Annotated in this window: 49 protein-coding genes and 2 pseudogenes (1 of these 51 cut by a window edge); 28 read left to right on the top strand and 23 right to left on the bottom strand. The window is 46.0% G+C overall.

The annotated features are described in order from the left end of the window. Together AC6I7V_RS16635 and AC6I7V_RS16630 are read left to right on the top strand one after the other, a co-directional pair. Positions 1-958 carry the 3' portion of a glycerate kinase type-2 family protein gene (locus tag AC6I7V_RS16635; RefSeq protein WP_498012302.1) on the top strand. The gene continues 353 nt to the left of window position 1, outside the view, so only the last 958 of its 1311 coding nucleotides appear in the window; its start codon lies beyond the left edge, outside the window; the stop codon is at positions 956-958. A gap of 132 nt (positions 959-1090) precedes the next feature. Further along, a complete protein-coding gene (locus AC6I7V_RS16630; RefSeq protein ID WP_150868421.1) occupies positions 1091-1699 on the top strand; it encodes a TetR/AcrR family transcriptional regulator in 609 nt (202 codons plus the stop codon). A 67-nt stretch (positions 1700-1766) separates the two neighbouring features. Here AC6I7V_RS16630 and AC6I7V_RS16625 read toward each other — a convergent pair whose 3' ends face one another. The 4 genes from AC6I7V_RS16625 to uraH form a co-directional block, all read right to left on the bottom strand. Beyond that, complete coding sequence (locus AC6I7V_RS16625) at positions 1767-3128, bottom strand: 8-oxoguanine deaminase (RefSeq protein ID WP_255232373.1); 1362 nt, start codon at positions 3126-3128, stop codon at positions 1767-1769. A 192-nt stretch (positions 3129-3320) separates the two neighbouring features. Then, entirely contained in the window at positions 3321-4757 is a 1437-nt protein-coding gene (locus AC6I7V_RS16620) for a solute carrier family 23 protein (protein WP_255232374.1), read from the bottom strand. Between the two features lie 229 nt (positions 4758-4986). After that, complete coding sequence (locus AC6I7V_RS16615; protein ID WP_498012301.1) at positions 4987-6330, bottom strand: NCS2 family permease; 1344 nt, start codon at positions 6328-6330, stop codon at positions 4987-4989. A 196-nt stretch (positions 6331-6526) separates the two neighbouring features. Then, entirely contained in the window at positions 6527-6880 is a 354-nt protein-coding gene (uraH, locus tag AC6I7V_RS16610; RefSeq protein ID WP_498012300.1) for a hydroxyisourate hydrolase, read from the bottom strand. Between the two features lie 399 nt (positions 6881-7279). Between uraH and puuE the strand changes: the two genes are divergently transcribed. From puuE to AC6I7V_RS16580, 6 genes and pseudogenes are all read left to right on the top strand, one after another. Continuing rightward, entirely contained in the window at positions 7280-8194 is a 915-nt protein-coding gene (gene puuE, locus AC6I7V_RS16605; RefSeq protein WP_255232377.1) for an allantoinase PuuE, read from the top strand. Between the two features lie 76 nt (positions 8195-8270). Next, entirely contained in the window at positions 8271-8786 is a 516-nt protein-coding gene (gene uraD, locus AC6I7V_RS16600) for a 2-oxo-4-hydroxy-4-carboxy-5-ureidoimidazoline decarboxylase (protein ID WP_150868439.1), read from the top strand. Positions 8787-8908: 122 nt separating this feature from the next. Then, on the top strand, positions 8909-9895 hold the full coding sequence (gene alc, locus AC6I7V_RS16595) for an allantoicase (RefSeq protein ID WP_498012299.1): 987 nt from the start codon (positions 8909-8911) through the stop codon (positions 9893-9895). Between the two features lie 14 nt (positions 9896-9909). After that, positions 9910-10470 carry an ureidoglycolate lyase gene (locus AC6I7V_RS16590; RefSeq protein ID WP_032553521.1) on the top strand — a complete coding sequence of 187 codons (561 nt, stop codon included), beginning with the start codon at positions 9910-9912 and terminating at the stop codon, positions 10468-10470. 14 nt (positions 10471-10484) lie between these two features. Beyond that, positions 10485-11427: pseudogene (locus AC6I7V_RS16585) on the top strand (urate hydroxylase PuuD); the annotation flags it as partial. 122 nt (positions 11428-11549) lie between these two features. Beyond that, positions 11550-11816 (top strand): annotated as a pseudogene (locus AC6I7V_RS16580) (urate hydroxylase PuuD); the annotation flags it as partial. 158 nt (positions 11817-11974) lie between these two features. On the opposite strand, the gene AC6I7V_RS16575 reads toward AC6I7V_RS16580, so the two are convergent. The 8 genes from AC6I7V_RS16575 to AC6I7V_RS16540 all read right to left on the bottom strand — a co-directional run bounded on the left by AC6I7V_RS16575 (position 11975) and on the right by AC6I7V_RS16540 (position 22389). Next, the gene (locus tag AC6I7V_RS16575; RefSeq protein ID WP_498012298.1) at positions 11975-12853 is read right to left on the bottom strand and encodes an AEC family transporter; all 879 of its coding nucleotides are present in this window, start codon (positions 12851-12853) and stop codon (positions 11975-11977) included. A gap of 289 nt (positions 12854-13142) precedes the next feature. After that, positions 13143-14477: a guanine deaminase gene (gene guaD / locus AC6I7V_RS16570; RefSeq protein WP_498012297.1), complete on the bottom strand. Its 1335-nt coding sequence runs from the start codon at positions 14475-14477 to the stop codon at positions 13143-13145. Positions 14478-14536: 59 nt separating this feature from the next. After that, positions 14537-15415 (bottom strand): xanthine dehydrogenase accessory protein XdhC, encoded by an 879-nt coding sequence (gene xdhC / locus AC6I7V_RS16565; protein ID WP_390518242.1) that lies wholly within the window; start codon positions 15413-15415, stop codon positions 14537-14539. Positions 15416-15801: 386 nt separating this feature from the next. Beyond that, on the bottom strand, positions 15802-18192 hold the full coding sequence (gene xdhB, locus AC6I7V_RS16560; protein WP_498012296.1) for a xanthine dehydrogenase molybdopterin binding subunit: 2391 nt from the start codon (positions 18190-18192) through the stop codon (positions 15802-15804). Continuing rightward, the gene (xdhA, locus tag AC6I7V_RS16555; protein WP_498012358.1) at positions 18185-19573 is read right to left on the bottom strand and encodes a xanthine dehydrogenase small subunit; all 1389 of its coding nucleotides are present in this window, start codon (positions 19571-19573) and stop codon (positions 18185-18187) included. Before xdhA ends, xdhB begins: the two co-directional genes overlap by 8 nt. Positions 19574-20050: 477 nt before the next feature. Continuing rightward, positions 20051-20785: a GntR family transcriptional regulator gene (locus tag AC6I7V_RS16550; protein ID WP_498012295.1), complete on the bottom strand. Its 735-nt coding sequence runs from the start codon at positions 20783-20785 to the stop codon at positions 20051-20053. A gap of 231 nt (positions 20786-21016) precedes the next feature. Further along, positions 21017-21703, bottom strand: a complete 687-nt coding sequence (locus tag AC6I7V_RS16545; RefSeq protein WP_255232386.1) for a DNA-3-methyladenine glycosylase I — start codon at positions 21701-21703, stop codon at positions 21017-21019. A gap of 26 nt (positions 21704-21729) precedes the next feature. Continuing rightward, positions 21730-22389, bottom strand: a complete 660-nt coding sequence (locus AC6I7V_RS16540) for an HAD family hydrolase (protein ID WP_498012294.1) — start codon at positions 22387-22389, stop codon at positions 21730-21732. A gap of 423 nt (positions 22390-22812) precedes the next feature. Between AC6I7V_RS16540 and AC6I7V_RS16535 the strand changes: the two genes are divergently transcribed. Together AC6I7V_RS16535 and trpS are read left to right on the top strand one after the other, a co-directional pair. Then, on the top strand, positions 22813-24141 hold the full coding sequence (locus AC6I7V_RS16535) for an anaerobic C4-dicarboxylate transporter (protein WP_498012293.1): 1329 nt from the start codon (positions 22813-22815) through the stop codon (positions 24139-24141). Positions 24142-24402: 261 nt separating this feature from the next. After that, entirely contained in the window at positions 24403-25425 is a 1023-nt protein-coding gene (gene trpS / locus AC6I7V_RS16530; protein WP_498012292.1) for a tryptophan--tRNA ligase, read from the top strand. Between the two features lie 109 nt (positions 25426-25534). Here trpS and AC6I7V_RS16525 read toward each other — a convergent pair whose 3' ends face one another. Continuing rightward, positions 25535-26182, bottom strand: a complete 648-nt coding sequence (locus tag AC6I7V_RS16525) for a glutathione S-transferase family protein (protein ID WP_255232389.1) — start codon at positions 26180-26182, stop codon at positions 25535-25537. 115 nt (positions 26183-26297) lie between these two features. On the opposite strand from AC6I7V_RS16525, the gene AC6I7V_RS16520 reads away from it, so the two are divergent. Continuing rightward, entirely contained in the window at positions 26298-27134 is an 837-nt protein-coding gene (locus AC6I7V_RS16520; protein ID WP_255232390.1) for a LysR family transcriptional regulator, read from the top strand. Between the two features lie 32 nt (positions 27135-27166). Here the strand turns inward: AC6I7V_RS16520 and AC6I7V_RS16515 are convergent, their stop codons facing one another. Further along, the gene (locus tag AC6I7V_RS16515; RefSeq protein ID WP_498012291.1) at positions 27167-28927 is read right to left on the bottom strand and encodes a sigma-54-dependent Fis family transcriptional regulator; all 1761 of its coding nucleotides are present in this window, start codon (positions 28925-28927) and stop codon (positions 27167-27169) included. A gap of 277 nt (positions 28928-29204) precedes the next feature. Here AC6I7V_RS16515 and exaC point away from each other — a divergent pair, with 277 nt between their 5' ends. Continuing rightward, positions 29205-30725 carry an acetaldehyde dehydrogenase ExaC gene (gene exaC / locus AC6I7V_RS16510; protein ID WP_255232392.1) on the top strand — a complete coding sequence of 507 codons (1521 nt, stop codon included), beginning with the start codon at positions 29205-29207 and terminating at the stop codon, positions 30723-30725. Positions 30726-30888: 163 nt separating this feature from the next. On the opposite strand, the gene AC6I7V_RS16505 is transcribed toward exaC, so the two are convergent. Continuing rightward, entirely contained in the window at positions 30889-31290 is a 402-nt protein-coding gene (locus AC6I7V_RS16505) for a hypothetical protein (RefSeq protein WP_498012290.1), read from the bottom strand. A gap of 92 nt (positions 31291-31382) precedes the next feature. Next, positions 31383-31706: a DUF4144 family protein gene (locus tag AC6I7V_RS16500; protein ID WP_498012289.1), complete on the bottom strand. Its 324-nt coding sequence runs from the start codon at positions 31704-31706 to the stop codon at positions 31383-31385. Positions 31707-31847: 141 nt separating this feature from the next. Between AC6I7V_RS16500 and AC6I7V_RS16495 the strand changes: the two genes are divergently transcribed. Further along, positions 31848-32261, top strand: coding sequence for a nuclear transport factor 2 family protein (locus AC6I7V_RS16495; protein ID WP_498012288.1), 414 nt, complete (start codon positions 31848-31850; stop codon positions 32259-32261). Between the two features lie 36 nt (positions 32262-32297). Here AC6I7V_RS16495 and fghA read toward each other — a convergent pair whose 3' ends face one another. Both fghA and AC6I7V_RS16485 read right to left on the bottom strand, forming a co-directional pair. Next, positions 32298-33137 (bottom strand): S-formylglutathione hydrolase, encoded by an 840-nt coding sequence (gene fghA / locus AC6I7V_RS16490; protein ID WP_498012287.1) that lies wholly within the window; start codon positions 33135-33137, stop codon positions 32298-32300. Between the two features lie 193 nt (positions 33138-33330). Continuing rightward, positions 33331-34479, bottom strand: coding sequence for an S-(hydroxymethyl)glutathione dehydrogenase/class III alcohol dehydrogenase (locus tag AC6I7V_RS16485; RefSeq protein ID WP_032553487.1), 1149 nt, complete (start codon positions 34477-34479; stop codon positions 33331-33333). A gap of 416 nt (positions 34480-34895) precedes the next feature. Between AC6I7V_RS16485 and AC6I7V_RS16480 the strand changes: the two genes are divergently transcribed. The 4 genes from AC6I7V_RS16480 to AC6I7V_RS16465 all read left to right on the top strand — a co-directional run bounded on the left by AC6I7V_RS16480 (position 34896) and on the right by AC6I7V_RS16465 (position 39513). Continuing rightward, positions 34896-35240: a DMT family transporter gene (locus AC6I7V_RS16480; RefSeq protein WP_498012286.1), complete on the top strand. Its 345-nt coding sequence runs from the start codon at positions 34896-34898 to the stop codon at positions 35238-35240. Between the two features lie 382 nt (positions 35241-35622). Next, positions 35623-37113 carry an EAL domain-containing protein gene (locus AC6I7V_RS16475; RefSeq protein WP_498012285.1) on the top strand — a complete coding sequence of 497 codons (1491 nt, stop codon included), beginning with the start codon at positions 35623-35625 and terminating at the stop codon, positions 37111-37113. Between the two features lie 175 nt (positions 37114-37288). After that, positions 37289-38812 carry a M20 family peptidase gene (locus AC6I7V_RS16470; RefSeq protein ID WP_498012284.1) on the top strand — a complete coding sequence of 508 codons (1524 nt, stop codon included), beginning with the start codon at positions 37289-37291 and terminating at the stop codon, positions 38810-38812. A gap of 92 nt (positions 38813-38904) precedes the next feature. After that, positions 38905-39513 carry a DUF3299 domain-containing protein gene (locus AC6I7V_RS16465; protein ID WP_498012283.1) on the top strand — a complete coding sequence of 203 codons (609 nt, stop codon included), beginning with the start codon at positions 38905-38907 and terminating at the stop codon, positions 39511-39513. Here the strand turns inward: AC6I7V_RS16465 and AC6I7V_RS16460 are convergent. Then, positions 39500-40381 carry an EamA family transporter gene (locus AC6I7V_RS16460; protein WP_255232402.1) on the bottom strand — a complete coding sequence of 294 codons (882 nt, stop codon included), beginning with the start codon at positions 40379-40381 and terminating at the stop codon, positions 39500-39502. The genes AC6I7V_RS16465 and AC6I7V_RS16460 overlap by 14 nt on opposite strands. A 299-nt stretch (positions 40382-40680) precedes the next feature. On the opposite strand from AC6I7V_RS16460, the gene AC6I7V_RS16455 reads away from it, so the two are divergent. From AC6I7V_RS16455 to AC6I7V_RS16415, 9 genes are all read left to right on the top strand, one after another. Then, positions 40681-41565, top strand: coding sequence for a LysR substrate-binding domain-containing protein (locus AC6I7V_RS16455; protein WP_150868508.1), 885 nt, complete (start codon positions 40681-40683; stop codon positions 41563-41565). 102 nt (positions 41566-41667) lie between these two features. Beyond that, positions 41668-42552, top strand: coding sequence for a carbohydrate ABC transporter permease (locus tag AC6I7V_RS16450; RefSeq protein WP_498012282.1), 885 nt, complete (start codon positions 41668-41670; stop codon positions 42550-42552). A 24-nt stretch (positions 42553-42576) separates the two neighbouring features. Further along, positions 42577-43548, top strand: coding sequence for a carbohydrate ABC transporter permease (locus AC6I7V_RS16445; RefSeq protein ID WP_498012281.1), 972 nt, complete (start codon positions 42577-42579; stop codon positions 43546-43548). A gap of 6 nt (positions 43549-43554) precedes the next feature. Continuing rightward, entirely contained in the window at positions 43555-44835 is a 1281-nt protein-coding gene (locus tag AC6I7V_RS16440; protein ID WP_498012280.1) for an extracellular solute-binding protein, read from the top strand. A gap of 107 nt (positions 44836-44942) precedes the next feature. Next, the gene (locus tag AC6I7V_RS16435) at positions 44943-46394 is read left to right on the top strand and encodes a CehA/McbA family metallohydrolase (protein ID WP_498012279.1); all 1452 of its coding nucleotides are present in this window, start codon (positions 44943-44945) and stop codon (positions 46392-46394) included. Beyond that, positions 46384-47118, top strand: a complete 735-nt coding sequence (locus tag AC6I7V_RS16430; protein WP_255232818.1) for an HAD family hydrolase — start codon at positions 46384-46386, stop codon at positions 47116-47118. The genes AC6I7V_RS16435 and AC6I7V_RS16430 overlap by 11 nt, the downstream gene beginning before the upstream one ends. 9 nt (positions 47119-47127) lie before the next feature. After that, positions 47128-48264: an ABC transporter ATP-binding protein gene (locus AC6I7V_RS16425; protein WP_498012278.1), complete on the top strand. Its 1137-nt coding sequence runs from the start codon at positions 47128-47130 to the stop codon at positions 48262-48264. A gap of 289 nt (positions 48265-48553) precedes the next feature. Next, positions 48554-49753, top strand: coding sequence for a GGDEF domain-containing protein (locus AC6I7V_RS16420; protein ID WP_498012277.1), 1200 nt, complete (start codon positions 48554-48556; stop codon positions 49751-49753). A gap of 120 nt (positions 49754-49873) precedes the next feature. After that, positions 49874-51400: a putative bifunctional diguanylate cyclase/phosphodiesterase gene (locus tag AC6I7V_RS16415; protein ID WP_498012276.1), complete on the top strand. Its 1527-nt coding sequence runs from the start codon at positions 49874-49876 to the stop codon at positions 51398-51400. Here AC6I7V_RS16415 and AC6I7V_RS16410 read toward each other — a convergent pair. Both AC6I7V_RS16410 and AC6I7V_RS16405 read right to left on the bottom strand, forming a co-directional pair. Next, entirely contained in the window at positions 51393-51980 is a 588-nt protein-coding gene (locus AC6I7V_RS16410; RefSeq protein WP_498012275.1) for a TetR/AcrR family transcriptional regulator, read from the bottom strand. The genes AC6I7V_RS16415 and AC6I7V_RS16410 overlap by 8 nt on opposite strands. 91 nt (positions 51981-52071) lie before the next feature. Continuing rightward, on the bottom strand, positions 52072-52245 hold the full coding sequence (locus AC6I7V_RS16405) for a hypothetical protein (protein WP_255232411.1): 174 nt from the start codon (positions 52243-52245) through the stop codon (positions 52072-52074). Between the two features lie 340 nt (positions 52246-52585). Between AC6I7V_RS16405 and AC6I7V_RS16400 the strand changes: the two genes are divergently transcribed. After that, the gene (locus AC6I7V_RS16400; protein WP_498012274.1) at positions 52586-54565 is read left to right on the top strand and encodes a methyl-accepting chemotaxis protein; all 1980 of its coding nucleotides are present in this window, start codon (positions 52586-52588) and stop codon (positions 54563-54565) included. 115 nt (positions 54566-54680) lie between these two features. Here the strand turns inward: AC6I7V_RS16400 and AC6I7V_RS16395 are convergent, their stop codons facing one another. Then, positions 54681-56105, bottom strand: coding sequence for an aminotransferase-like domain-containing protein (locus tag AC6I7V_RS16395; protein WP_255232413.1), 1425 nt, complete (start codon positions 56103-56105; stop codon positions 54681-54683). A 118-nt stretch (positions 56106-56223) separates the two neighbouring features. On the opposite strand from AC6I7V_RS16395, the gene AC6I7V_RS16390 reads away from it, so the two are divergent. Then, positions 56224-57126 (top strand): DMT family transporter, encoded by a 903-nt coding sequence (locus AC6I7V_RS16390; RefSeq protein WP_498012273.1) that lies wholly within the window; start codon positions 56224-56226, stop codon positions 57124-57126. Positions 57127-57222: 96 nt separating this feature from the next. Here AC6I7V_RS16390 and AC6I7V_RS16385 read toward each other — a convergent pair whose 3' ends face one another. Further along, positions 57223-57651, bottom strand: a complete 429-nt coding sequence (locus AC6I7V_RS16385; RefSeq protein ID WP_255232415.1) for a DUF3010 family protein — start codon at positions 57649-57651, stop codon at positions 57223-57225. Positions 57652-57671: the final 20 nt, after the last annotated feature.

The following is a 57671-nucleotide window of genomic DNA, read 5'->3' as shown; positions in this document are numbered from 1 at the left end:
ATTGGTGAAGAACTTAAGTGGAGATGACACAGTGATCTGCTTATTGTCAGGCGGAGGTTCGGCACTGCTGAGTCTGCCCGGTGGTAATATCACTCTTGCTGAGAAGCAACAGATCAACAAAGCTCTGCTTAAGTCTGGCGCTGCAATTGATGAGATGAACTGTGTACGTAAACACCTATCGCTGATCAAAGGCGGGCGTCTTGCTAAAGCGGCCTATCCTGCAAGAGTAGTTTCATTGGCTATCTCAGATGTACCCGGTGATGACATCAGTGTGATTGCATCGGGTCCAACCGTTCCAGATACTACGACTCGCTTTGATGCACTCGCCATCTTAGAGCGTTATCGAATTGATATGCCAACGTCAGTATTTGAGTGGCTCAATAATCCAGAATCGGAGACCATCAAACCTGACGACTCATGTTGGAAGAGCGCTGAACACCATATTATCGCGACCCCGATGTCAGCGTTAGAGTCTGCCGCTGCGGAAGCTGAAGGGTTAGGAGTTCCTGCGTATATTTTAAGTGATTGCATTGAGGGCGAAGCGAGGGAGGTCGCTAAGGTGCATGCTGCGCTGGCGAAACAAGTGGCTAGCCGACAGCACCCTTTTAAGACGCCTTGCGTATTACTTTCAGGTGGAGAAACGACGGTAACCGTTAAGGGCAATGGTAGAGGCGGGCGTAACTGTGAATTTTTGTTAAGTTTATTCAATGAACTCAAAGGGCATGACAACATCTACGCACTGGCGGCGGACACCGACGGTATTGATGGGGTTGAAGATAACGCAGGGGCTTGGATCACGCCGAATACGTGGCAACAGAGTGAGGCACTGTCTTTGAAAGCGGAAACTTATTTAGATGCTAATAATAGTTATGACTTCTTTGACAAGGTTGATGTGCTACTAACAACGGGGCCGACACTGACCAATGTAAACGACTTTCGAGCGATTTTGATACTTTAAAGTTAACCTCCCTCTCATTTATTAAAATATATGAACCAATCGATTGGCCGTCTCATGCACAATAAAGGGGCGGTCAAAGTTATTTGTATCGTAGGACACTAAAGCTAAATCAATCGGTTGTAGGGATATGATATGTCTAAGATCAGGCAGAAGAACCAAGACTTAATCATTCAAGTGGCGTGTGAGCAGTTCGCGATGCACGGTTATGCTGCGACCAAAATGGTTGATATTGCCAAAGCTGCTGATATTCCAAAGCCTAACGTATTCTATTACTTCAGTTCAAAAGACAAGCTCTACAACGCGGTATTGGAGTCGGTGACGCAACCCTTGTTGGAAGCCTCTCGTCCAATTGAAGAGCTCGATGATCCTGTTGAGGCACTGTCTCAATACATCCAAACCAAGTTAATTATCTCTCGTGATCACCCACACGCCTCCAAAGTGTTTGCCAATGAAGTGATGTCGGGTGCCAAAGTATTACCAAAAGAGATTGGTGATGAGCTTTATAAACAATCCCAGATGATCATCGACAAGTTTGCTACTTGGTCTGCACAAGGGCTGATGGACAACGTGCCTGCACATCACCTAATGTTCACTATCTGGGCCGCGACTCAAACCTATGCTGATTTCGGCTGGCAGATTTGCAGTGTGATGAAAAAAGACCAACTCGATGACCAAGACTATGAAGACGCCGCTAAATTCATCACACAGTTGGTGATAAAAGGGTGTGGCGTAAAAAGCTAATCTATTTCAATTCAAAAACAAGGCCTGCAATTGCAGGCCTCAAATTTGTAATAGCAGCGACACTTGGTTAGGCACTCATTGCCAGCTTACCAAGCCTCATTGCGGCGGCGTGGTGGCGGTGCATGAGATGTTCCATATCGACACCTATCACTGCGCCATCGTTGACACGCCACTGTCCGGCTATCATCACTTTGTCTGCTTGTTGGGCACCACACAAAAGCAGTGCGGCGAGCGGATCGTGACTGCCAGAGAAACGAATATCATCAAGCTTGAACATAGCGATATCGGCTTGTTTGCCAACCTCAAGAGTACCGATATCGGTACGGCCCATTGCACGTGCAGACCCCGATGTTGCCCAGCGAAGTGCATCAAAGTGCGAGACATTGGCAGAGCCGTACTGTAGCCTTTGTAGATACATTGCCATTCGCACTTCGGCAATCATATTCGAACCATCATTCGAGGCCGAACCATCAACACCGAGACCGACTTTCACGCCAGCGGCTTCAAGGTCGTTGTTCTTACATATGCCTGAAGCAAGCATCATGTTCGATGTTGGACAATGGCTGATACCAACGCCTGCCGCCCCTAAACGTTTTATCTCTTCCGGATTGAAGTGGATACCGTGAGCTAACCAAGTTCGGTCATTGAGCCAACCCACATCTTCGAGATAATCGACCGGACGCAACCCAAATTTTTCAATACAGAAATCCTCTTCATCAAGGGTCTCGCATAGGTGAGTGTGCATCATCACGTTTTCACGCTCGCTAATTCGAGCTGTCTCTTTCATCAAATCTGTGGTGACCGAGAATGGTGAGCACGGCGCAAGGGCAATTTGAATCATCGCACCTTCATCTCGCTGATGGTAGTCTCGGATCAAGCGCTGGCTATCATCGATGATGGTTTGCTCAGTCTGGATGGTGTGCCTTGGAGGTAGCCCACCTTCATCTTCTCCTAAACTCATTGAGCCGCGAGTAAAGATAGCCCTAACACCGAGCTTTTCGGCAGCTTCGACTTGCAAGTCAATGGCGTGTTCAAGCCCGTTAGGAAGTAGGTAATGGTGGTCGGAAGCCGTGGTGCAACCAGACATCATCAGTTCGACCAAGGCCAGCTCAGTGGCGAGACTCATCATTTCGGCATCGAGGTTTGCCCAAACTGGGTACAAACTTTTCAGCCAATGAAAAAGCTCTTTGTTGAGCGCGCCAGGGTAGGCACGAGTAAGAGTTTGATAGAAGTGATGGTGGGCGTTAATCAGCCCTGGTGTGACAACATGACGCGAGGCATCAACACTGTAGTCGACAGGGATAGTTGGTTCTTGATGTTTGCCTACTAACTCGACAATGGTATTACCTCTGACGACGAGTCCGCCTTGTGCATCGGTACTTGTGCCAGTGTAAATTGCGAGTGGATTCTTAATCCAGATGGTTTCCATTCATAATAGTCCTTAGCCATCTCAGCCTTTTCAGGGAAGAGGGTCTTTGGTTTTGTATTGTTAACGATAAGGGTTTATGGAGCAGCGCGTTTCTCAACCCACTGCTGTATGCTTCTTTAACTGCTCTAAGTGCTCGGATTTCTCATGAACTCAAATCAGTTAAGCCTGAAACCACTAGCCAATCTAAGGCGTTTAGTTTGCCTTAACTTCTGTTGTTTCAGTTTGTTCTTTTTGCTGTAGTTCTGCGTTCTCTTCAAGTTCTGCCTGTTCTAGCATTTCAGCTTGCTCTTGCATCTCTAGCTCAACTTGAGCTTGGCTTTCGGCGAGTGCTTCTTGCTCTTCAGCTCGTGAAGATTTAGGTAGAATAAGATTCAGCAAAACCGTCATGATTGTCCCCGTCGTAATGCCAGAGTGTAGGAAGTTCGCTAAATCATGAGGTAAGTGCTGTAGCAGTCGTGGTTCGAAGGTTACCGCAAGCCCAGAAGCCAGACCGACACAGATCACTAGCGCGTTTCGTTTAGTGTCCGCAGCTTTTATCAACATACGAATACCCGCGTAGGCAATCATACCGAACATAACAAAACCCACGCCCCCTAATACTGGCTTAGGGATAGTGACGGCAATGGCGGCGAGTTTCGGAAACAGACCACCGAGGATCAGCAAACCACCTGTTGCAGCAACTACATAGCGACTGGCAACCCCAGTGATACCGACGATGCCTACATTCTGGCTGAACGAAGCGAGCGGCATAGCGGTGAGAATCGAAGAAAGCGTACTACCAAGTCCATCGCCCAGCAGACCGCGTTTTAGGTCTTTACCGCTGACTTGGGTTTGGCAGTTGTTGCCAAGCGCCATAAAGTCACCTGTTGCTTCAGCAATAACCACGATGTACACCAAGCTCATACTAATGATGGCGCTCATTGAGAATGTGAAGCCATATTTGAAAGGTTCAGGACCACCAATCCAAGCAGCAGAGCTAATTTGGTCTAGGTTTACCATGCCAAGTGATAGTGCCACGATGTAACCGCCCGCAAGGCCGATCACGATCGCGGAGGCAGCGACTGCGCCTTTGCAGTAAACGGAAACGCAAACCACAATGCCTAAAGAGACCAGAGCTAAAAAGAGTTTCGGCAGTGTGGCGAATTGTTCACTGTTGGCAGGCGAATCTCCGACCCAATTCATGGCAACCGGTAAAATGGTTAGCCCGATAAGAGTAACCACTACACCACTTACCACGGTAGGGAACAGTTTCCTTACCTTATCCATGTAAAAGCTGGCTGCAATCACCACGAAGGAGCCGATCAGGGCTGAGCCCATAATTGCACTCACGCCACCTTCATTACCAATAGAGATCGCGACGCCGAGAAAGGCGAAGCTGGAGCCCATCACTACGGGTAAACGGATACCAATTGGGCCAAAACCAAGACATTGGGCGACGGTGACGATCCCCGATGCCAGCAAAGCCGCGTTAATGAGCGAGACGATTTCAGTGCTGGGCAAACCAATGGACGCGCCAACAATCAGTGGTACTGCAACGATGCCGCCAATGGAGGCTAGCATATGTTGCAGAGCAAGTAGCAGGGTGAGCCCGTGAGGGGGTCTTTCATTTAGGGTATACAGAAGTTTCATTTGATATTCCTCTGCTTGTTTTTATGTTCACAAGCGAATGACAGTCAAATAATGACTTCTACAAACTGCGTAGGGTCATAAAAAAGGTGTACGAGGTATAACGCGTTTAAATACGTCGTGGGTTCCGTACAGTTAGCTTTCTTAACATTTGATTAGAACGCTTGGCTTGATTATTAAACCAAGCGTTCAAAGTGCGTGACTCAATGGTAGTTAACTAAGGCACCGAAAATTAGCCAATGAACACCAATTTAGCGATGAAGATAACCGCTAAGAAGTACATCGAGATAGAGACATCTTTGGTTTTGCCGGTTGCCAGTTTTAATACCGTGTAAGTGATAAAGCCAAGCGCAATCCCATTTGCGATTGAAAATGTGAGTGGCATCATTAACGCAGTGATTGCCGCTGGTGCAGCGTTAGTGAAATCTTTCCAATCAACGTGCTGCATGCTGCTCATCATCACAAATGCTACGTAGATCAGTGCGCCAGACGTTGCGTAAGCCGGGATCATACCAGCAAGTGGCGATAGGAAGATCGCAGCTAGGAACAGCGCGCCCACCACAATGGCAGAAAGGCCAGTACGAGCACCTGCTGCCACACCTGCAGCACTCTCGACGTAACTGGTTACTGGTGGACAACCCACACAAGCCCCGGCAACACTCGAAATACTGTCGGCTTTTAGCGCTTTGCTCAGACCTTCAATCTTGCCCGTTTCAGGGTTGGTTAGATGTGCACGTTCTGCAACACCCATTAAAGTACCCGCGGTGTCGAACATGTTTACAAAGAGGAAGGCTAAGATAACGCTGATCATAGAGACATTCAGTGCGCCTGCGATGTCCATTGCCATAAAGGTTGGTGCTAAGCTTGGCGGCGCTGCGAAGAAGCCGTTGTATTGCACTAGACCTAACATCATGCCGATAAGCGTTACACTCAAAATACCAATTAGTACTGCACCAAAGACTTTACGCTCACTCAGCACCGCGATGATAAGGAATGCGATAGCCGCGAGCAGTGCTTCTGGCTTAGTGAAATCACCAAGCGAAACCAAAGTTGCTGGGTTTTCGACGACAATACCTGCTGTTTTAAGACCGATCAGACCCAAGAATAGACCAACACCAGCGGTCATGGAGTAACGTAAACTCTCTGGAATGCTCTCTATAATCCATTGACGAACCTTGTAGAAGCTCATCCCGACAAATAGCACACCAGAGATAAATACCGCCCCAAGCGCTACCTCCCAGCTGTAGCCCATTTCACTCACCACTGTGAACGAGAAGAAGGCGTTGAGGCCCATACCCGGAGCAAGGCCAACCGGCCAGTTAGCAAACAGTCCCATTAACAGACAGCCAATCGCTGCACCAATACAGGTTGCAACGAACACAGCGCCAGAATCCATGCCAGATGCCGCCATGATCTGTGGGTTAACGAAGATAATGTAAGCCATGGTTGCGAAAGTGGTCACGCCACCAACCAATTCATTTTTTACACTGCTTCCGTGGGCCTTAATTTTAAAAAACTTCTCTAAAATTCCGTTATTCGCATCTTGGTTGAGTATTTCAGTTTTACTCTCACTCATGTCAGCAAGTCCTTTTATGTTGTGATCCATGTATTGAATACAGCGAGATTTCAATATTAAGGTTTCATATGTTTAAGATGATTTCTCTTTTTTTGGGCACGAACAAGCCTGACCAAGCTCGCTGACAGTAGTGGTCAGCGACGGCCCAGCAAAAATTAAGTGCGGCTAAAATTCCTTTATACGCGGTTTTTTGAGGTTAACTTCCGCGATATGTCGAGAAGCTGTAAGGGGATACTAAAAGAGGGACGTGATAATGCGCATTCGGATCATCGAGGCCGAAGCGAATCACGACATCGTCTAAGAAAGGCACGCCATCAAGTTCGATGCCTTTGCTTTTGTAATAATCTGCTACATAAAACACCAACTGATACTTGCCTGGGAGGAAGTTGTTACCAGCAAGAATCGGTGCATCTGTCCTGCCGTCGGAGTTGGTCATAACCGTTGCCAATTTTTCAGTTGAGTCTTCATTCACCTTGTAAAGCTCTACCTTGATCTCTGCTCCAGGTAGGCCGTGGGTGGTATCTAAAACGTGTGTTGTTAATCTTCCCATAATCCTTCACGGCGCGTTGTCGCGTCCTGTCCTTATGCTGTGTTTCATCTGCGGTTTTTTTGCCTGACAAACTGAAAGCCTGTTCACTTTGTCAGCACTAACTATGAACGAACTGTATACAATTAGTAAAGTCAATTGTAGCAAAAATGTTAACTTTAAATCGATTTTTTGATGCACCAAGTCTGTGCGTAATCAATAAAAACTTGCACCATAATTACTTAAGTTGTTGTTATTAAATGATTTGTGTTGCTTAATTTAACTTTAATAACGAAATCTTTACATTAAGATAAATTATTGTATACAATGAGTGTATGGGGTGAGGTTGCTCGTGGTTTCTAACTCAAAGAGGAAAACTGTGGGTGAGCGACTAAACCAAACACTAATGTTAGGAGTACTTGGATGAATAAGGATTATTCAAGAGATTTGATCGGGTATGGCGCTACCCCTCCAAATCCTCAATGGCCGGGTAATGCGCGTGTCGCGGTCTCCTTTGTATTGAACTACGAAGAAGGCGGCGAACGTTGTCTATTGCATGGTGATGATGAGTCAGAAGCATTTCTCTCAGAGATCCCATCAGCACAACCGATCAAGGGTGAACGTCACATCAGTATGGAATCGATTTACGAATATGGCAGTCGAGCTGGAGTGTGGCGCGTACTTCGCCTATTTGATGAATATGAAATCCCTCTAACCGTCTTTGCTGTGGCTATGGCTATCGAACGTCACCCAGATGTCGCCAAAGCGATGATGGAAGCGGGCCATGAGATTTGTAGCCACGGCTACCGCTGGATTGACTATCAATACATTGATGAGTCTGAAGAGCGCGACCATATGGTGAAAGCGATAGAGATCATCCAGCAAGTGACAGGCCAACGTCCACTCGGCTGGTACACAGGTCGAACGGGTCCAAATACGCGCCGACTTGTCGCAGAAGAGGGGGGCTTTTTGTACGACTCTGATGCCTACGATGACGATCTACCATACTGGCATACCGAGACTGGGCGTCCTCAACTGGTGATCCCTTACACCCTAGATGTGAACGATATGCGCTTTTCGACAGCGCAGGGCTTCAACTCTGGTGAACAGTTTTTCCAATACCTAAAAGACACCTTTGACGCTCTTTATATGGAAGGTGAAACCGCACCGAAAATGATGTCGGTTGGGCTTCACTGCCGATTGGTTGGGCGTCCGGGGCGAATCATGGCACTGAGACGTTTTCTAGATTACGTAAAACAACACGACAACGTGTGGCTATGTCGCCGTATCGATATTGCCAATCACTGGCATGAACACCATCCGTATAAAACGGGATAGTGGACTAGGAAAGCAGTAACAACTCACAACGATAAAAACAACACAAGCAAAGAGAGCAATAGCAAGGAGGCTAACAGTGACAGTATTTCGATCATGCCAACCCACAAAAATGGATCGCGATGAATTTGTCGCCCATTTTGCCGATGTGTACGAGCACAGCCCTTGGGTGGCAGAAGCAGTGTATGACCAAGGCTTAAATGCAGAAGATGATCATATCGAGAATCTTCACTTGAAGATGGCATCCACGCTTTTGCAAGCCGACCACGGCAAGCAGTTGGCTTTGATCAATGCTCACCCAGACTTAGCCGGTCGAGCAGCAGTAAATGGCGAACTCACAGAGTCGTCTACTAAGGAACAAGCGGGGGCGGGCATCGATAAATGCAGCGCCGAAGAATTTGAAAAATTCACTTCTTATAACAACAGCTACAAAAGTCGCTTCAACTTCCCTTTTATCATGGCGGTAAAGGGAGCCAATCGTTACCAAATTCTTGAGTCGTTCGAGATGCGATTAGGAAATGATAGTGAAACTGAGTTTGCTACGGCGATACAAGAGATCAACAAGATCGCAATGTTTCGTCTCTGGGATATGTAGGTTAACGGAGTTAGCAGCTATTTCAGAACCAACTTAATCCGCCAGGCGCTGAGCAGTCAGCCACTGAATCATTAAGTTCTCATTTTATTATTACTTTATTAATTTCATAGGATTACACGGACATGACCCATAAATTTGAACAGTACATAAACCTAGCAGACGAAAAACTCGGTGCGGAAGCGATCTTCGCCACGGACGATTTCTTTGCTGACAAAAGCCGCCTACTCAGCCACGCAGCACCAGTATGGAAAGATGACCTATACGATGACAACGGTAAATGGATGGACGGTTGGGAAAGTCGCCGTAAGCGTGGCGAAGGTTATGACTACTGTGTGATTCGCCTTGGTCTAGCAGGCACGATTGCGGGCGTTGATATCGATACTTCATTCTTCACAGGTAACTTCCCGCCTTCTGCATCGATTGATGCATGCTATTCACCACAAGGCGAGCCAACAGACTCTACTGAGTGGCAAGAGATCCTTCCTTCTATTGCTCTGCAAGGCGATCATCATCATCTTGAAGAGATTGAAAGTGAACAAGTATTTACGCACCTGCGTCTAAACATTTATCCAGATGGCGGTGTTGCACGTCTGCGCGTTTTCGGTCGTCCTAGTGTCGATTGGGATGCGATCGATGCACAACAGCAAATTGACCTTGCAGCGGTTGAACATGGCGGACGCGCACTGGCGTGTAGTGATGAGCACTACGGTAATAAAGCAAACATTCTTGGCCCTGGCCGCGGTGAAAACATGGGCGATGGCTGGGAAACAGCACGTCGTCGTACACCGGGTAACGATTGGGTGATTGTTGCGTTAGGCCACCCGGGAAACATCGAACGTATCGTTGTTGATACTGCGCACTTTAAAGGTAACTTTCCAGACAGTTGTTCAATTCAAGCGGCGTATGTGAAAGGTGGTACCGACGACCAAGTCGAGACGCAAAGTCTATTCTGGCGCGAGCTTCTACCGGCACAAAAGCTGTCTGCCCACAATATTCACGAATTCATTTCCGAGGTGAACGATCTTGGTGCGGTGACACACGTACGTGCCAACATCTTCCCAGATGGCGGTATCAGTCGTTTACGTCTATTTGGTACTAAAGCGAAATAGGTAAGGAAATGAGTATGAGTAATGGAATACGTCGTTTAGTGATCGAACCGTTAACCAAACAAGCGTTTGCTGAGTTTGGCGATGTTATCGAGTCTGATAACAGTGATTTTTTTATGATCAACAATGGGTCAACCCGTCGCTACCACAAGCTTGCGGCAACGGATGTGCAAGACCAAGGCGGAGAAGCCATCATCAGCATCTTCCAAGCCACTCCGCTGAAGTACCCATTGACTATCGAGATGTTAGAGCGTCACCCACTTGGCTCTCAGGCATTCGTTCCATTACTTGGTCAACCCTATTTAATTGTTGTCGCGCCAAAGGGCGAAAATCCGACATTAGCCAGCTGCCGAGCTTTTCTCAGCAATGGCCGCCAAGGAGTGAACTATCACAAAGGTGTGTGGCACCATCCCGTTCTCGCGCTTACCGATCAAGACCAATTCTTGATTGTGGATAGAGGCGGTGAAGGCCATAACTGTGATGAGGTTTATTTTGATAGCGACCTTGTGGCACTGCACTTGGAAGATCTGCCGACGGACAACAATAAGGAAGAGCAGCGCGTTGAAAATGCGCTGTGATACAGGAGTTTATTATGGATCCGCATATTACAGAATGGTTGAATTTGGCGATTCGCTGGATTCACATGATCGTTGGTGTCGCATGGATCGGCGCATCATTTTACTTTGTTTGGCTTGAAAATAACCTAAACAGAGTAAACCCCAAAACAGGCCTATCTGGTGATTTATGGGCGATTCACGGTGGTGGTATCTATCACCTTGAAAAGTACAAGCTTGCGCCACCAGAGATGCCAGAACACCTTCACTGGTTTAAGTGGGAAGCTTACTTCACTTGGATAACAGGTGTGTGTCTACTTGGAGTTGTCTATTACCTGAATGCCGAGATTTACCTGATCGCACCGGGCTCAGGCCTTGATTCGACGACTGCAATCGCGATTGGTATTGGTTCTTTTGTCGCTGGTTGGTTTATTTACGACCTGTTATGTGACTCTCCATTAGGTAAGACGCCGGTACTGCTTGGTATTGTGTTGTTCGTAATGCTGGTGGCCGCGACTTACGGCTTGACTCAAGTGTTTAGTGGCCGTGGTGCTTACATTCATGTTGGTGCGATCATCGGTACCATCATGGTGGGTAACGTATTCCGCGTCATCATGCCAGCGCAGCGTAACCTAGTGAAAGCGATTGAAGAGAAGCGCGAACCTGATCCAGCACTTCCAGCGAAAGGCTTACTGCGTTCTCGTCACAATAACTACATGACGCTACCAGTGTTGTTCATCATGATCAGTAACCACTTCCCGAGTACGTATGGTTCGAAGTACAACTGGTTGATTCTAGCTGGTTTGGCGGTATTCAGTATCTTGGTTCGTCACTACTTTAATACCCGACATGGCAGTCAGAAGTTTGCTTGGACAGTGCCAGTGGCTGCACTCGGTATGATTACGCTTGCGTTCGTGACCTCACCTTACGCGAAAAAGCAGATGACACCGACTCCAGTCGCGAAAGCGCCAGTGGTTGAGCAGGTGCAAAGCAGTGTAGAAGCGACACCAGTCGTGGAAAAAATTGCGGCAGGAGCTGTGGAATCTGACAATGGTGCTCAAGTTCAGCAAACAGCAGCCACTAATGCGCCAGCATCTTCGGACGCAGGCATTCGCTTTGAGACCATCAACCAAGTCATTCAAGAGCGCTGTTCGGTGTGTCATTCAGCTTCACCGACTCATGCTGCCTTTGCTGCCGCACCAGCCGGGGTCATCTTGGATACACCTGAAGAGATCAAAGCCAATGTACCAAGAATTATCGCTCAAACCGTAACAACGAAAGTCATGCCACTTGGAAACCTCACCCAAATGACAGATGACGAACGTACGCTTATCGGTGATTGGGCAGCACAAGGAGCCAAACTTCAATAGCAGCATCCTTTACCTAAGAGCGTGAGTCTTAGGTGAGGCTTGGGGAGAGTTTGGTTATACGGGCACGCGCCAAACTCGTCCCACCCTGTTTCCCCGGTTCCTATACCGGGGCTTTTTGCTTTTTGTGCTCGTCATTATTGCCAACAGCAAAAGTAGCCTTACTCAAACGATAGAGCAAACGTCAGCAGTATCGGTAAGGTCACGATACTTAAGAAGTTGCCAAACAGCACCATAGAGGCAACCTTAGGTGGCTCAACGTTGAAGCGTTCAGCAAACAAGTAGTTCATTACCGCTGGTGGCAGCATGGTGAACAGAACCATCATTTGAAGCTGTAGAGTTGGTAGTGGAATAAAGAAGTAAATGATGCCGAAAGCGACGGCTCCGGTGAACAGAGACTGAACCGTGCATAGTAAACCGACCTTGAGGCCGCTGAGTCTTAGGTTGACCATTTGTGAGCCAAGGGATAGCAGCATGATTGGCACGGCTGCTTGTCCCAGTAGCGATGTGGCTTCGTAAAGCGGATTCCACACCGCGACACCAGATAAATTGAGCGTCATTGCCACGGCTGCAGCAAGGAAAATCGGCATCTTGACGATCTGCTTTAGCGGGTTCCCTTCACTTAACAACACCAACCCCAAACTGATATGGATGCAAGCAGAAACCACGAACAATAGTACTGCTGGCGCTAAAGCCGTCTCACCAAAGGTATAGGTGAATAGTGGGATCGCAAGGTTACCGCTGTTGCGAAACATGTGCGGAGGTGCCCAAGCTTTGAAGTTGAGCTTAAAGATCTTGCAGATTGGAATCATTAATACGGCAGGTACTAATACTGCGACCAACGAGGCGGTAATTAGTGGTACTTGCTCAGTATCTAGCGGCATGGTTGCGAGTGAGGCAAACACTAAGGCAGGGATACACACGTCCATATTGATGCGGTTGATAGGCTTAAAGTCGGGCTTGAGCCAACGACCCACGGCAAAGCCAGCAGCAGCGAGCGCAAAAACGGGAAACAGAATGCCAACAACCTGCTCGAACATAGAATTCCTTTTCTAAGTAACGGATAAATAGGGGTATGCTCAACATAGATTCGGAAGGTTGAGCAACTTGCATAATTCTCTTAAGTTACCAACATAAATCGGTTACGTCGTGGGCATTTAGCACACAGTGATAATTTAATTATGTTTATTTGATTAGGATGCAAAAAAGACCAGAGGCAGGGGGGCGACTGGTCTTAGAAGGCGAGGTGAATAGAAAGCTAGGCGAATCTGGACGGATTATTGACAACGATTGTCGTTGTTACCTAGCGGGTGTTACTCGTTTTTAAGCCTAACTGACGAGTTTTTTGTACTCTTTGAAATTAGCGTCGTACGCCTTTTCACCGTAGACGTATGTTTCGCTGACGGTTCTGTCATCTCCAAGACTCATCAATACAAACAGTTTCTCTTCAAGCTTAGTTGCTTGCTCCATTCTAAAGCGCATTAGTTGAGTCGCGTGCATGTCGAGAACCACGAAATCTGCCTCTTTGCCCACTTCCAGGTTACCGATTTTGTCCTCTAGATGAAGAGATCGTGCACCACCTAACGTGGCCAAAAACAGCGACTTAGCTGGGTGTAGTTTCTTATGTTGAAGCTGCATGATCTTATACGCTTCGCTCATGGTCTGTAGGATAGAGAAACTTGTACCAGCGCCCACATCGGTACCCATACCAACACGGATCCCGTGCTCTTCCATTTCAGGCAGTCTGAACAGACCTGAACCCAAGAATAGGTTTGAGGTTGGGCAGAAAGCGATAGCAGATTCAGTATCGGCTAAACGCTTACACTCGCAATCAGACAAGTGAATGCCGTGTGCGAAAACCGAACGTTTGTGCAGCAAGCCATAGTGGTCGTATACATCTAGGTAACTGTCGCGTTCTGGGAACAGAGCCTTCACCCACTCAATCTCTTTCTCGTTCTCTGAAAGGTGAGTGTGCATGTACACATCTGGATACTCTTCTAACAGTTTACCTACGGTTGCCAGCTGCTCCGGGGTGCTCGTTGGCGCAAAACGAGGAGTCACTGCATACAGCAAGCGACCACGATTGTGCCATTTTTCGATCAGCTCTTTTGAATCAACATAGCCTGATTCTGGTGTATCGGTTAGGTAATCTGGTGCGTTGCGATCCATCAGCACCTTGCCTGCGATCATGCGTAGGTTACGTCTTTCCGCTTCTTCAAAGAATACGTTGACCGACTCTTTATGAACGGTACCGAACACTAGGGCTGTGGTTGTACCGTTGCTTGCCAATTCATCCAGAAATAGCTTCGCCACTTTGTGCGCGTAGACTGGGTTTTTAAAGCGTTTCTCTTCTGGGAAGGTGTAGTTCTCAAGCCAGTCAAGCAACTGTTCGCCATACGATGCAATCATACCGGTTTGTGGGTAGTGGATATGAGTATCGATAAACCCTGAGGTGATCAGCTTATCTTTGTACTCTTTGATATCGAGGTTTTTTGGCTGACGAGCAAGCACATCATCGGCACTGCCCAAATCAACCACATGGCCATTCTCAACCACTAAAATACCGTCTTCAAAATACTCATACGATTCTTCTAAACCGACATCCTTTGGGTCGGCCACGCTATGAAGAATACTGGCGCGATAAGCTTTGCGTTGCGTTGTCATGTTTACTTCCTTTTAATGCCCTCCAGTCAGGTTGTGGCGACTGGAGTCTGCGATTTGTGTTAGGCGATTTTCTCTTCCAGAGGGTGTTCGTCTACATCGCTTGTTTGCTTGGGATCGTTACGATCCTCAGTTTGATAATGTTGGGTCGGGCGCTTCTGTTCAAGCGCTTGTCCCTGATAGTGTGCGATTAGTTCACCGGCAACCGATACCGCGATTTCTGCAGGATGTTTTCCATTCACAGAGCTAATACCAATCGGACAAATCATGGTGTTGATCTGCTCTCGGCTATAGCCGCGTTGTTCCAAGCGGAAGTCAAACTTCTTGCGTTTTGTTAGTGAGCCAATCATGCCGAAGTAACGACTGTCTTCACGATCAATGATGGCTTTAGCAAGGTCGAAATCGAGCTGGTGGTTGTGGGTCATCACTAGGTAGTAACTGTTTGGTGGCATCTGTTTCACTTCACCGACTGGGTCGTCAGTGACAAGCTTTTTAACGCCTTGAGGTAAGGTTTCTGGGAACACTTCTTCGCGTTCATCAATCCACGTTACGCGGAAAGGCAGAGTGGCGACAATGTGCAATAGCGCCTTAGCCACATGGCCTGCACCAAATAGCACCAGATGGTTCTGTTGAGTACCAATCGGCTCGAAGCTCAGAGTAGCCATCCCGCCACAACATTGGCCAAGGCGAGCACCAAGGTTGAAGCGTTCGACTTTGAGGGACTTTTCGCTGGCGATCAGCATCTCGCGCGCCATTTTAGTCGCAACATGTTCAAGGTGGCCGCCGCCAATGGTCGCAATGATGCGATCGCGAGTGACCAGCATTTTTGTTCCGGCATCACGAGGCACAGAACCTCGATCTTCAAGAACCGTCACCATGACACACGGCTCGTAGTTCTCTTCCAGTTTTGCCAGTTCGTGAATCCAATTATCCTTAAACATACTTCCTCCAAAAGCTCCAGCTTGATGCTTCTTACGCCAGTCTATAGAGCTCCTTGCTCAATACTGCGGACTAGCGAGTGTCCTTGTTACCTGTTCGTCACAGCTTGATGATGTTAGGGCGTGTTGACCTTTCGTGGTTAAATTTTGTTCGAGATAAAAGCGTTTTAATCGCGGCGAGGGAGAAGTAGCCTAGTCATTCTAAGCAAATCTCCCTCAACAAAGAGTAAAACGCTTTTAGCCGAACCCTTCGGGCAGCGTTTGCTGGTCATTTCTACTGCGTTATCGGCTTCTCATGTAGGCTAACTACACATCAAAGCCTCTGCCTTGTATAAATACCCAGCAACTCGCTGCAAAAACCAGCTCGAAAGATCAACACGCCCTAATCACTACGCCGTCTCTTGCTCACTGTCGACCGATACCTTAGCGGGCTCTGAAACGGCTTGAACGGCCATCAGAATGCGCTCTGGTGTCGCGGGTGTATTTAGCTTCGGAATTGCCCCATCGACGGCGACTGAGTTAATGGCATCTTTGAGTGCACTCCACACAGACATCCCCAACATAAACGGTGGTTCACCAACCGCTTTCGAGTTGAAGACGGTGTCTTCTGGGTTACTGCGGTTCTCCAATAGATGCGTTCTAAAATCTATCGGCATATCGGCAATCGCTGGGATCTTGTAACTTGCAGGGCCATTGGTCATTAGGCGGCCTTGCTCATTCCATACCAACTCTTCGGTGGTGAGCCAGCCAGCGCCCTGAACGAAGCCCCCTTCTACTTGACCGATATCGATAGCAGGGTTCAATGAAGCCCCTACATCGTGCAAGATATCGACGCGCAGAATTTTGTTCTCACCTGTTAGTGTATCGATGATCACTTCAGAACATGACGCGCCGTAAGCGTAGTAGTAGAACGGACGGCCGCGCGCTTTCTCGTGATCGTAATAGATCTTCGGAGTGCGGTAGAAGCCAGTGCTGGAGAGCGAGATTTGGTTAAACCAAGCCAGTTCGACAAACGCGTTGAAGGTCATGATCTCGTCGCGGATCTGTACCATACCGTTCTTGAATACCACTTCTTCTTGCGAGACTTTGAAGTGCGAGGCTGCAAAGTCGATCAGTCGTTGTTTAATCGTTATTGCGGCGTTCTGCGCGGCCTTACCATTGAGGTCGGCGCCCGATGAGGCCGCGGTTGGTGATGTGTTCGGAACTTTGTCTGTGTTTGTAGCGGTGATCTGGATACGTTCGACATCGACTTGGAACTCCTCTGCAACGATTTGCGCCACTTTGATGTTCAAGCCTTGGCCCATTTCCGTACCGCCGTGATTCAAATGAATACTGCCATCGGTGTAGATATGGATAAGCGCACCAGCTTGGTTCAAGAAAGTTGCGGTAAACGAGATGCCGAATTTCACCGGAGTGATTGCCAAGCCTTTTTTCAAGATAGGGCTCTGCTTGTTGAACTCATCAATTTCTTTACGGCGAGCGTGGTAGTCACTGCTGCGTTCAAGCTGTTCGGTTATCTCAGGAAGAAAGTTGTCTTCAACGGTTTGGTAGTAATGGGTCACGTTACGGCCTTCTTCGCCGTAATAGTTCGCCTTACGTATTTCCAATGGATCTTTTTTCAGGTAACGAGCGATCTCATCCATGATGTGTTCAATTGTCATCATGCCTTGAGGACCGCCGAAACCACGGTAAGCGGTGTTAGATGCGGTGTTGGTTTTGCAGCGGTGTCCTACCACGGTTGCATCGCCAAGGTAGTAAGCGTTGTCTGAGTGGAACATCGCGCGGTCAACAATCGAGCTTGAAAGGTCAGGCGAGTAGCCACAGTTACCTGCTACGGTAATATCGGCACCTTGAATTACGCCGTTGTCATCAAAACCGACCGTGTATTGGTTGTAGAATGGATGACGTTTGCCCGTCTGCTGCATATCTTCGTTACGCAGTAGGCGCATTTTAGTTGGTCGACCGGTTAGACTGGCGACGACTGCAGCGATACACGCAGGAGATGCTGCTTGAGTTTCTTTACCACCAAAGCCACCACCCATGCGGCGCATATCAATCACGACTTTGTGCATTGGCACCCCAAGCACTTCTGCAACCAATTTTTGTACTTCAGTCGGGTTTTGTGTCGAGGTGTAAACAATCATCCCACCGTCTTCAGTCGGCATTACACTACTGACTTGAGTTTCAAGGTAGAAGTGTTCTTGACCGCCGATCTCGAGATCACCAGATATCACATGTTTGGCTTTGGCTAGTGCCGCTTTTGAATCACCACGTTGTTGTGTGTGGCTCTCTGTCACGAAGTGCTCTTTAGCTAAAGCTTCTTTTACATCGAGAATCGCTGGCAGTTCTTCGTATTCAATGATGGCGGCGTGCGCTGCTTTGCGTGCCGTTTCTAAATCGTTGGCCGCCACAGCAATCACTGGCTGGCCGTAGAATTCGACTTTGCCGTCTGCGAGTAGCGGATCGCCAGGAAGGATGGCACCGATATCCAGTTCGCCCGGTACGTCTTTAGCTTGAATTGCGATAGCTACGCCTTCAAATTCGTAACACGGCGATACGTCAATTTTGGTGATTTTTGCATGTGCTTGAGTACTAAGGCGCGCGTAGACGTGCAGTTGGTTTGGGAACTCTAAACGGTCATCGATGTAGACCGCTTCGCCCGTTACTTGCTTTGCTGCGCTGTCGTGTTTAACGCTTTTACCCACGCCAGTTTTAAGATCTTGTTTTGCGATGGTTACCATCTCTTCATGGGTCATCGCCTGTTTGTTTTTGTTAGACATAAGACGTTACCCTTGTTTCGATTTGATTGTGCTTGTTCTGCTGTTCAATGAAGTAACGGCGCAACATATTGGCTGCCGACAATGAGCGATACTCTTGGCTTGCTCGAAAATCAGAGAGTGGCTCGAAGTCTTGATACAGTTCTTGCATCGCTTCTTTAATTGTAGCCTCTGTCCAAGGGCTGCCTAATAACGTATTTTCACAACGAGCTGCGCGCTTAGGCGTTGCAGCCATACCACCAAAGGCGATACGAGCGTGCGTTACTTTGCCTTCTTCCACCTGAATGTCGAAGGCGCCACACACGGCAGAAATGTCATCATCTAGACGTTTGGAGAGCTTGTAAGCGCGGAAGCTATCGCTACTTGGTTTAGGAATAATGATCTGCTCAATAAACTCACTCTCTTTCTGAGCGGTGATTTTATAGCTGATAAAGTAATCTTCGATCGGCATGGTGCGCGACTCATTACCACAGCGCAGTTTGATCTTGGCATCTAACGCAATCAGTAGCGGAGGCGTATCACCGATAGGGGAAGCATTGGCTACGTTGCCGCCAATAGTGCCTTGGTTACGTACTTGCAGTGACGCAAAGCGGTGAAGCAGTTCGCCAAAGTCTGGGTAGTGTTTTTTCAGTAGTGAGTAAGCGTCACTGATTGGAAGGTTAGCACCGATGATAAGGTCAGTGTCTGTCTCTTTACACAGCTTCATGTCTTCGACAAGGTTGACGCTGATAAGGGTTTCAATCTCACGGTGAAACTGCGTGACTTCCAGTGCTAGGTCGGTGCCGCCTGCAACCAGCTTAGCTTTCGGGTGAGCGATGTACAGTTTTGCTAGTTCATCAATACTTTTAGGAGAGAATGCCGTGAGGTGACCTAAACGAAGGTTTGCTTCAGTGCCTTGAATGCTCTCTAACTTTTCAATGGTTTTGCGTTCAAGTTCAGCGAATTGGTCGATAAGAGGTTGGTCTGTAGACAAAGACATCGCAGCATCAACAATTGGTCGGTAACCCGTACAGCGACATAAATTGCCTGCCAGAGACTCCATCACATCTTCTTTGCTAGCGTTAGGTTTGTTCTTGCCAAGCGCGAACATCGACATGATGAATCCCGGTGTACAGTAGCCACACTGTGAGCCATGAAAATCCACAACCGCTTGTTGTACAGGGTGCAGAGAGCGATCTCGGTTCTGTAGATCTTCGACGGTAATCAGTTGCTTGCCGTGCAGAGCAGAAACGAACGTTAAGCATGAGTTTACTGAGCGATACTGTAATTGCCCGTCTACCACTTCACCTAACACCACAGTACACGCACCGCAATCGCCTGAACCGCAACCCTCTTTGGTACCTGTCTTCTTGACGTTGGTACGAAGGTAGTTAAGTACGGTCATATTCGGCGACAGATTGTCTTCGTGTCTTATTTCCTGATTGAGCAAAAAAGTAATCAAGAGACCTCCTTGTATATCGACATATTCCATGTGTAATTTTTTTGACTTCTTGGTCAATAATTATTCATCCTGACCCTGTGGTCAACTATTTATTTACAAAAATGCAACAAAGAGGTTTTGGTTAAGATTGTATACAATAATTTTTTGGTTTTAATTTGTTGTTTTTAATTGAGTAAATTTGGAAATTGAGGATTTAATAGGGAGAATTAATTTACTTCTATGTATACAAATAATGTTTGGATAATTGGAGGGTTTTGGTGAGTATTCGGTCGTGGCTGTGGGGCAAAATTCGATAGTAAAGCGAACAAAAAGCACAGAAAATGAGTTGTGAGAGAGTATGACTTTTGGTACCAGGCATGAAAAAAGCGAGTTCAGAACTCGCTTTTAGAGAGGGATTAACTTGTTCAGAAAGTGTTCGAACTAGGACTTGCTCTTGAGAAGATCAGAGAAAACCACATGCAGATCGCTAGATGCGGTGCTGCTGTCTAGATTGAGCTTAGAGCGAATATGGTTCAAGTGTTCACGCATTAAATCAACCGCTTGCTCTTCGTCACCTGACTCAATGGCATCAAGTAGCTGCTCATGCTCGTCCTGAGAACAGTTTGAATGAGTACCTGTTTCGTACTGGGCGATTAAAAGAGAAGTTTGTGAAACTAAGCTACGTTGGAAAGCCAATAGTGGTGCGTTTTCTGCCATTTCAGCAAGTTTGATGTGGAACTCGCCAGACAGTCGCAGGCCCGATCCGTAATCGCCTTGTTCAAAGGCGCAGTTCTCTTTCGCAACCAGTTTTCTGCATTCTTGAATTTGAGCTTTGGTGGCGTTATTAACCGCAAGTTCAGTGATGGCCAACTCCATCACTTCACGTGCTTTGAAAATCTGTTTTGCTTCATCAACCGTTGGTGCGGCAATCACGGCGCCTCGATTTGGTCGAATAACCACAACTTGTTCTAACGATAGACGCAGTAAGGCACGACGGATGATGGTGCGGCTTACGCCAAAGATTTCTGCTAATGCTTCTTCGCTCAGCTTGGTGGCTGGTGGCAGCCTTTGTTCTAGTATCGCATCGAAGATATGGCAGTAAACAACGTCATCTTGGGTTTGCCCCGTTACTTTTGTTTTTACACCTTTTGAGACAGAGTTTTTGAGAGCTGTCATAGAGATAAATGCCCTTGTTTAGTCGAGTAGGGATTGTTGAGCATATTGCACTGGTATTACTCTATATTGTATACACTTATCCATACAATGCTACTGCTAGAGACCAATAGGTTAGAGAGTTTGCGCATATCTGATAACAATTGAGACACAGTTTCATCTTGCCCGAAAACTGTGCCGCTGAGTATGAGATCTTTCCAATATGATTTGTCGAAGTGGTGACTCTTCGCTGTGTTAAACGCGGTTATCGCCGCCACTGTAGGCAACAATTTGGCTTATCTCACTCAAGCTTCTTCCTGACTGTTGCTGCCACTCGTTAAACGCGTTACTTGCCGCTTGTTGAGCACGTTTGGTGTTGCGTCCGCTGTCGATAACACCCGTTGTGCGCAGGTGTGCTTCGACGTCTGTCGACAAGATAAACGTATCTTTACCCATTTGACGTAGGGTGTAGGCACCAGTGTTACCACCGAGCCGTTTACCGTGCTTTTTAAGGTGATCCCAAAGTTCGGTAATGCGTTCTGATGGCCACTCTGCAACCATTTGAGCGAAGCTGCCGTATTCACGCTGAGCGTTGCGGATCATCATCGCGTTCGCCGGGATCGTCATGACTTTGGTTAGGTGGCGAATAATGCGAGGGTCTTGCGCTTTTTGCTCCCACATCTCGTTCGGTAGCATCAACATCTTCTCAACATCGAACTCAAAGAATACCTCTTCAAATTGAGGCCATTTCTTCCTCACTACACTCCAAGAAATACCACACTGAAATACTTTTTCGGTAAAGGCAGCGAGCCAGCGATCATCACTGATCTGCATCAGTTCATCGTGGGTCAGTGGCTTGCGAACGATCTTCTCAAGTTCAGCTTCGCCACCCTTACGGTGAGCTGCTCTTTGATAAATGGTTTCAAATTTTTCTTGGGTCATGACGGGTTCCAAATTACTTCGAGTTTTTAGGCGGCTTCTTTTTGTAGTTGAGCCAGCACATCGTGTAGTGATGGGCTAATGGTGTGGCCGAGTGCTTTCACCTCTTCACATGGCTCGACCAAGTCGGGGATTTGGAAGCTTATCATGTTGGCGGCCATAGAAGCGCGGATACCGTTGTTGGAGTCTTCAAAGGCAAGGCATGATTCCGGAGCAACGCCAAGACGTTCTGCCGCTAATAGGTAGATCTCTGGATGTGGCTTACCATTCGTTACCTCACAGCCAGTGCTTAGAGATGTGAAGTAAGAATCTAACCCTGCTAACTCAAGTTTCTTCTTGGCGATATCCAGTTGGGTCGAAGTCGCAACTGCCGCTGGAATGTTGTTTGATTTCAACCACTCTAAGAGCTCAATCACGCCCTCTTTTACGGGAATAGCCTGGTTCTTTACGATTGCACTGTAGCGAGTGCGCCACTCATTATTGAGGGCCGGATAGTCGAGATCTTCGCCGTAACCGTTGCGGAAAATTTGTTCGATGGTTTTAGCATTGCAGCCGATGATGCCGAGGTAAACATCTTTTAGAAAAGGGACCCCTTGTGCGTGACATGCTTCTTCAAAAATCTGCATACACAGGCGCTCGGTATCCAGAAGTAGCCCATCCATATCAAAAATTGCTGCTTGGAATTTCATAGTTGCGGTTCTTGTACCATCGTCTTAACGGAAAGTGGCTATTTTGACACACCCGAATAACTTAGGCGAGTTAAAGCTCCGTGAATAAACGTTCAATAATATGTTGATTCGTCTTCAATACTCCCTTGATGTCTGAGAAAAATCATATGCATATCATTGCCTTAATAACGATTGGATCTGATGGGTTTGTTTTATAGATTTCCGCGTTCTAACAGAAACAATGAATATTAGTGTGCATAACAAATCGGCGTCGTTATGAAGGTAAATGATCACAATCTAGATACTTTTTGCTCTGTTACCGTGACCATAATCTTATAAAAAACAATCTATTAGAATGGTCAATTAGAGTGTGACCTAGCAATAAGTAAATCGTTGACCATATAGAGAAAATATCCCTATTCCATGTTTTAGGTAGGGTAGCTTATGTTGTATTTTGAGTTTCTATTTTTGTTAGTTGTCCTCTATATCGGTTCTCGATATGGCGGTATAGGTTTGGGTGTTGTTTCTGGTATTGGTTTGGTGATTGAGGTCTTCATTTTTAAGATGCCACCAACCTCACCACCAGTCACGGTAATGCTGATTATTCTTGCGGTTGTGACCTGTGCTTCCATCTTAGAAGCCGCTGGTGGTTTGAAATACATGCTGCAAGTGGCGGAGAGGGTGTTAAGAAAGAACCCGAAACGCGTGACTTTGATAGCGCCGTTTGTGACTTACTCGATGACATTCCTTTTAGGCACAGGCCATGCAGTTTACTCAATCATGCCTATCATCGGCGATGTTGCGCTTAAAAATGGTATCCGTCCAGAACGTCCAATGGCAGCCGCTTCAGTGGCTTCACAATTGGCTATTACCGCGTCTCCAATCTCAGCAGCCGTGGTTTACTACTTGGCGCAGCTGTCTGATATTCAGCACTCGATTACTTTATTGTCTATCTTGCTTGTAACTGTACCTGCAACGCTGTTTGGTACGTTGTTATTGTCTCTGTACAGCTTGAAGCGCGGTAAAGAGCTAAATGACGATCCTGACTACCAAGCGAGACTAAAAGACCCAGAGTGGAAAAAGCGCATTGAAAGCACCACTGCGACTTCTTTAGATGAAGTGCTACCAACGTCGGCTCGTAATGCTGTATTGATCTTTCTACTTTCAATTGTGGTGATCGTTATTGTGGCGATGGTGCCAGAGATCAGAACCATAGTAGACGGTGAAAAACCAATCAAGATGTCGGTGATCATCCAAATGATGATGCTCTGTTTCGGCGGTATCATTTTGCTGGCGACTAAAACCGATCCGCGTGACGTGCCAAATGGTGTGGTATTCAAATCAGGCATGGTGGCGGCGATCGCAATCTTCGGTATCGCTTGGATGTCGGATACTTATTTCCAATACGCCATGCCTCAGTTTAAGTCGGGCATCGTTGAGATGGTAACTCACTACCCATGGACGTTCGCACTGGCGTTATTCATTGTATCTGTAGTGGTGAACTCTCAAGCAGCAACCGCACGTATGATGCTGCCGGTAGGTCTTGGTCTAGGGTTAGACCCAGCACTGCTTATCGGCTTGATGCCAGCAGTTTACGGCTACTTCTTTATTCCTAACTACCCATCAGACATCGCAACAGTGAACTTCGATGTTTCAGGCACCACTAAGATTGGTAAGTGGTACTTCAATCACTCATTCATGTCTGTCGGTTTGATTGGTGTGGTGGGTGCATGTTGCTTAGGCTACGTGTTAGCTAAGGTGTTTATAGGCTGATATAAATATCAATGAGTTAGTAATAAAAACAGCGCTGATTAAGGCGCTGTTTTTGTATTTGTTTGATGGTTGAATTTATAAGATGTTGTTGTTAAATTGAATGAATGCAAACGAATCCTACACTTTCATCATTCATTATCTGGTGGCGCTCTAATTAGAGCGGCGCGGGATTCTTACATTCTTAAGCTGCTGGTAGGTAGCTAAGAATGTCATCTCTTTTGTATCTCCAGTAGCGGTTTATTTTTACTAGGAGATACCATTATGAAAACCAATCAACACACTGATCCAAAAGAAATTATCCTTACTGGTGACAGAGCCACAGGTCCTCTGCACTTGGGCCATTACGTGGGTTCACTCAAGCAGCGTGTGGCTTTGCAATCACAACATGAGCAGACGATTCTGGTCGCGGACATGCAAGGCTTAACGGATAACGCGCACAACCCAAGTAAAGTCTCTTCCAACATCTTAAACGTGGTGGCTGATTATTTAGCTGTTGGCATTGACCCTTCTCAAACCACGATCTGCCTTCAGTCACAAGTTCCTGCGCTTGCAGAGCTGACCATGTACTACAGCAACCTTGTCTCTATCAGTCGATTAGAACGCAATCCTACAGTGAAAAGTGAGATTCAAAACAAGGGCTTTGAGCGATCTATTCCGGCAGGCTTCTTAACTTATCCTATCTCTCAAGCCGCCGACATTACGGGCTTTAACGCTACATTAGTGCCTGTTGGGGACGACCAGTTACCAATGTTAGAGCAAACCAATGAGATCGTGAGAAAGGTAAATGGTTTAGCTGGACGTACCATTTTGAATGAGAGCCGACCTCTGCTCAGTAATGCTCCGCGTTTACCCAGTACTGACGGTAAGAACAAGATGTCGAAGTCTATGGGCAATGCCATCAATTTGGGCGCGAGTGAAAAAGAGATCTCTACAGCTGTAAAATCTATGTACACCGACCCAAACCACCTGCGAGTTGAAGACCCTGGCACTGTAGAAGGAAATGTGGTGTTCACTTACCTTGATGCGTTCCACTCAGATAGGAATTACGTTGAGCAGCTTAAAGAGCACTATCGACGTGGTGGGTTAGGTGATGGCACGACCAAGAAAGTCTTGGAAGAGTGTCTGCAAGAGATGCTTCGCCCAATCAGAGCACGTAGGGCCGAGTACCTTGATGATAAGGCTCAGCTATTGGAAATCTTATCTATTGGCAGCCAGCGTTCGAGAGAAAAAACAGCCAAAGTTCTGTTTGATGTGAAGGGTGTTTTTGGGCTCAATATTTTCTGAAAGTCTCAAAGGTATCTCGATGCAATATTGAAAACTTGCAGCGTCGGCAGGTTGCGACCAAACCAATGAGGCTCACACCGAGCCTCATTAAATTCAATCTTTTCAAATCCTAAACCGGCTCGCCAGCTTCATCCTCTTCGACAATATCTGTCTCTAGGCTTGCTTCTTCTAACCATCTAACAATGGCAGGGCTATTAAGTACACGCTCTTGATAGCGAGTCGCAGCTTCTGAAAGTTCGATGCCATAGGTTCTGAACCTTAGAGCAAGAGGCGCATACATGGCATCAGCGATAGACCACTCGCCGAAGAGCCAACCATCAGAGTACTTTTCACCTTGTTCGGACCATAGGGTATCCACTCGCTCAATATCTTTCTTAGCCGCCTCACTTAATATCACTTTTCTACGCGCTCGGCAGTTCATCGGGAGCTCTTCTCTTAGAGCAAAAAAGCCAGAGTGCATCTCTGCTGATATCGCTCGAGCGTGAGCACGCTCTGACGCAGACTCCGGCCATGCGGCACCACCGAGGTGTACTTCGTTGATGTATTCTAAAATCGCAAACGAGTCCCACACTGTGATGTTGTCATCGACCAGTGTTGGCACTTTTGCTGTTGGAGTGATCTCAGAAAGCGTTTCATAGAATTCTGGTGTGAATAGTGTCAGTTTGGTGATCTCGGCGTCGAGGTTGTGCTGAGCTAAAATCAACCAAGCACGAAGTGACCAGCTAGAGTAATTTTGATTAGCGATGAAGAGTTTCATAGAGGCTTCCTTGCGTTAAGTTTGTCTGACTATCAGCTTAAGAGATTGTATTGCGCGCCACTAACGGATAATTTTGATGTAATACATTAATAAAAACGATGGGTACCAAATCGATATGGATATTGATGCGCTAAGGGGCTTTCTCGCCTTTGTCGAAACCAGCAGTTTCACCCGAGCTGCCAAACAGATAAACCGCACTCAGTCTGCATTTAGCGCTCAGATGCGCAAGTTAGAGGAAGAGCTCAACGTCACCCTGTTCCAAAAAGAGGGGCGCAACCTTGTGCTAACCGAAGCTGGTTTAGCACTGCGTTCTCATGCTGAACAACTCGTGGCGTTACACAATACGGCGCTGAAACAGGTCAAATGTTACGAGAACAAACAGCCGCTGAGACTGGGTTGTCCTGAAGACTACAACGACACTTTGTTGCCTAAGTTTATTGAGGTGTTGATGGAAGCTGAACCCACTTGTTCGATTCAGGTATTCAGCCAACCAAGTATTACGCTACGTGAATGGCTCGATGATGGCCGACTTGATGCAGCGATTGTTACGCGTGCGCCTGATAGTGAAGAGGGTTACTGGCTGGCCAATGATGTTGGGGTGTGGATAGCGAGCCAAGACTTTGATTTCGATACTCATGAATCGCTGCCGTTGGCGCTGTTTCAAACCGATTGTAAGTACCACGCAGCCGCAGTGAACGGGTTAACCAAGCAAGGCACCGCCTATCGATTACTGGCTTGTAGCAATACAGCATCGGCTCAGAGCGCCATTGTGAGAGCTGGCTTAGCTGTTGGGGCGATGGGTAAATTGAGCGTACCGCCGGAGCTTAAGATCCTCGAAAACATGCCCTCACTCCCCGCTGTAGAGATAGCTCTGATATTGGGTACTCAACATCACCCTCTGTTAGACAAAGATCTTTTAAATCGACTGGGCGATCTCAACCTCTCTCATTAAGGCTATCAGAGTTCTCAATTCTACATAAGCGTCTATTGCAAAATACCCAGTCGCTTAAGCTTGCGATAAATGGTGTTACGACTAATACCAAGCACCCTCGACGTTTTACTGATGTTGCCTTGGTTCGCTTGATAGGTTTGAACTAAGGTCTCTTCCACTGTGCTTTGCAGATCGTTATTACATGGCGCTTGAGTGCAAGTGATAGGGCTTTGATTCGCCAGTTGCTCGGCTAGCTGTAAAGGAACATGCTCTAGTTTTAGTTGCGGCTCACCGCTCGACATTAAAGCGGATACTTTGAGTAGATTATCCAGTTCACGAATGTTGCCTGGCCACGGATAGGAGCAAAACAGAGACATCAGGTGCGAACAGATAGTTTGTTCTGACTCTGCGTATTTGCGATAGATGGCTTCAATCAATTCCTGTTTATCTTGTCTTTGACTGAGGCTTGGTAGGGTGAATATCAAACCATTGAGACGATAGTAAAGATCTTGTCTGAATTGACCTGTTTCGACGAGCTGGGTCAAGTCTTTGTGGGTCGCTGCTATGATCTGGCAATCGACTTGATAGCTTTGGTTAGAACCAACTGGCACTACCGATTTGTCCTGCAAGACATGAAGTAAACGACACTGAGCTTCTAACGGCATATCAGCAATCTCATCCAAAAATAAGATCCCTTTGTCAGCTTGACGGATCTTGCCTTGAAAACCTTGTTTGTTTGCGCCAGTAAAAGCCCCCGGCGCATAACCAAACAGCTCAGACTCAATCAAATCTTTCGGTAGGGCACCACAATTTACGGCCACCAAAGGACTGTTGTTGCGTTGACTCTGCTTATGCAGTGCTTTGACAAACTCGCCTTTACCAACACCTGTTTCTCCAAGTATCAGAAGGCTGATGTCTTTATCTATGACTTTACTGGCTTGTTGCCACGCTTGTTCTATCTGTTGATCGCCATGGTGTAACTCACATGAGGCAGTGATTGCGCGGCTGCGTTTTGGTGAGGGTGTGTTGAGGCTCTTTTTCTCAAACACAAAAGACGATTCAGATCGATTGAAGAGCTGGTCAATACTTTCACCGAGTATTGAGCCCTGTTGCAACAGCTGTGATGCAACTTGATTGTGTGCCAATACCTCTCCCGCTTCATTAGCAATGACAATGCCTTGCCAACCGCTGTGCAGCAGTGACTTTTCACATGCGAGGTCGATGCGAGTGGAGCCTTGCGGAATGTGGTTGAGCAATTGGTTCTCTACCAACTGGACCATATTCTGCACCAACAACTGTACTGAACTGTCGTGTTGCTGCTGCTCACTGGTGATATCTAAAATGCCGACCATCTGCCCTTGATGATCAAAAATAGGGTTCGCTGAACAACTGATAAAACGGTGCTGATGAATGAAGTGTTGTTCACCAATAATCGTCACAGGTTTGGCTTCAATTAGCGCGGTGCCAATGGCATTGGTGCCCTTGAGTTGTTCCTTCCAACACGCTCCTGAGCTCAATGCAATACTGGTGAGCTTCTCTTCAAAGCGCTTCTGTCCCCAACTCGCCAGTATCACCCCGTCGGTATCGGTCAATATGAGTCGACTGTCACTACGGGCAAAAGTCTGGTTAAACAGCGGCAGGGCCATGCGTTGCACAGTTTCAATGAGCTGCGATGAGTGAAAACGACGCTCTTTGAGCATCGCATTTGGCAGTCGAATGTCGTCGGGCAGTTTTCTGGGTTTTAATCCCGCCTCACTGCTGCGATGCCAAGATGAAGTTAGCCACTCTGTAGGATTTGTATGTTGAATCTGCATAACTGTTCCATGTTGTTACAGTAAAGGTGTACCAATTTGGAACAGTTGAACACTGGAGCAATCTCCGTACGACGATTCAATTCCAACTCACCATTGGTTGTAAACGTTTGGTAATCATAGTTTTACAAGTTGTTAACAACAAGGTTTTCGATGTTGGCGTGTGACTTGCGTTGTTTGGTATGTGAACAAAACACGAAATGACAGTGTTTTAAACAGAAACCATGAACATGACATGGCGAATTTTCAAATACTTAGACAATCACAGAAGGATCTCACTATGATTTACGCACAGCCTGGCAGTGACAATGCAGTCGTCAATTTTAAGGCTCAGTACGATAACTTTATTGGAGGGGAGTGGGTCAAACCTACGTCTGGCGAATATTTTGATAATCGCTCACCGGTCAATGGACAAGTTTATTGCCAAGTAGCGCGCTCGACAGAAGCGGACATCTCGTTAGCACTAGACGCAGCACATGCAGCGCGTGCAAGTTGGGCGGCGACCAGTGTTGCTGAACGCTCGAATATCTTACTTAAAATTGCGGACCGAATTGAAGCGAACCTAGAAGAGATCGCGGTTGCTGAGACATGGGAAAACGGCAAACCAGTTCGTGAAACTCTGGCGGCAGACATCCCGTTAGTTGTGGATCACTTCCGTTACTTTGCGGGTTGTATTCGAGCGCAAGAAGGCAGTGCAGCGGAGCTTGATTCAAACACCGCTAGCTACCACTTCCCAGAGCCAATTGGCGTAGTCGGTCAGATCATTCCTTGGAACTTCCCAATCTTAATGGCGGCTTGGAAACTGGCTCCAGCACTCGCGGCAGGTTGTTGTGTGGTGATGAAACCTGCAGAGCAAACGCCGACTTCAATCTTAGTATTGATGGAAAAGATTGCAGATCTTCTACCTGCTGGCGTGGTTAACATTGTTAATGGTTTCGGTAGTGAAGCGGGGCAAGCCCTAGCGACGAGCGATCGCATTGCTAAGCTAGCATTTACAGGCTCGACTGAGGTTGGTCATCATATTCTAAAATGTGCGGCTGAAAGCTTGATCCCATCAACGGTAGAGCTGGGCGGTAAGTCTCCAAACATTTACTTCCCGGATATCTTTGATCATGAAGATGAGTATTTAGATAAGTGTGTTGAAGGTATGTTGCTGGCATTCTTTAACCAAGGTGAGGTGTGTACCTGTCCTTCACGTGTGCTGATCCACGAATCGGTATACGACAAGTTCATTGCGAAAGTGGTTGAGCGCGCTCAAACCATCAAGCAAGGAAACCCGCTCGATACCGACACTCAGGTAGGCGCACAAGCCTCTCAAGAGCAGTTCGATAAGATTCTTAGCTATCTAGAGATTGGCCGCCAAGAGGGTGCGAAAGTTCTCACTGGTGGTGAAATCGCGCAACAGCCAGATGATCTTGGTAACGGCTATTACATCCAGCCAACCATGCTGGCGGGTCACAACAAGATGCGTGTTTTCCAAGAGGAGATCTTTGGCCCTGTTATTGCGGTAACGACTTTTAAAGATGAAGCAGAGGCACTGGCGATCGCCAATGATACAGATTATGGCTTGGGTGCTGGTGTATGGACTCGTGATGCCAACCTTGCTTACCGCATGGGTCGTAACATCGAAGCGGGCCGTATTTGGGTGAACTGTTACCATGCTTATCCAGCGCATGCAGCGTTTGGTGGATACAAGAAATCAGGCATCGGCCGTGAGACGCATAAGATGATGCTCGATCACTACCAAAACACCAAGAACTTGCTGATCAGCTACGATACTAATCCGCTGGGCTTCTTCTAAAGTTGCGTAAAAAAGACTTAATAGTCAATTTAAAATGCCCAAGTCACGTGACTTGGGCATTTCTGTATTTCGGTCTTTGGTTGACGGTGTGTTAGTGCGTGGAAGGTGTTAGTGCTTGCGAGCCAGAGCGCAGTTTTAAAGTCTTGGTTATTTGAGCTCGTGTTTAACGAACGTAGTTCGCATCAACGCTGACATACCAGTGCTGAAACTTACCGTTAGATTTTTCAATCCACAAATCGTTGGTGTAGCTCTCTATCTTGCCGTTTACCGTTAGCTTGAATGTGTTCTCGTCGAAGTCGCCAAGCTTCACAAACTGATCGGTTGTGATTAGGAACGGGTCCATGTCGTCGACGTCGCTGATGTCTGAAACCACATAGTAGTGATAGGTAAATGGCTTGGTCGCGTCATTCGGGTTACTGCGATAGGCGACCAACTTAAACGGCTCTGTCAGTGGAAGGTCGAGCGTTTGCTTATCAATGGTGGCTGGAATTGGAATAAATAGCCAAGCGGTGAAGAGACCGCTGAGCAGCACCATCAAAAAGAAAAGGGTTTTAATTGCTTTCATAGCAACCTTCAAAAATAGGGTGGATATAAGTGGGCTATGGTAGCCCGCAGTGCTGAAGATGCAAGCCTTGAAACAGCGTATCGACCCGTTGCTTAACCTAGCTCAAACGCGAGCGACTCAATCGCCTCTTCGATGGTAACAAAATGTATTTTGGTCAAGCACACTTGAACCTTGTGAAACTCATGGGCACGAATCAGTTGGGTTACATCTTCTAAAGAGTATGTACCTTGTTGGCGCTCTAGAAGTTCAGTTGTGGTGTAGGTGAGGAGGGAATAAGCATGCCCTTTGGCATCGATAATACAATCTTGTTCACCGACGATGAGGTCGTGACTTTCTGATTGCAGCTGTTCGAGAGACGCGATGTAAAACAGTTCGTGATCGCCTTCTAATTTGATAAACGCAGGCCAAGTTATCATAAGCCACTCTTGTATAGTCACGGGATATTTGCATCGTAAGCCAAGTAGAACGATTCAGCAATCCATTCTAATCTAATGTTATTTTTACTGCTGTTTGCTTAGTTGTTACATCACTGGTTGAGAATAAAAGGGAGTCGAAGCATGAATGCGAAAGAGGTAGTGGTTTCATTCTGGGAAGCAATGAAATCGAATGATTTTGCTAAAGCCAGTGAGTTTCTGAGTGAAGATTTTGAGGGCTATTGGCCGCAGTCTGGCGAGCTAACCTTAGGTCGAGATAACTTTGTTGCCATCAACAGCTACTATCCCGCTCATGGAGAGTGGCAGTTTGAGATTCATTCGATTGTTGTAGAGCAAAATACTGTGGTTACAGATGTTTCAATTACGGACGGAGTACAAAAGGCGCGCGCTGTTACTTTCCATACGGTAGAGCGCGGGCTTATTGCTCATCAGAAAGAGTTCTGGCCAGATCCGATGGAAGCTCAAGCTTGGCGATCGCAGTGGGTTAAGGTAATCAAGAATCAAAAATGCCAGTCGAGATATGACTGGCATTGGTAGATAGCCTACAGTGCTGGTTTGGAGACTTACGCGTGACTACTGTTTTAGATAAGCGGCATGGAACTCAATATGCTCATCAATGAAGCTTGAGATGAAGTAGTAGCTGTGGTCGTAACCAGGCTGCATGCGAAGATCCAAATCCGAGTTTGTCACTTTCGCTGCTTCAATTAGCTGTTCTGGCTTAAGCTGCTCAACCAAGAAGTTATCGGCTTCGCCTTGGTCAACCAACATAGGTAAAACAGTGCCCTTGGTTTTTAGAAGTTCAGATGCGTCGTACTGGCGCCACTCTTCAATGTCTAGTCCTAAGTACTGGCTAAATGCCTTTTGTCCCCAAGGGCATTGCATTGGGTTGCTAATCGGGCTAAATGCAGAGATAGAGCGGTAGTTTTCTTGGTTTTTAATGCCAATGGTTAAGGCTCCATGCCCTCCCATGCTGTGACCTGAGATAGATTTAATCGGAGTGACAGGGAAGAAAGACTCGATAAGCGCTGGAAGCTCAGTCACCACATAATCGTACATGTGGTAGTGTGCGTCCCACGGAGCGTTTGTTGCGTTCAGGTAGAAGCCGGCACCTTGACCCATGTCGTACGCTTCGTCATCAGCAACATCTTCTCCACGAGGGCTAGTATCTGGCGCTACGATTGCGATACCTTGCTCTGCTGCCGCTTTAAATGCCCCTGCTTTCTGCATGAAGTTTTCATCAGTACAAGTCAGACCCGAAAGCCAGTATAGAACAGGCACTGGGTTCTCTTTGCTTGCGTTTGGTGGTAGGAAAATAGCGAAACGCATATTGCAGTTTAGCGTTGCCGAGAAGTGTGTGTATTGCTTGTGCCAACCACCAGCAACCTTGGCTTGGCTAATATTTTCGATAGTCATTAAGTTGTGCTCCGTTCGGTTGTTGGTCTGGAGAATCATTAAGATAAAGCTAAAATTCTGCTCTTTGCTAAAGGACGTCTTAAATCGTAAGTTCGTCGATTAAATCGACTCTTAACAAAGGGAGTTCACCACTTCCCGGGCGAAAAGTGGTGAAGGCAATGTGCTAGCTCCCAAGTGAGAGCCAAGCTAGGTATTATCTATCCATGTGTAGAACAGTACGGATAGACTCACCTTTGTGCATTAGGTCGAATGCGTCGTTTACTTCGTCAAGGCTCATTGTGTGAGTGATGAACTCTTGAAGACCAAACTCACCCGCCATGTAACGGTTTACGATTTCTGGAAGCTCAGAGCGACCTTTAACGCCACCGAAAGCAGAACCACGCCATACACGACCTGTTACTAGTTGGAATGGACGAGTAGAGATCTCTTGGCCTGCGCCAGCAACACCGATGATTACAGATTCGCCCCAACCTTTGTGACAACACTCAAGTGCTTGACGCATCACGTTTACGTTACCGATACACTCGAATGAGTACTCAACGCCACCATCTGTCATCTCTACGATAACGTCTTGGATTGGCTTGTCGAAGTTCATTGGATTGATGCAGTCTGTCGCGCCAAGCTGTTTAGCTAGCTCGAATTTGCTCTCATTGATATCAACACCGATGATGCGGTTAGCACCAGCCATGCGAGCACCGATGATTGCAGAAAGGCCGATACCACCCAGGCCAAATACAGCAACGTTGTCGCCTTTTTCAACTTTCGCAGTGTTGAGTACCGCTCCCATACCTGTGGTTACACCACAACCTAGAAGACAGACTTCTTCAAGTGGCGCTTCTTTGTTTACTTTCGCCAGTGAGATTTCAGGAAGAACCGTGTACTCAGAGAAAGTTGAACAACCCATGTAGTGGTAGATAGTCTCACCGTTGATTGAGAAACGGCTTGTGCCATCTGGCATTAGGCCTTTACCTTGAGTTTCACGAACCGCTTGGCAAAGGTTAGTTTTACCAGACTTACAGAATTTACACTCGCCACATTCTGCAGTGTAAAGTGGAATAACGTGGTCGCCAACTTCAACGCTTGTTACACCTTCGCCAACCATTTCAACGATACCGCCACCTTCGTGACCAAGAATAGATGGGAAGATACCTTCTGGATCGTCACCTGATAGTGTGAATGCGTCAGTGTGACAAACACCAGTCGCGACAATACGAACAAGAACTTCGCCTGCCTTTGGCAGTTCAACATCAACAGTTTCGCGTTTTAGCGGTTCACCCGCTTTCCAAGCGACCATAGCTTTAGATTGAATATGAGTTTGACCAGGTTTGATTTCGATAGTCATTGGATGCTTCCTATATGTGTCATTAAGGCGGACGTTTGATCTCAATATGCTCAACGTATTAAGCGTAGTTGAGCATGTTTATTTCCGCTCTCTCGTTTTGTTGGGGCTAGTATATGTGTGGCATCTTGGTTTGATAATCCCACTAAATTGAAAATGATTATTACAAATAGGTAATAATGTGTATTTTGGACAGCATTAAGTTGAAGACCAAGAATAGAACTTGAGAGTTGTGATTGGGTTTAAGAAGAAAGAATGGAGATACGTCTATTGCTTAAGAACTCTTAATCACTTTGCGGTTAAAGTCAGGGCTTAAGATTTATTAAGGCACGTCATAATAAATGCTTACTGAAAATCGCATGAATCGGAAATAAAACTAAAATATTCTGAGCGCCGTATTTTATGTTGTGGATCCAATTATGCTGTTATCTCTTCCTCCCGCTGTTATGCTTTCATTCGCCATCGTCCTTGAAGTTATTGCTACCTCGCTGCTGCCTAAAACCAATCAATTCACCTCAATACCAACTTCAATCGCTGTGCTGGTTGGTTACGGTTGTGCTTTCTATCTTCTATCACTTACTGTTCAAACTATGTCACTTGGCGTCGCATACGCAATTTGGTGTGGCGCAGGCATCGTACTCGTCGCAGCCCTATCTTGGCTGGTTTATGGGCAAAAACTCGATATCTACGCAGTCATCGGCATCGCTTTGATTCTGACAGGTGTCGTGATCATCAACTTGTTTTCTAGTTCGGTGAGTCATTAGAGGGCTCATGGGGTGTAACCCATTCTAGGTTGGTAAGTGACCGAAAATAGCGGAGAAAAACTCGATAGGAGGGCAGTTTTCTCGATCTCAGCGTTCTAAGGTGGTCGATATTTATATTTCATGAACTAAGATCTCGTTGTGACGTTTTTTTCTGTTCACACGGGTAAGAACCAATAAGAAATCTATGACAGAGAAATCGCAAAATACTTTGCAAACAAGTAATATAACTTTAATGAGTTATTAATAAATCAGCAGCGTTAGCCTCGACCCTAATTGGGGCTTTTGCCGAGGAGAATATACTCTAGCAAGTGAGTGTTAGAGGTATTTTCTTGCGCAAGTGATGTGCCTATCCTGTCACACTTCAATAATGGTTGAGCCCTAAATGAAACTGAATATCAGACAGTCAACGAGTTCTCTTCGGTTGGTTTACTTTGCCCCAATTGTGTTGGTGATGTGTACCGTTGTGATACTTACATTTTTGAGCGTTAAAGATACGTTACGTTCATTGGGCGATGGCTATGCTGAAAACTATCACCGGATCGTGTTGAATGTCTCAATAGAGAATAAATCTGCTCTAGTTGCGCCACAGCAGTGTGGTTTTTTACAGCAAGTTCTTCGTTATGAGCGGGAGATATTAGAGATGCAAATTGTCTCTAATAATCAGATTGTTTGCTCATCTTTGGGGGAAGTGGGAACCAGAGAAATTGTCGATATTGAATCGCTTAGCCAGACCCCTCAGGTGTTTCAGCTTGCATCGTTGCCAAGATCGAAAAAGGATTTATCAGTTGCAGTAATAAACAGGAGAGTTCTAAACGAGCAAGAGTATTACGCAGTATCTCTCATAGATTTAGATTTCATGCGTGCGAGCTTAGGCTATCGAACCGACGACAGAATCAGTTCAGCAGCGCTCTTTATAGGCAAAGACTCAGCGCCTTCAGACATCCCACGTGCCTCTGGGTGGTTTACTTATACTGCTGAAACGGGCATCCCTCAACATCAAATCCAAGTAGTTGCTAGCGACGTTCTGATATTAAACAAAACTTGGTTCTACTTTTTAGCTGCGATTCCTGGAACTTTGGTCGTGTATATTGCTTTCTACTTTATTCGCCGGCATTTTATTCGGAACCAGGGTTTTGACAATGAAGTGAAACAAGCGATTCGCCGTAAAGAGTTTATATTGCACTACCAACCTCAAATTGATTGTAAAACAGGTGAGTTATCAGGTGTTGAAGCGTTAGTTCGTTGGAGGCATCCTGAACGTGGTCTGATCTTCCCAGATGTCTTTATTCCTGCTTTAGAAGAGTTTAACTTGATCAATCAACTGACGGATCTTGTTGTCGAAAGAGCTATCAGCGACTTCTCACCTTATTCTTTTCCTCATGCCTTTCATTTAGGAATTAACTTCCCACCTGGTTACTTTGCTTCTTCAGATAAGCAGAAGTTCCTCATTGAACAAGCTGATTTATTGAGAGCTCGTGAGATTCACTTGGGTTTAGAAATCACGGAGCGCCAGCTAATCGATAACCGAGCAAAATTCGCTATCGAGTATTTACGACAGCATGGCTTAGAGATACTGATAGACGATTTCGGAACAGGACAAACCTCTCTTGCAATGCTTGAAACGACTCCGATTGATTACCTTAAAATTGATAAATGCTTTGTTGATAGCATTGGTTCCCAAAGTGTTACAGCACCCGTCTTGGATGCCATTATCTCAATGGCAAAGGGCCTTGATTTGAAATTAGTTGCTGAGGGAGTAGAAGAACAAAGTCAAGCAGACTATCTTGTCTCTCGAGGTGTCGCTATTCATCAAGGCTACTTATACAGCAAGCCTGTGCCGTTTGAGTCACTCTCACTTCCTGCTGAGTCATGACGGCTGGCCGTCTTCTGCGGTGATTCTACTTTTATCGCTTACAACGATGATGATTTGAATTTGCAGGATTTGATCCTGCATCTGCGATTGGCTTTTGGTAAAGAAAACGTCAATACTTTGCTCATCAACACGAAACTGATTCAAATTATTTTCTAGCGAATAAAGGGAGTTTGTTATGACTAAGCAAACCAAACTTTTTACAAGTATCGCCTCAGCACTTGCGCTTACAGCCAGCGTGTCTGCTTGGGCTTTGGAAGACCAAGATTTTAGTTCAATGCAAATGCAAGGTGTTGAACAAGTTGAAGTGAAAGTGGATTTAGAGGGCGCAGCACAACGACTATCTCAAGCGGTTCAGTTCCCGACGATTTCAAATCAAGACCGCAGTGATTTTGATGAAGAAGCATTTAAAAACTATCACGACTTCTTAGTTGAATCCTACCCTCTGGTACATAAAACACTAAAGCGTGAACTGGTGGGTGACCCGCGCCCTTATAGCTTGATTTACACATGGGAAGGTAAAGATCCATCACTGGCTCCTGCTGTGTTTATGGCTCACCAAGATGTGGTACCAATTGCCGAAGAGTCGCGAGATCAATGGGAAGTCGAGCCGTTTTCTGGTGAGATTAAGGATGGCTATATCTGGGGGCGTGGTTCTCTAGATGACAAAAATCAAATTCACGCCATCTTAGAAGCCACTGAAATGAAAATAAAAGAAGGCTTCCAACCGGAGCGTACAATTTTATTTGTGTTTGGTCACGATGAAGAAGTTGGCGGTCCAGAAGGTGCAAAACACGCAGCGGATATTGTCGAGCAGCGTTACGACAAAATTGCCTTTGTGATTGATGAGTCTGCGCCATTAGTACCCGGTATATTCCCTGGTATCCGCGAAAATACCGCGTTGATTGGAATAGCCCAAAAAGGGTTCGTGAGCTTAGAGATCGCAATTAATGGTATTGGCGGTCACTCTTCACAACCTGCCGGTGAGTCGAACATTGTTGCGTTAGCAAAAGCAGTAGAAAAAGTGGAAGCGGCTCAGTTCCCATACAAGATTCACGATGCGGTTCGCTACCAATACCGCTTTATGGGACCAGAGCTACCTGAAGATCAACAGCCAATGTACAAAGCGGTGGCTTATGGAAAGAACGATTCAATCAGCGATTTAGAGCAGAAGTTTATTGATGTGATGTCGCAAAACCAAGTGACTCGCGCCATGCTGCACACAACGACTGCGGTTACCATGTTCAACGCTGGTATTAAAGACAATGTACTGCCACCAGCAGCAACCGCGGTGGTTAACTTCCGACCTATGCCAGGTGATACACCTGAAGTAATTATTGAACATGTGAAAAAAGCCATCGGCGATGAGCGTATAACAGTAAGAGATATTTCAGCATCAACACCTGCAACCAATGTGGCTGATCCAAACGGTGAAGGGTACAAAATGCTTGAGAAAACCATTCGCCAAACTTGGGGTAATGATCTGATTGTATCGCCATTCTTTGTTATCGGTGGCTCAGACTCTAAGCACTTCCAAGCGCGTGATTTTGCGCCGGATGTGTACACCATTACTGCGCTACAGTTGGAAAGTGTGAAAGAATTTGAAGGCTTTCATGGCGTGAACGAGCGTATTCTGGTTGACGAGTATGGTCGCTCAATCGGATTCTTCTACAAGTTGATGGATAACTTAGAAAACCTTTAATCGCAACTGCAATGACCGTGGCGCCACGCGCTGCGGTCATCGAATCTACTTGGTGTGACTGAGATACTCTATCTAATTTGGGGCACAAACGAATGAAAAACATATTACTGATGTTGGTGCTACTCGCACCCTGGGTTGATGCAGCAGAAAATTTGTCATGGGATTCTCTTCGCCCGCAGAACACGCAACAACAAAGCTTATCGCCAAGTGATAAAGCATTGGTTACAGAAATTTATGTGTATGAGGTGGCTCAGCAAAGCCGCAGACTCAGCCCAATGGAGCACGATGGTTACATCAAGCGCATTGAACTGGCAGAGAAAAGAGGCTTAAACGTCAGGCAGGCACTCGATGAGCTGGTAAGTGGTAAGCGTTACGCCAATGCTATTATTCCAGACTTGGAAGTGAACGACATGAAGCTAGGTGGCTTTTTAGTGCCATTAGAGATGAAAGGTTTGGTTGGTACACAATTTATTTTGGTACCGACGGCGGGCGCATGTATCCATACACCTCCACCCCCTGCTAACCAAACCATCTTGGTTAATTTCCCAGAAGGGTATCAGATGCAAAGTCTTTATACGCCAGTCTGGGTTGCAGGAGATATTAAGACAGGAGGCGTATCCGCGTCTGTCGCGCTATCGGATGGTAACCAAGATGTCGAGATTGGTTACGTTATCGATGCCTCAAACATTATGGCTTATTAGGTTCGCTAACAGACACTACCGATTGGGTTCGAGTTTTAATAATGTCTGATATCGAAAACCAAATTATCAAGGCCACTGAACAGCTTATTAACATCACCTCTTGAGCCGAAGGTTTCGAATATAGCACTGATTCAAATAAGTAAGAGATCGCTGGAATTACTGAGAGCATACAGACCGTCAGTACAGGCTTAGTGACCTCCATTCCTTTCTGAAGTAAGAAAAATGGAAGTACAAATCCAAATACAGAAAGCCCAAGCACCTCGAGTATGCTCACTTCTCCACTAAGGCTATCGCCCGTTGATAAGACAACGCCCAGCGCGACAATACCAGATAATAGAAAGCGAAATGCTAAGATCTCATCAATAGACAGGTCACCCATAAACTTAGCGTTCGATTTTAATGAAATTAGTGCGGCACCGATTCCAGCAAATGCAGCCAAAACTAACCCCACTAACAACGCTACATTCATCACATTGGCCTTAAGGGCAAACAGCAGAGTGAGTAACACTATTGTGGAAGCTTGCGCTAACCTACCTAAACTCTCACGAGTAAACACAGATACTGCGACAACGGCCACTGCCGACTCAAATAAAGCGGCACTGGAAGCTGGAATATAGATCAAAGCCAAATGAAAGGAGAAGAATGCTAGCAAGGTATATACATTCATCTTCGTCAATGAGACTACTTTTTCTTTATTGAGATTCAGGTTTCTCGTAACCATAAGTTTGAACAGAAAAAATATCGAGCACAAGAAAAAGGATGTCGCAGAGAAAATCATGATCTCTCCACTACTAAACTGAAAACTAACACGAGACAAAGCGAATGCCTGCAATGTCACCGAGGCCAAAATAAACACAAAACCCAACATGTCTAGTCCCTTATGTTAATTAAATAATACATAATACACAAAAACACGTTTTCAATGACGAAGTCAAAAATGGTAAGTGCAACTAAATGTAACGAGATAGTGATGTTATTTTTCCAAGCGATTAACATTCTGTCTAAACGTGAGGGTGGTCAAACTATATTCAATCTACCCACCATATAGAGACTTGGAGATTGCCGAAATAGTCGATATTTTGTTTAGTCATTAATCTGTAACGCGAACTGCAAAAAACTGAAACCTGATTGAAGTAATTTTCACTTTTATTTCAATTAGGTGAAGCCATGTTACCCCCTCTACGCGCCCTTGTAGCATTCGAAGCCGTTGCCCGCCTTGGTTCAATTGGTGCGGCGGCGCGCGAGCTGTGTGTTACCCAAGCGGCGGTAAGCCAACAGCTCAAAAGTCTAGAGACCTTTTTCGATACCACACTGTTTGAACGCAGCTCAAAGGGCGTACGTTTAACCTCGGCTGCGCAACAGTATCAACCGATTGTTTCGGGATCACTTGCTCACCTAAAGCTGCAAACACAAATCCTATTTGGTGAGAAAGAGACAGACGTGTTGAGCCTGCGCGTTAATCACACCTTCTGCCATAACTGGTTACTGCCACGGCTCGCCTCTTTCTATCAAAAGTACCCCTTTATTCGTTTGGATATTCAGCTGGTGGACTGGCCATCGACCACGCCTTGTCAAAATGTAGATATCGAACTGACCAACGGCAAAGTCGAGAGCGAAGACACTCATTTTGAACGACTTTTCCAAGAGCATTGGCAATTGGTTTGCAGCCCCGAGTTTAAAGAGCGATACCAAGAGCAGCTCGATGCTCGTGACTTTGCTTCATTGCCAACAGTGCAAGTGAAAGGCTATCGAGAGAACTGGTTGCAGTGGCTTAGCCATAATCAGTTTGAGATGTCACTGCCGCAAGTTCAGCTAGAAATTAGTAACTCACTGCATGCGTTAGAGGCGGTTAAGCAGGGCGTTGGTGTGCTGCTGGTGAGGTCGTTGGCGGTGACTGAACTGCTTAAGAAAGGGGAGGTGGTGCTCGCGAGTGACGCCTTTATGCCTGCTGAATCTGCCCACTACCTGATTACCAAACATAGTCGAAGTGCCAAGGTGAATTTCTTCTGTGATTGGCTCTATCACCAAATTGAAAGTGCAGAGCCTGAGTAAAGGTTTTCTTATGAGTGGCCATAAAAAAAATGAGGGGCGCTCTTACTAACCTGTCACATAAAACGCTTAGTTTAAGCACATACAAACAAGGATGAGGTCACCATGAGTGCTTTCTCACAACACATGACAAATCGACTGAAAGTGCTGCTGTTTACCGCGCCACTGTTAGTTCCACTGTTTACTTTTTGGTTAGTGCCGTTTGGCTACTCCATTTATATCAGCTTCACCGACTGGGATTACATTTCGCCAGATTACGACTTTGTCGGGCTCGAAAATTACCAATACATGGTAGAAGACTTTGAGTTTCTGCAAGCGGCGATGAACACCTTCTGGTTCTCACTTGGTGTCGTCGTGCCAACCATTCTATTAGGTCTTGTGTTTGCCATGTTACTGCACAAAAACTTTAAAGGCAGCCAGTTTTACCGCGCAGTAATTTTTTCTCCTTGGATCACGCCTACGGTCGCGGTGTCGATAGTTTGGTCTTGGGTATTTGAGACTAAATCTGGCCTAGCGAACCACCTGTTACAGGCGATGGGCTTTAACGCGATCCCTTGGTTAGAGAGCGGAAATACTGCGCTAGTTGCGGTGATTATTGTCACGGTATGGCAGGCAATCGGCTGGACGATGCTGTTCTACATTAGCGCGCTCAACAAGATCCCTGAATCGCTTTATGAGGCGTCTTTGATTGATGGTTGTAGCAGCCTAACGCGTTTTCTAAAAATTACCTTACCGCTTATCTCGCCAACCACGTTCTTCTTAGTGGTGGTCAATATTATCACGGCAATGCAGGCGTTCGATCAGTTCCAGATCCTAACCCAAGGCGGGCCGGGCGGAGAGACACGCACCTTGCTTTACCTCTTCTATCAGCAAGCGTTTGAGCGCTATGAGATGGGACCAGCTGCAGCGACTTCCTTGGTGATCTTCCTCATCACTGGCCTGCTCGCACTGCTTAATACCTATATGGGCAAACGCTGGGTGTATTACTAAACCGGATTTGAAAAGGACAACATCATGAACACGCAAACATTAGATGCGAATCCGGTGATTCGCACAACCAGACCACTAAAAGGCAGCAGTGCGAGAGCGCAGCGTTCTTCAGTGGCGGTGAAAACAGAAAAACAACCATCGAGCACAGCATCGGCAACTCGAGTTAATGTGCAGTCTCTGGCTGCATTGAGTAAGCACCTGTTCTTGATGATGTGCGGCACCATCATGGTATTCCCATTCTTGTGGATGCTATCGGGCTCGCTGAAAAGCAATGATGAGATCTTTGCGAACCCATTAGATCTTATCCCTTCGCAGTTCCGTTGGGAGACATTCATTGAGACTTTCCAGAGCGCGCCCTTTGGCTTGTATATCTTCAATAGCTTCAGTGTGGCTCTGTTCACTACGCTATTGGTGATCATCAACTCGGCGATGTTTGCTTACGCCCTGACTCAGTTGAAATTTCGCTCTAAAACCTTGCTCTACTTTGTGGTGATGGGGTGTTACATGCTGCCGGGTGCCGTGACCTACATTCCTTCTTACATCACGTTGGCCAAGCTAGGGCTTTTGGATTCTCACATGGGCTTAATTGCGTCTAACGCAGCCTCGGTATTTGGTGTGTTCTACCTGCGCCAAGTGTTTATCAAAGTGCATCCATCGCTGGTTGAAGCGGCGCGTATTGATGGCGCAGGCGAGCTAAAAATTCTTTGGGCGATAGTGCTACCGCAGTGTCGAGCGGCAGTGGCAACACTATTTCTTATCACCTTTATCACTAACTACAACAGTTACATGTGGCCGAGTCTGGTTATCACTACTCAGGAGTTAAACCTGATTGCGACCGGGATTCGTCACTACTTTATCGCTGAAGGTAACTACGGTTTGAACTGGTCGCAGATCATGGCGGCGAGCACCATTGCTGTAATGCCTTTGTTGATTCTATTCGTCATCTGTCAAAAGACGATTCTTTCAGGTATCGCCGATAACGGCGTAAAAGAGTAAACGGAAATGAAACTAAAAACTCTCGCACTAGTGTGTGCTGGCGCAGCAAGCGCTTCTATGTTCTCTAGCAGTGTTCTTGCAGCAACAGAGGTTAACTTCTGGTATTCCGGTGGTACTAAGCCTCAACAAATGATGACTAAGCTTATTGAAGAGTTCAACGCGAGCCAAGATGAGTATGTTGTTAAGCCAGCTCTACAGGGTAACTACACGGAAACCTACCAAAAGCTGCAAGCAGGTTTGGCGTCTCGAACGGCTCCTGAACTGGTTCTTCTTGATTCTGGTCGTGCAGAAGCGATGCACGGACGTGGATTGAGCCGTGACCTAACGCCATTCATGGATGAAGAGTTTAACTTCTCTGACTTCATCGGTGCATTCAAAGATCAAGTGACAGCAGACGATGGCACTGTGATTGGTTTGCCGGCTTACGGTACCACTCAGGTGTTCTACTACAACAAGCAAGTGCTGGCTGAGCACGGCTTTACTGAGCAAGACCTAGCGACTTGGCAAGGTGTAGCAAAAGTCGCTGAGAAAGTGACGCAGCGTGACGACAAAGGCAACACTACTTTTTATGGTTGGGAGCCGATGTGGGGTCAAGACAACATGATCGATGCGGCATTCTCTAATGGCGCCAAGATCATCAGTGATGACGGTAAGAAAGTGCTGATCGACTCTCCTGAGTGGGTTGAGGTATGGGACAGCTTCCGTCAATGGATTCACGATGATCAGATCATGCGTATTCACTACGGCGGTCAGGGCTGGGAATACTGGTACAAGACTATCGATGACGTGATGAAAGACAACGCGCTTGGCTACACTGGCTCTTCTGGTGACCAAGGTGACTTGGACTTCACTAAGCTTGCAGCGACCACTCAACCAGGTTGGGGCAATCACCCATCAGCGCCACAAGCGGGTGCGCTGGTTTACGTGATGCCAAAGGGCACAGATGACAAAGCGGCACAGGGTGCGTTTGAGTTTGTTGAGTTCTACACCAATGCCAAGAATACAGCAGCTTGGTCAATGTTCACAGGTTACATCCCAGTACGTAACAGCGTATCTGAGGTGCCAGAGTACCAAGCATTCACTCAAGACAACCCACAAGCTCTGATTCCTTTGAAGCAGGCGAACACGGCGACTAAAGATTTCCTTGACCCAACCAACGGAAAGATCATGGATGCTCTGAAAGTCGCGGCGGATCAAATTCAAATTCAGAACGTGCCAGCAGAAAAAGCGTTAAAACAAGCGGCGAAAAAAGCGCAACGTGCATTGGATAGAGCGAATCGTTCATAACGTCGGGCTTAAGACATCCCGTATCTAAAACAGTAGCCCATCAATGTGGTGGGCTATCATCTCATCGCTCTTTGTGATGTTTAATGTAGAGCAACTTGGTGAAAGCAATGAACCAATTTCAAGGTGAACTCTCTTTTGGCAGAGTGCGAATTCCCTTTCATGTCCCTGCGGACGTTGATGCCGTTAAGATTACCGGAACGACGGTAACCAAAGGCTTCTTGTACGCTGCCGCTTACGATGCCAATCAAAACTTTCGTGGCAAGGTCCTGTTTGAAAAAGACCATAAGTCTCTAGTGATTCAACGACAGGCATCAGGTTTAGGCGCGATTGACGGCCCACTAGAATCCGGTGAGTGGTTTGTCGAGCTGTACAATCTTGAAGGTGAGTTTCGTCGTGAGCGAGCGATGCAATATCACGTCGATATCGCCTTTCCTGAATCATCGAATGTTGAAGAACTAGATCTTCAACCGGTGGTGACACTGTCACACCAGATCGAATTTGATTACAGCCAGATGCTGAGTGCAGAGTCGCGTTGGTATCGTGGCGATCTTCATGCTCACACTCAGCTTTCCGATGGACACAACACGCTAAGTGCCGCGAAAGAGATTGTTGAGTCGCAAGGCTTGGATTTTTTCTTTATTACCGAACACAACATATGTCAGCCGAAACTGCCACTTTCAAAGCAGTGCCTGTTTCTGCCCGCATTAGAAGTTACAACCGATCTTGGGCATTTCAATGTTCATGGTCCAAGTCATTCTCTGGATCTAACAGAGGTTGAACATACGAGTCAAGCCACTATGGAGGCGGGGCTACAGCTTGCCAAAAGTGGACACAGTTCCATTGGCATTAATCACCCGATGATGAGGCCGTGGCATTGGCACTACGATGAAGTACTGCTGAGCCAAGTCTCAACCTTTGAAGTGTGTTGTGACCCAACTTGGTCAACGTCACCGAAAGCGACCGAAGATGCCTTAATGGTACTTAGTGAGATGTGGAACTGCGGTCAGCGCATTACCGCGATTGGTGGCAGTGATTCACACCTAGAACCTCACGAACGCAACCCAAAAGCGACCGAGCCTTCCATTTACGGTGACCCTTCAACCTTCGTGTATAGCCACGGCTTGAGTGGAGAAGGGATCTTGGCAGGTCTGCGTAACGGACAAGTGTATCTAGAGCGCCGTTGCGGTCTGAAATTCGATATTAACCTTGGCGATCTGCTGCCTGGTGAAGACAGCAAAGGTCAAGCTCTGACCTATCGATTATCTGTTCGCGATACGGAACATGACTACTACGCAGAGTGCGTAGTCGATGGACAAGTGATCGAAAGAATCGACCTCACGGATGAAAAGCAAAGTCTTTGCGTTGAAGCGGGCTATCACTGGTGTCGTATTGATATTCGACGCGGTTCATCTTCTCAATACGACTCAGCATCGCAACAAAACGGTGAGTTTGAAGGCTGCATTAATGCCGTCTTTGATGGCACTCAACCACAATTTAACCAACCTCTTGTCGACACTTGGGGTGAACTTATGGAGCGAGTAAATAGTGATGAAGTTTAAAGCACTATTGTTTGATAAAGACGGCACCCTATTGGAATTCCACAAGATGTGGCTCAACGTTTCTCGTGGTGCAAGTGAGCAAGTAAAAGCCTTCAGTGATAACCATCAAGGTAATCAAACTGTCACGGTTACTGAGTTACTCTTGGCTATCGGAGTTGAGGGCGATGTGGTTGATAACTATGGACTATTAGCTTCTAACCCAGTTGAAGATACCGCGATTGCATGGTTCAAAATGCTAGAACCTTTGGTATCTCTGACTGAGTTTACTCAAGTCACCAAGGCGGCTTTCAATAACCAAGTGGAAGAGAACCCAGAGTGGGTTGAAGCACTACCGGGGGTAACGGAAAAGCTGACCTCGCTTAAGCAGCAAGGCATGTATTTGGGCGTAGCAACGGCTGACACCAAAGACTCGACTGTTTATACGTTACAGCAATCGGGCTTGAGCGAACTGTTTGATTATGTTGGCTATTCTGATGGTGATATTGAGCCTAAGCCAGCGCCTGCATTGTTGAATGCGTTCTGCGAGCAGTGTGGTATTGAGCCGCATGAAGTGATCATGTTTGGTGACACGGTATCGGACATGGAATTTGGTCGAAATGCTGGTGCTAAGAACGTGGGAGTACTCACTGGTACGGCAAATCACGCCGAATTAGAGCCAATGGCTGACTTGGTGATTCATTCGGTTGCCAACTTCGACCCTCTAGAATTTAACGAATTGATTTAAGGACTGGTTATGGCAGAAGTAACCTTAAGAGGCGTTGAGAAGACCTACCCAAACGGCTTTAAAGCGGTACATGGTGTCGATCTCAATATTCAAGAAGGCGAGTTTATGGTGTTTGTCGGGCCGTCTGGCTGTGCCAAGTCCACCACACTGCGCATGATCGCTGGGCTAGAAGATATCTCAGAAGGCGATGTTTATATCGGGGATAAGCGCGTGAATGATCTTCCCCCTAAAGATCGTGGTATCTCGATGGTATTCCAGAATTACGCGCTTTATCCGCACATGTCGGTCTACGAAAACATGGCTTTTGGATTAAAGCAGCAAAAGTTGCCAAAGCACGAGATCGACGAGCGTATTTCAGAGGCGGCAAAAACGCTGGATATTGAGCACCTATTGAATAACAAGCCGGGTGAGATGTCGGGTGGTCAGCGACAACGTGTGGCGTTGGGTCGTGCCATGGTGCGTAAGCCGGATGTGTTCTTGTTCGACGAACCACTCTCTAACTTGGATGCGAAGCTGCGAGTTTCAACGCGAGTGAGCATTGCTCAGCTGCACGACAACCTAAAGCAGGAAGGGCAAAACGCCACCATGATCTACGTGACGCACGATCAAGTGGAAGCGATGACTTTGGGCGATCGCATCTGCGTTCTTAATCAAGGCGAGATCATGCAGGTTGATACGCCAATGAATCTTTATCATCACCCTGCAAACAAGTTTGTGGCGGGTTTCATTGGCTCGCCAGCGATGAACATCATCAAAGCTCGTATTGATGAGATAGATGGCGTGATAAATGTATTGTCGGAGAGCGGTGTTCGTTGGGAACTACCTCAAGATAAACAAGCCGTTGCGCGTGCCAAACTGGGTGAGTGGGTTTGGTTTGGTGTTCGTCCTGAACACATCAGCCTTGCGAATCACGACGCGCCGCTGTCTGAGGTAAATACTCAAAACCATTGCCTAGGTGTGGTGGAGTCTATGGGTAACGAGCTGTATCTCTACTTCCAACTTGGTCACGATAAAATGGTGGCAAGAGTGCCTTTTGATGCCGACCGAACGGCGGAAAGTGGACAAGAGACAATGCTTCATTTTAATACCTCGCAGTGTCACCTGTTTGATTTAGAGACCGAACAGACCCTCGTTTCTCAATGCTGAATAAACCAATGCTACAGAGCTAAAGTCACCAAATCGTGAAGAGAAACAAATCCCTATTCGTTAACAAAGCGAATGGGGATTTTTTGTAGGGGGAGAAAAATGGTCCAGAGATGTGATTTATATTAAAAACTGCTATGCTATTTCGCTGATATTGTTGTGATGATGTGCGGTTTAGTGCATTTTTATTGGTTTAATGAAAAATGGACGCGAGAGAAGGAAGATAGCAAACAACATATCATGTTTAATAAGGGCGGTATGATATGGCTCTCTATCCTATTTAAGGAAAAGTATGGATAATTTCCCGTTAGACATAAGAACTCTAAGTATAATTTTCATTATATTCTCACTTACCTTCAGTATTGGTTTGTTATTATTCCAGTCAGCTCAGAAACAAGTCCGTGGGCTTGCCCTTTTTTCATCATCCATGTTTGTGATTGGCATCGGCACTATACTTTTAAGCCTGAGAGGTTTTATCTCGGATTTTATGAGTATTATTGTTGCAAACTTAACCATCGTTTATGGTTTTCATTTGATATTACGTAGTCTGACTGTTTTTCGCCGCCATTCAAGTCAGATTGTTCAATATAGCCGCATTGCACTGTTTTTCGTTTTAGTCGGTTTTGTTCAATTTACTTATTATGAACCGTCTATTCAAAATCGTATTATTATTCTGAGTCTCTATTTAGCATTCGTAACCGCAAGCTCAGCGATGGTGATACTGAATGGTAAAAAGAATGATCTTTCGTTGGCAGTCAATATGATGGCGTTGCCTTTTGCTGTTTATAGCGTTTTTATGACTTTTCGAGCTATGAAAACGTATTTTTCACTGAACGAGACGAATAACCTTATTAGTGCGAACTACTTAAATGAATATACGTATGTTTTTAGTATAATTCTTATTGTGTCTATGTCCTTCTCAATGCTTTGGATGATAAATGCGAGGCTCGTACATTCACTTCAATGCCTTTCACAACAAGACCCACTGACGGGATTAAAGAATCGTCGAGCTCTGGAGCAGGAAGTAAGGAAACATCAAGCAGAAGTGATTTATAAGCCGGGTTGTATTGTCTTACTAGATATCGATAACTTCAAACAAGTGAATGATCAGTTTGGACATCTTGTAGGTGACGATGCGATCAAAGCTCTAGCGACAACGGTATTGAGGTTAGTTGATTTACCCAATACGGTCTTCCGGCTTGGAGGAGATGAAATTCTAATCTGGCTGCCGAATTCGAACTTAGAACGATCCGCTGCGCTTTCAGAAAAGTTACGCTCGGAGATTCAGATGATTAAATTCGAGCACCAACCATCTCTGAAAATTACGTCAAGTTTTGGCATCAGCTTACTATTAGAAAATGAAAAGTGGAAAGACTGCGTCGCTCGTGCGGATAGAGCTCTTTATCAAGCAAAGCTAAAAGGACGAAATACAATTGTGATTGAACAGCCAGATAGCAATCACTCGATACCAACAGAAGCGCTAAGTAACTAGGCGAAAAGTCAGTTCAGTGGAGCCTGGCATTGTGTAGATTTTGATTTGTAATAGTGTTTCGTGATGGATAATTTACAAAAATGAGTCGTAATATATTAGATTGATTAACAGCAACTAACGATGAATAAAATAAAACGATATCCTACAAATATAGTGTTCAGTTACTTAATACTGTCATCATTATGGGTCTTTTTTTCTGATCTTGCAGTTGAGTTACTATCAGATGACTTACAAGAACATGCCTTAGCACAGACAATTAAAGGTCTTATCTTTATCATTCTGACGTCTACTTTATTGTGGATAATGGTGCGGAAAAATAATCGTGATATAGAGAGAGCCAATGACCTTGATAGTGTAACTGGACTGCACAGCCCATCAGTTTTTTATCGATATCTAAACAAAAGGCTGAAAACTTCCCAGGCCACTGACCACTATGTCCTCTTCTTACTCGACATTGATAACTTCAAATCTGTCGCAGATCAGATTGGTTTTGAAAATACCAATTTGTTTTTAAAAGATATCGCACGGTCCATTGAGCTTCCTGTAGAGCATCTGCCGCTTTCGTCTCGCGTACACTCCGATGGTTTTGCGTGTTTAGTCAAACTCAATAACAAAGAAGACATTGAATCCTACATTGCTCTCGTACATCGTAGATTCAATCAATGCGCCTATCGTTATAGTAGCAACGCAACTTGCTGTATCGGCGCTGCTCTATTTCCTTCGGATGGACATAATGCAAAACAACTAATGGCATCAGCGACTCACGCCTTAACTCAAGCAAAAAAAAGCAAAAATTCAATTGAGTTTCATAATCCTCAACTCACAGAGCTTGAACGCCAACGTCAAGAAATGGTGCAAGAGCTACGTAAAGCGATTGATGAAAAAGCGATTGATATTGTGTTTCAGCCGAAATATCACATTGAAAGTAGGCTTGTCGTAGGTGTGGAAGTGCTATCCCGTTGGACGCATGAACGTTATGGTGTCGTTTCACCAGACATTTTTATCGCGTTAGCAGAAGAGAATAATTTTTGTCGAGATTTAACGACGTTAGTTCTAGAGAAAACGGCGGAACAACTCAGAGCTTGTGGTTTGCTTGGGAATGTTCTGAAGAGTATTTCGGTCAATATTTCAGCGGTTGAATTAAATAGCGTAGATGACATGGACTATCTGGATAATTATCTACGCAAGGATGCCGAGTTTGCTCGCCTACTTTGTCTTGAAATCACTGAAACCGCGATTCTAAAAGACATCGATCAGTGTGCAACCGCAGTTCAAAAATTGAAAAAACATGGGGTATCATTTTCGATAGATGACTTTGGTGTTGGTTACACCTCTTTTGGTATATTCAGCAAGTTAGAAGTTGATGAGATTAAAATTGATCGCAGCTATATCAATGGGCTAGAAGATGATTATCGTTCACGAACCATTACATCTGGGATCATTGATATAGCTCGTGGGTTTGGCATTCATGTGGTGGCAGAAGGGGTTGAGAATGCCCAACAGTTGTCAATTTTAAAAACGTTAAACTGCGAACAAGCCCAAGGTTATTATCTTGGTTATCCTATGCCGTCTAAACAGCTAAAAGAAAGTATCATCTCTGAAACAGAATCTGACCTTGTAGAGCCAATCTATAACGACTTTATTTGAATGGGTGATGCTTAAAAATATCTTCCACCATGCTATTGAGCAGATCTAAGTCATCGCACGTTTTTGCGTAAGTACGCAAGCCTGCAATTTGTACCTGTACATGGCGAGCAAGCTGTTTGGCATCGCGGCTTTGCTCTACTTCGCCAAGTTGCTGCGCTTCTACAACCAGTTTGGCAAACTCACCTTCCATGATCACTAGGCACTTCTTTGCTTCATCCAGTAACTCTTGGTGTTCTTTGGTCAGCTCTGCGACAGTTTTGGCAAGCATACACATGCCATTAGGAGCACTCTGTTTTGATTCGACGACAACCCGTCGTACAAAGCTCTCTAGTGCTTTAAGCGGGGAGCTGTTTTCTTCACGAGCACGCGCTAGGTTCTTTTTACCCAATTCGGTATAGCGGGCCAGTGTCTCTTTAAACAGACCCTCTTTACTACCGAAGGTAGCGTAGATACTGCCTGGTCGCATGTCGATCACATCTTGCAGGTTACGCATTGATGTGGCGTGAAAGCCTTTTTCCCAATAGAGATTGGTGGCTTTGTCGATCACTTCTTGTCTATCGAATTTCGCTGTATTTGCCATTGGGTAACCTTAAAGACTTTGAACACGTGTTCAACATTTTAAGCATGGTCGGCGTGAGAGTAAAGGACCTCACGAGCTGGAGCAGTGGCTGTTAGCTATCCACCACTTCAACCGTTTTGTGTTCTGCACCGTAGTAGGTGCCTTCATCTATGGTGTACATCAAGGTTTCGCTGCACTCCGGGCACTCGAACTCTTCATTAGGCTCAATGGCTTCATCTTCAATCCAATCCCAACCCACATGCTCTTCACAAGAAGGACAGTTCATATGCTTGCCTCACTTTTAGTTCATCAATTTTTTCAGCGGCGCATTATACCCATACGGCTTTTTACCGCAATATGCACTGGCAAGGTGCAACTTGTTGTCTATTTGGGCATATACTGATTATGTTCTATGTCACTTCTAGACTTATTGGGTAGTGTCTAGCTTCTAGAAACGTAATAAAGCCCTATATTTTATGTGCTTAGATGTTATTTTGAACACTGTTATCTCAGGATGGCATATTTATTGTTTAATTTGACAATTAGATGATCTCGGTAAAGGTGTACCAAGTAAGAAGTGTGCCACAGTCGGGATATAGAGATTTGTCAGCTGCTAGGAAAGGTTTATGAAACTAACGGACATGTCGTTCAAGCAAAAAATATTTGCCCTACTTATTTTACCCATACTCGGGTTTTTGTGGCTCAGTGCTACAGCCATATCGCAAAGCATTCATACATCCCAAGAGATGCAGACCCTTAACCAACTGACTCGCCTTTCGGTTGTGTACAGTGAACTGGTACACGAGCTTCAGAAAGAGCGTGGTATGACTGCTGGCTTTTTGGGAGCAAAAGGGACTAAGTTTGGCAAAGAGTTGAGCGATCAACGTAATTTAACCAATCAAAAACGCTCTGCTCGCAACGACTTTTGGCAAGCGCAAGACGTGGAGTTGCCAGAGATCACGCAACTCAATCAAACGATCTCTCAAGGACTCAACCAGATTACAGATATTCGTCGTCAGGTTGATGCTCAAACAATCCCTTTAGGGCAGGCGCTTGCTTACTACACTCAGCTTAACGCTAAGTTATTGAGTGTGTCTTCTTTGATCGCTGAGTTAAGTAGTGATTCGGTCATTACTCGTGAGACCATCGCTTACTACAACTTCCTTCAAGGGAAAGAGCGAGCCGGTATCGAGCGCGCCGTATTGAGCAATACTTTTTCGAAAGATGAGTTTGGTGAAGGCATGTTGGTGAAGTTCATCTCACTAGTGACGCAGCAAGATACTTATTTCTCCAACTTTAGAGAGCTCAGCACACCCGCAAATGTGGCTTTCTTCGAACAGCAGCTTAATGATAAAGCAGTGGATGAAGTAACACGCTTGAGAGAAGTGGCGAAATCGACCATGAGCGGCTTCAATACGGACCCGGTGTATTGGTTTGCTCAGTCCACAGGTCGTATCGTTAAACTCAAACAGACAGAAAACCATCTTGCTGATTCGTTAATCAATCTTACAGCGAATAAAACACAACAAGCACAAACACAGATGCTATTTAGTATTGCGCTGTTTGTCGTTGTATCTATAGTTGCACTGTTTGTTGGTATCAAAGTGGTGAGAGACCTAACAACGCGAGTCACTAATTTAACGTCGGTGATGGCAAGTGTTCGCGATAGCAACGATCTAACAGTGCGCGCTCAATATGAAGGAAGCAGTGAGCTTGGCCAAATTGCCGCGTCTTTGAATTCGACTTTAGAGAAGTTTAAAGATGTGATGGATCAGTTGTCTCACTCAAGCATGTCGTTGGCTTCTGCGGCAGAAGAGACATCGCAGACTTGTGATTACAATTCTCATGCATTGGTCGAGCAACAAGATCAAATTGGTCTAATCGCCACAGCAACGGAAGAGTTGTCAGCAACAGTAAATGAAGTGGCAGACAAAACTCAGCAAACAGCGACTTCAGCGCAAATGGCTGACCAGCAAACTAAGATTGGATTAGAGACGGTTCAACACTCATATCATTCCATCGAGCATCTAGCGAATGAGATTAATGGCTTAGCCGACAAGATCGCACATCTTAATGAGAGCAGCAGTAACATCAACAGCGTCATTGATGTGATCAAATCGGTGGCTGAGCAAACTAACCTATTAGCACTGAATGCGGCGATAGAGGCGGCTCGTGCAGGTGAGCAAGGGCGTGGTTTTGCAGTCGTAGCGGATGAAGTAAGAACACTAGCGCAGCGCACTCAAGAGTCGACAGCTGAGATCGAAGGCTTCGTAACGGCCCTGCAAACCGATGTTCAAAGCGCATTTGATGTTATTGATAACAGTCAAAAGATGTCGCAAAAAGCCGTAGAAGATTCGCGTGATGTAGAGCAAAGCCTGCAAAGCATCTCCGATTCAGTCGGTGAAATCTTCAGTATGGCCGAGCAGATCGCAACGGCTACTGAAGAGCAAGCGGTCGTCACGCAGGACATCGCGAAAAATGTTATCTCTGTGGAACAGAAATCGACAGAATCAACCACAGGGGCAACACAGATAGCAGTTACGGCTCGTGAACAAGCACAATTAGCGTCTACGCTTAAGACGTTGTCTAACGTGTTTAAACGATAGGTGTTGCAAGAAACAATAGTATATATGGATAAAGAAAAGGCCCGCGATTCGTTAAGTCTCGCGGGCCTGCATTCTAGTATCAAAGTAGCGTTATAATTGATAACCGCCATTAGCCTTAGCGCGATAACGTAAGCTGTTTGGCTATCAATCTCGCCAATATCTCAATGCCTTCTCTCCACTCTTTGGTCTCTTCTAGGTTGGCAACACTGAATCGAACACAATGTTTATATTGCTCATGTGTACCGAATACTGTTCCCGGTAGAATGCCTAGCTTGTGCTCCAAGCAGTCTAAATAGAGCGTATAACTGTCGAAGGAATCGGGCAGGGTGAGCCAAACCAGAAACGACCCTTCCGCACGGGATAAGTGATAGCGTTCTTTTACTTGTGGGTATTGGTTTAATGATTCACTGAGCGCTGTGTGAAACTGTTTATGATTGGTTTGATAAAGGCGCTTCATTTTCGCAATATGGCTGCGATATCGGCCTGAGGTTAAGAACTGCCCAACCGCAGATTGCATCAGGTTTGAGCTGCCCATGTTGTCACACAGAAGAAACTTTTCGATCTGTGGCTGATATCTCCCTGAGAGCAACCAACCGATACGCAATCTCGAATCGAGCGTTTTCGATAGTGAATTTACGTAGATAACGCGCCCCTCTTGATCGAGTTCTTTTAGACTTGGCAGTGGTGAATCATAGGCTAGGCTGCCAAACACATCGTCTTCAATGATGGGCAGTTGTTTCGTGACTTCTAGCAGTGCCTTTCTATTGTTCAAAGGCATTCGAGAGCCCGTTGGGTTGGTGAAATTAGGCGTTACTAATACCGCTTTAACCGGCCATTTCTCGACCGCATCTTGCAGGGCATTGATATCAACCCCTGAATGAACGCTGCTTGGGATCTCCAGCGCCTTGAGCCCTAATGACTCCAGCAGCAGTAGGTTGCCAAAATAACAGGGAGACTCGAGTGCTACGATATCACCGGGTTCGGTTAATGCTCTCAGTGCGAGGCTGATCGCTTGTTGAGCACCATGCGTGATGGCTATTTCATTGGCACTGGCTGGTACTCCAATGTCTTGAGTGATCTTGAGGAGCTGTTTCACCAACTGATCATCGCCTGGAGGGAGCTGGTAATAACCGGGTAACTGAGCTTGAATACGACTATGTCGGCCTATTTCGGCATACAGGCTTCGTATTGCCGAGTTATTGATATTCGGGTGTGCTGAGCCCGTGAGGAGTTTAAGTTTTCCATCTGGGCGTGACAGCACGGATCGAGTGACTGATAACAGATCCACCTTTTGTGGGCGGCTACTTTTTTCGGAGGCAGAGAGTGCGATCTCCTGCACTCGATAACCAGATTTTGGTACAGAGTAGATGAGCCCCGTGGCTTCAAGCTCTTGGTAGGCTCGAATGACCGTGTTTTTGCTCATATTGAGTTGTGTACTCAGCTGTCGAATGGAAGGGAGGCGATCATGAACATGTAAAATCCCCCCTTCGATCTGATTCTTAATGTGTTGTTCCACTGCCAAGTATTTGTTGATACCCACCTATTGCCCCCTGAGCGCAAAATCTGTAACCATCTAAAACATTAAAACTGTATCTTTTATCTACATCTGTACCCAACTAAGGTAACAGTATTGTTGAATAGTTGACCAGGGTTTTATCATGTTGATTAAATTTATTCCCTTTGTTTTCGTCGTTTTATGGTCGTCAGGTTTCGTCGGTGCACGGTTTGGTTTGCAATATGCGGAACCTGCGACCTTGTTGTCTCTGCGTATGATCGCTAATGTCCTCTTGTTCGTGCTTCTGATAGCGACACTCAAACGTAAAGTGCCTCGAGGTAGTGCCTTTTTTCATAGTTGTGTGGTTGGCATACTCATACATGGCTTCTATCTTGGTGGGACTTATTTGGCGATTGATATGGGCATGCCCGCTGGTTTGAGCGCACTTTTGGTTGGTTTACAGCCAATACTCACCGCCATCATGATTGTAACTTTCACTGTGGAGCGTTTTAATTGGGCTCAATGGGTAGGGTTAGCACTCGGCTTCTCTGGTATTAGTTTGGTGCTGATGGGGAACATCGAATGGCAGTCAGATGCGCACAAAATGGAAGCAGTATTATTGTGTATTCTTGCTTTGATAGGGATTACTTTCGGTACTCTATACCAGAAACGTTTCTGCCAAGGGGTGGATATGGTGGGCAGTGCGATGGTGCAGTATTTCGCAGCGGCTATTTTGTTTGTGCCCTATGCGATGAGTTTTGAGAGTATGCAGGTCGACTGGACAATAGAATTGTCATTAACCTTGGTTTGGCTAGTCGTCGTGTTGTCTTGTGTGGCGATTTTGCTGTTGCTCTACATGGTGGAACACGGGGCAGCATCGAGTGTTGCTTCTGTGTTTTACCTTGTACCTCCTACAACGGCCATTCAAGCTTGGTTGATGTTTGGTGAGTCTTTTGATTTTTATGGTGCGTTAGGCTTTGCGCTGGCAGCTATCGCGGTTTATTTAGTGGTGAAAAAGCCAAATCTCTCGTTGGGCTTTAAGAGAAAAGTACAAGTTAGACTTTAGAGAAAGTCACCAGAAAAGAGTGGATAGTATTTCTCAAACAAAAGAGCCCTCGAAGGGCTCTTTTAGTTTCAATGGAAAATCTCTAAGAGGCCTGCGTTACGCTTTGTTCATTAAGCAAGCGTAAGCGGTTGTGAATGGCGCTTCTTGGTACTGTTTTAGTCCAGTCTCTTTGAACTTCATCATCAGTGGGTTGTGCTTTAGGCTCTCTTTGATTGTTGCTGGTGCTACAACTTCTACATCTAAGCCATCAATCAGTTGGATAGCGGCTTCTAGTTTGAAGCCGTGACCGCCTCCGGCGAATTTGCCTTTAGTTTGACGTTGGCGAATTACCACCTTCTCAACTTGGTAATCTTCCATCAGTTTGGCGAAAGAGAACTGGAAATCTTTCATTTTTTGCGTGTCATTTGCATCGCTAATCGCGACTTTAGAAACGCGGCAATCAGGGATGTTGAATACACCATCTGAAAGAGAAAGTAGACAAATGATCGCATCATTACCTTTGATTTCAACGCCACAAATTTTCATGTTTTTACCTATCGATTTAT

It is taken from the genome of Vibrio sp. KUL70 (assembly GCF_059725515.1).
Note: the sequence above shows the minus strand (reverse complement) of the source record. Positions and strands in the feature narration are given on the sequence as shown.

Coding starts and splice junctions, on each gene's coding strand:
- AC6I7V_RS16430 (WP_255232818.1), top strand. CDS start 46,384: ATGAAGTTTAAAGCACTATTGTTTGATAAAGACGGCACCCTATTGGAA.
- AC6I7V_RS16590 (WP_032553521.1), top strand. CDS start 9,910: ATGAGTAATGGAATACGTCGTTTAGTGATCGAACCGTTAACCAAACAA.
- xdhC (WP_390518242.1), bottom strand. CDS start 15,415: ATGTTTAAGGATAATTGGATTCACGAACTGGCAAAACTGGAAGAGAAC.
- AC6I7V_RS16630 (WP_150868421.1), top strand. CDS start 1,091: ATGTCTAAGATCAGGCAGAAGAACCAAGACTTAATCATTCAAGTGGCG.
- AC6I7V_RS16475 (WP_498012285.1), top strand. CDS start 35,623: ATGAAACTGAATATCAGACAGTCAACGAGTTCTCTTCGGTTGGTTTAC.
- AC6I7V_RS16420 (WP_498012277.1), top strand. CDS start 48,554: ATGGATAATTTCCCGTTAGACATAAGAACTCTAAGTATAATTTTCATT.
- trpS (WP_498012292.1), top strand. CDS start 24,403: ATGAAAACCAATCAACACACTGATCCAAAAGAAATTATCCTTACTGGT.
- AC6I7V_RS16450 (WP_498012282.1), top strand. CDS start 41,668: ATGAGTGCTTTCTCACAACACATGACAAATCGACTGAAAGTGCTGCTG.
- AC6I7V_RS16440 (WP_498012280.1), top strand. CDS start 43,555: ATGAAACTAAAAACTCTCGCACTAGTGTGTGCTGGCGCAGCAAGCGCT.
- AC6I7V_RS16525 (WP_255232389.1), bottom strand. CDS start 26,182: ATGAAACTCTTCATCGCTAATCAAAATTACTCTAGCTGGTCACTTCGT.
- AC6I7V_RS16550 (WP_498012295.1), bottom strand. CDS start 20,785: ATGACAGCTCTCAAAAACTCTGTCTCAAAAGGTGTAAAAACAAAAGTA.
- xdhA (WP_498012358.1), bottom strand. CDS start 19,573: ATGACCGTACTTAACTACCTTCGTACCAACGTCAAGAAGACAGGTACC.
- uraH (WP_498012300.1), bottom strand. CDS start 6,880: ATGGGAAGATTAACAACACACGTTTTAGATACCACCCACGGCCTACCT.
- AC6I7V_RS16435 (WP_498012279.1), top strand. CDS start 44,943: ATGAACCAATTTCAAGGTGAACTCTCTTTTGGCAGAGTGCGAATTCCC.
- xdhB (WP_498012296.1), bottom strand. CDS start 18,192: ATGTCTAACAAAAACAAACAGGCGATGACCCATGAAGAGATGGTAACC.
- AC6I7V_RS16425 (WP_498012278.1), top strand. CDS start 47,128: ATGGCAGAAGTAACCTTAAGAGGCGTTGAGAAGACCTACCCAAACGGC.
- AC6I7V_RS16545 (WP_255232386.1), bottom strand. CDS start 21,703: ATGACCCAAGAAAAATTTGAAACCATTTATCAAAGAGCAGCTCACCGT.
- AC6I7V_RS16535 (WP_498012293.1), top strand. CDS start 22,813: ATGTTGTATTTTGAGTTTCTATTTTTGTTAGTTGTCCTCTATATCGGT.
- AC6I7V_RS16455 (WP_150868508.1), top strand. CDS start 40,681: ATGTTACCCCCTCTACGCGCCCTTGTAGCATTCGAAGCCGTTGCCCGC.
- AC6I7V_RS16515 (WP_498012291.1), bottom strand. CDS start 28,927: ATGCAGATTCAACATACAAATCCTACAGAGTGGCTAACTTCATCTTGG.
- AC6I7V_RS16460 (WP_255232402.1), bottom strand. CDS start 40,381: ATGTTGGGTTTTGTGTTTATTTTGGCCTCGGTGACATTGCAGGCATTC.
- AC6I7V_RS16500 (WP_498012289.1), bottom strand. CDS start 31,706: ATGATAACTTGGCCTGCGTTTATCAAATTAGAAGGCGATCACGAACTG.
- AC6I7V_RS16575 (WP_498012298.1), bottom strand. CDS start 12,853: ATGTTCGAGCAGGTTGTTGGCATTCTGTTTCCCGTTTTTGCGCTCGCT.
- AC6I7V_RS16385 (WP_255232415.1), bottom strand. CDS start 57,651: ATGAAAATTTGTGGCGTTGAAATCAAAGGTAATGATGCGATCATTTGT.
- guaD (WP_498012297.1), bottom strand. CDS start 14,477: ATGACAACGCAACGCAAAGCTTATCGCGCCAGTATTCTTCATAGCGTG.
- AC6I7V_RS16400 (WP_498012274.1), top strand. CDS start 52,586: ATGAAACTAACGGACATGTCGTTCAAGCAAAAAATATTTGCCCTACTT.
- AC6I7V_RS16470 (WP_498012284.1), top strand. CDS start 37,289: ATGACTAAGCAAACCAAACTTTTTACAAGTATCGCCTCAGCACTTGCG.
- fghA (WP_498012287.1), bottom strand. CDS start 33,137: ATGACTATCGAAAATATTAGCCAAGCCAAGGTTGCTGGTGGTTGGCAC.
- AC6I7V_RS16465 (WP_498012283.1), top strand. CDS start 38,905: ATGAAAAACATATTACTGATGTTGGTGCTACTCGCACCCTGGGTTGAT.
- AC6I7V_RS16410 (WP_498012275.1), bottom strand. CDS start 51,980: ATGGCAAATACAGCGAAATTCGATAGACAAGAAGTGATCGACAAAGCC.
- AC6I7V_RS16405 (WP_255232411.1), bottom strand. CDS start 52,245: ATGAACTGTCCTTCTTGTGAAGAGCATGTGGGTTGGGATTGGATTGAA.
- exaC (WP_255232392.1), top strand. CDS start 29,205: ATGATTTACGCACAGCCTGGCAGTGACAATGCAGTCGTCAATTTTAAG.
- AC6I7V_RS16625 (WP_255232373.1), bottom strand. CDS start 3,128: ATGGAAACCATCTGGATTAAGAATCCACTCGCAATTTACACTGGCACA.
- AC6I7V_RS16540 (WP_498012294.1), bottom strand. CDS start 22,389: ATGAAATTCCAAGCAGCAATTTTTGATATGGATGGGCTACTTCTGGAT.
- AC6I7V_RS16445 (WP_498012281.1), top strand. CDS start 42,577: ATGAACACGCAAACATTAGATGCGAATCCGGTGATTCGCACAACCAGA.
- AC6I7V_RS16505 (WP_498012290.1), bottom strand. CDS start 31,290: ATGAAAGCAATTAAAACCCTTTTCTTTTTGATGGTGCTGCTCAGCGGT.
- alc (WP_498012299.1), top strand. CDS start 8,909: ATGACCCATAAATTTGAACAGTACATAAACCTAGCAGACGAAAAACTC.
- AC6I7V_RS16495 (WP_498012288.1), top strand. CDS start 31,848: ATGAATGCGAAAGAGGTAGTGGTTTCATTCTGGGAAGCAATGAAATCG.
- AC6I7V_RS16615 (WP_498012301.1), bottom strand. CDS start 6,330: ATGAGTGAGAGTAAAACTGAAATACTCAACCAAGATGCGAATAACGGA.
- AC6I7V_RS16485 (WP_032553487.1), bottom strand. CDS start 34,479: ATGACTATCGAAATCAAACCTGGTCAAACTCATATTCAATCTAAAGCT.
- puuE (WP_255232377.1), top strand. CDS start 7,280: ATGAATAAGGATTATTCAAGAGATTTGATCGGGTATGGCGCTACCCCT.
- AC6I7V_RS16520 (WP_255232390.1), top strand. CDS start 26,298: ATGGATATTGATGCGCTAAGGGGCTTTCTCGCCTTTGTCGAAACCAGC.
- AC6I7V_RS16480 (WP_498012286.1), top strand. CDS start 34,896: ATGCTGTTATCTCTTCCTCCCGCTGTTATGCTTTCATTCGCCATCGTC.
- AC6I7V_RS16415 (WP_498012276.1), top strand. CDS start 49,874: ATGAATAAAATAAAACGATATCCTACAAATATAGTGTTCAGTTACTTA.
- AC6I7V_RS16390 (WP_498012273.1), top strand. CDS start 56,224: ATGTTGATTAAATTTATTCCCTTTGTTTTCGTCGTTTTATGGTCGTCA.
- AC6I7V_RS16620 (WP_255232374.1), bottom strand. CDS start 4,757: ATGAAACTTCTGTATACCCTAAATGAAAGACCCCCTCACGGGCTCACC.